At 65.8% G+C, this 56,091-nt stretch carries 52 protein-coding genes (2 of these 52 cut by a window edge); 25 read left to right on the top strand and 27 right to left on the bottom strand.

The annotated features are described in order from the left end of the window. Positions 1-693 carry the 5' portion of an MFS transporter gene (locus AB4Y35_RS06335; RefSeq protein ID WP_368703761.1) on the bottom strand. Its footprint begins 636 nt before the window's first position, so 693 of the gene's 1,329 nt are visible here — the first part of the coding sequence; it begins with the start codon at positions 691-693; its stop codon lies off the left edge, out of view. Positions 694-1,102: 409 nt separating this feature from the next. Between AB4Y35_RS06335 and AB4Y35_RS06340 the strand changes: the two genes are divergently transcribed. After that, entirely contained in the window at positions 1,103-1,672 is a 570-nt protein-coding gene (locus AB4Y35_RS06340) for a DUF4142 domain-containing protein (RefSeq protein ID WP_133184567.1), read from the top strand. A gap of 54 nt (positions 1,673-1,726) precedes the next feature. On the opposite strand, the gene AB4Y35_RS06345 is transcribed toward AB4Y35_RS06340, so the two are convergent. Continuing rightward, positions 1,727-2,326, bottom strand: coding sequence for a TMEM175 family protein (locus AB4Y35_RS06345; protein WP_342923474.1), 600 nt, complete (start codon positions 2,324-2,326; stop codon positions 1,727-1,729). 174 nt (positions 2,327-2,500) lie between these two features. Between AB4Y35_RS06345 and AB4Y35_RS06350 the strand changes: the two genes are divergently transcribed. Both AB4Y35_RS06350 and AB4Y35_RS06355 read left to right on the top strand, forming a co-directional pair. Then, entirely contained in the window at positions 2,501-3,196 is a 696-nt protein-coding gene (locus AB4Y35_RS06350) for a cytochrome b/b6 domain-containing protein (protein ID WP_368703762.1), read from the top strand. A 91-nt stretch (positions 3,197-3,287) separates the two neighbouring features. Continuing rightward, the gene (locus AB4Y35_RS06355) at positions 3,288-3,539 is read left to right on the top strand and encodes an H-NS family nucleoid-associated regulatory protein (protein ID WP_368703763.1); all 252 of its coding nucleotides are present in this window, start codon (positions 3,288-3,290) and stop codon (positions 3,537-3,539) included. A gap of 107 nt (positions 3,540-3,646) precedes the next feature. Here the strand turns inward: AB4Y35_RS06355 and kdgD are convergent, their stop codons facing one another. From kdgD to AB4Y35_RS06375, 4 genes are all read right to left on the bottom strand, one after another. After that, positions 3,647-4,564, bottom strand: a complete 918-nt coding sequence (gene kdgD / locus AB4Y35_RS06360) for a 5-dehydro-4-deoxyglucarate dehydratase (protein ID WP_368703764.1) — start codon at positions 4,562-4,564, stop codon at positions 3,647-3,649. Between the two features lie 51 nt (positions 4,565-4,615). Further along, positions 4,616-5,965: a glucarate dehydratase gene (gene gudD / locus AB4Y35_RS06365; RefSeq protein ID WP_368703765.1), complete on the bottom strand. Its 1,350-nt coding sequence runs from the start codon at positions 5,963-5,965 to the stop codon at positions 4,616-4,618. Between the two features lie 65 nt (positions 5,966-6,030). Next, a complete protein-coding gene (locus AB4Y35_RS06370; protein ID WP_368703766.1) occupies positions 6,031-7,119 on the bottom strand; it encodes a lactonase family protein in 1,089 nt (362 codons plus the stop codon). A gap of 39 nt (positions 7,120-7,158) precedes the next feature. Next, a complete protein-coding gene (locus AB4Y35_RS06375; RefSeq protein WP_368703767.1) occupies positions 7,159-8,490 on the bottom strand; it encodes an MFS transporter in 1,332 nt (443 codons plus the stop codon). A 280-nt stretch (positions 8,491-8,770) separates the two neighbouring features. Here AB4Y35_RS06375 and AB4Y35_RS06380 point away from each other — a divergent pair, with 280 nt between their 5' ends. Further along, positions 8,771-10,354, top strand: coding sequence for an aldehyde dehydrogenase (NADP(+)) (locus AB4Y35_RS06380; RefSeq protein ID WP_368703768.1), 1,584 nt, complete (start codon positions 8,771-8,773; stop codon positions 10,352-10,354). 98 nt (positions 10,355-10,452) lie between these two features. On the opposite strand, the gene AB4Y35_RS06385 is transcribed toward AB4Y35_RS06380, so the two are convergent. Then, positions 10,453-11,193, bottom strand: a complete 741-nt coding sequence (locus AB4Y35_RS06385) for a FadR/GntR family transcriptional regulator (protein WP_368686772.1) — start codon at positions 11,191-11,193, stop codon at positions 10,453-10,455. Positions 11,194-11,720: 527 nt separating this feature from the next. Between AB4Y35_RS06385 and AB4Y35_RS06390 the strand changes: the two genes are divergently transcribed. From AB4Y35_RS06390 to AB4Y35_RS06425, 8 genes are all read left to right on the top strand, one after another. Next, positions 11,721-12,326 carry a c-type cytochrome gene (locus tag AB4Y35_RS06390; protein ID WP_133184702.1) on the top strand — a complete coding sequence of 202 codons (606 nt, stop codon included), beginning with the start codon at positions 11,721-11,723 and terminating at the stop codon, positions 12,324-12,326. A gap of 94 nt (positions 12,327-12,420) precedes the next feature. Further along, positions 12,421-13,704 carry a cytochrome c gene (locus tag AB4Y35_RS06395; RefSeq protein ID WP_368703869.1) on the top strand — a complete coding sequence of 428 codons (1,284 nt, stop codon included), beginning with the start codon at positions 12,421-12,423 and terminating at the stop codon, positions 13,702-13,704. Between the two features lie 7 nt (positions 13,705-13,711). Further along, positions 13,712-13,894 (top strand): hypothetical protein, encoded by a 183-nt coding sequence (locus tag AB4Y35_RS06400; protein WP_342923465.1) that lies wholly within the window; start codon positions 13,712-13,714, stop codon positions 13,892-13,894. Between the two features lie 28 nt (positions 13,895-13,922). Beyond that, a complete protein-coding gene (locus AB4Y35_RS06405; RefSeq protein WP_368703769.1) occupies positions 13,923-14,498 on the top strand; it encodes a cytochrome C oxidase subunit II in 576 nt (191 codons plus the stop codon). Further along, complete coding sequence (locus tag AB4Y35_RS06410; RefSeq protein ID WP_133184557.1) at positions 14,488-16,113, top strand: b(o/a)3-type cytochrome-c oxidase subunit 1; 1,626 nt, start codon at positions 14,488-14,490, stop codon at positions 16,111-16,113. Before AB4Y35_RS06405 ends, AB4Y35_RS06410 begins: the two co-directional genes overlap by 11 nt. Next, positions 16,110-16,907 (top strand): cytochrome c, encoded by a 798-nt coding sequence (locus AB4Y35_RS06415; RefSeq protein WP_368686768.1) that lies wholly within the window; start codon positions 16,110-16,112, stop codon positions 16,905-16,907. Before AB4Y35_RS06410 ends, AB4Y35_RS06415 begins: the two co-directional genes overlap by 4 nt. A gap of 79 nt (positions 16,908-16,986) precedes the next feature. After that, positions 16,987-17,415 (top strand): OsmC family protein, encoded by a 429-nt coding sequence (locus tag AB4Y35_RS06420; protein ID WP_368703770.1) that lies wholly within the window; start codon positions 16,987-16,989, stop codon positions 17,413-17,415. A 9-nt stretch (positions 17,416-17,424) separates the two neighbouring features. Then, positions 17,425-17,763 (top strand): cupin domain-containing protein, encoded by a 339-nt coding sequence (locus AB4Y35_RS06425; protein WP_254315481.1) that lies wholly within the window; start codon positions 17,425-17,427, stop codon positions 17,761-17,763. 93 nt (positions 17,764-17,856) lie between these two features. Here the strand turns inward: AB4Y35_RS06425 and AB4Y35_RS06430 are convergent, their stop codons facing one another. Together AB4Y35_RS06430 and AB4Y35_RS06435 are read right to left on the bottom strand one after the other, a co-directional pair. Then, the gene (locus tag AB4Y35_RS06430; RefSeq protein ID WP_368703771.1) at positions 17,857-19,290 is read right to left on the bottom strand and encodes a cytochrome-c peroxidase; all 1,434 of its coding nucleotides are present in this window, start codon (positions 19,288-19,290) and stop codon (positions 17,857-17,859) included. A gap of 184 nt (positions 19,291-19,474) precedes the next feature. Then, entirely contained in the window at positions 19,475-21,157 is a 1,683-nt protein-coding gene (locus tag AB4Y35_RS06435) for a phospholipase C (protein WP_368703870.1), read from the bottom strand. 627 nt (positions 21,158-21,784) lie between these two features. Here AB4Y35_RS06435 and AB4Y35_RS06440 point away from each other — a divergent pair. Continuing rightward, positions 21,785-22,042 (top strand): hypothetical protein, encoded by a 258-nt coding sequence (locus AB4Y35_RS06440; protein WP_368686766.1) that lies wholly within the window; start codon positions 21,785-21,787, stop codon positions 22,040-22,042. 106 nt (positions 22,043-22,148) lie between these two features. Here the strand turns inward: AB4Y35_RS06440 and AB4Y35_RS06445 are convergent, their stop codons facing one another. The 3 genes from AB4Y35_RS06445 to AB4Y35_RS06455 all read right to left on the bottom strand — a co-directional run bounded on the left by AB4Y35_RS06445 (position 22,149) and on the right by AB4Y35_RS06455 (position 25,625). After that, positions 22,149-23,483: a multidrug efflux MFS transporter gene (locus AB4Y35_RS06445; RefSeq protein WP_368703772.1), complete on the bottom strand. Its 1,335-nt coding sequence runs from the start codon at positions 23,481-23,483 to the stop codon at positions 22,149-22,151. 179 nt (positions 23,484-23,662) lie between these two features. Further along, a complete protein-coding gene (locus tag AB4Y35_RS06450) occupies positions 23,663-24,067 on the bottom strand; it encodes a DUF302 domain-containing protein (RefSeq protein ID WP_368686764.1) in 405 nt (134 codons plus the stop codon). Positions 24,068-24,173: 106 nt separating this feature from the next. Beyond that, positions 24,174-25,625 (bottom strand): MFS transporter, encoded by a 1,452-nt coding sequence (locus AB4Y35_RS06455; protein ID WP_368703773.1) that lies wholly within the window; start codon positions 25,623-25,625, stop codon positions 24,174-24,176. Positions 25,626-25,767: 142 nt separating this feature from the next. Between AB4Y35_RS06455 and AB4Y35_RS06460 the strand changes: the two genes are divergently transcribed. Beyond that, positions 25,768-26,502 carry an ArsR/SmtB family transcription factor gene (locus AB4Y35_RS06460; RefSeq protein ID WP_368686762.1) on the top strand — a complete coding sequence of 245 codons (735 nt, stop codon included), beginning with the start codon at positions 25,768-25,770 and terminating at the stop codon, positions 26,500-26,502. 14 nt (positions 26,503-26,516) lie between these two features. Here AB4Y35_RS06460 and AB4Y35_RS06465 read toward each other — a convergent pair whose 3' ends face one another. Then, positions 26,517-27,728 carry a M20 aminoacylase family protein gene (locus AB4Y35_RS06465; RefSeq protein ID WP_368703774.1) on the bottom strand — a complete coding sequence of 404 codons (1,212 nt, stop codon included), beginning with the start codon at positions 27,726-27,728 and terminating at the stop codon, positions 26,517-26,519. Positions 27,729-27,786: 58 nt separating this feature from the next. Then, on the bottom strand, positions 27,787-29,082 hold the full coding sequence (locus AB4Y35_RS06470; protein WP_368703775.1) for an MFS transporter: 1,296 nt from the start codon (positions 29,080-29,082) through the stop codon (positions 27,787-27,789). A gap of 436 nt (positions 29,083-29,518) precedes the next feature. Here AB4Y35_RS06470 and AB4Y35_RS06475 point away from each other — a divergent pair, with 436 nt between their 5' ends. The 7 genes from AB4Y35_RS06475 to AB4Y35_RS06505 all read left to right on the top strand — a co-directional run bounded on the left by AB4Y35_RS06475 (position 29,519) and on the right by AB4Y35_RS06505 (position 36,240). After that, complete coding sequence (locus AB4Y35_RS06475; protein WP_368703776.1) at positions 29,519-30,370, top strand: transporter substrate-binding domain-containing protein; 852 nt, start codon at positions 29,519-29,521, stop codon at positions 30,368-30,370. A gap of 71 nt (positions 30,371-30,441) precedes the next feature. Next, entirely contained in the window at positions 30,442-31,173 is a 732-nt protein-coding gene (locus AB4Y35_RS06480) for an ABC transporter permease (protein ID WP_069267091.1), read from the top strand. 17 nt (positions 31,174-31,190) lie between these two features. Beyond that, the gene (locus AB4Y35_RS06485; RefSeq protein WP_324159270.1) at positions 31,191-31,937 is read left to right on the top strand and encodes an ABC transporter permease subunit; all 747 of its coding nucleotides are present in this window, start codon (positions 31,191-31,193) and stop codon (positions 31,935-31,937) included. 25 nt (positions 31,938-31,962) lie between these two features. Next, positions 31,963-32,754, top strand: a complete 792-nt coding sequence (locus AB4Y35_RS06490; RefSeq protein ID WP_368703777.1) for an ABC transporter ATP-binding protein — start codon at positions 31,963-31,965, stop codon at positions 32,752-32,754. A 19-nt stretch (positions 32,755-32,773) separates the two neighbouring features. Beyond that, the gene (gene hutH, locus AB4Y35_RS06495) at positions 32,774-34,387 is read left to right on the top strand and encodes a histidine ammonia-lyase (RefSeq protein ID WP_368703778.1); all 1,614 of its coding nucleotides are present in this window, start codon (positions 32,774-32,776) and stop codon (positions 34,385-34,387) included. 13 nt (positions 34,388-34,400) lie between these two features. Further along, positions 34,401-35,150 carry a histidine utilization repressor gene (gene hutC / locus AB4Y35_RS06500; protein ID WP_368703779.1) on the top strand — a complete coding sequence of 250 codons (750 nt, stop codon included), beginning with the start codon at positions 34,401-34,403 and terminating at the stop codon, positions 35,148-35,150. A gap of 100 nt (positions 35,151-35,250) precedes the next feature. Further along, positions 35,251-36,240, top strand: a complete 990-nt coding sequence (locus AB4Y35_RS06505) for a LysR family transcriptional regulator (RefSeq protein ID WP_368703780.1) — start codon at positions 35,251-35,253, stop codon at positions 36,238-36,240. Between the two features lie 35 nt (positions 36,241-36,275). Here the strand turns inward: AB4Y35_RS06505 and AB4Y35_RS06510 are convergent, their stop codons facing one another. Next, the gene (locus tag AB4Y35_RS06510) at positions 36,276-37,397 is read right to left on the bottom strand and encodes a 4-hydroxyphenylpyruvate dioxygenase family protein (protein ID WP_368703781.1); all 1,122 of its coding nucleotides are present in this window, start codon (positions 37,395-37,397) and stop codon (positions 36,276-36,278) included. Positions 37,398-37,723: 326 nt separating this feature from the next. Between AB4Y35_RS06510 and shiA the strand changes: the two genes are divergently transcribed. Then, entirely contained in the window at positions 37,724-39,037 is a 1,314-nt protein-coding gene (gene shiA, locus AB4Y35_RS06515; protein WP_368703782.1) for a shikimate transporter, read from the top strand. A 97-nt stretch (positions 39,038-39,134) separates the two neighbouring features. Further along, positions 39,135-39,905, top strand: coding sequence for an IclR family transcriptional regulator C-terminal domain-containing protein (locus tag AB4Y35_RS06520; RefSeq protein WP_133184545.1), 771 nt, complete (start codon positions 39,135-39,137; stop codon positions 39,903-39,905). Between the two features lie 20 nt (positions 39,906-39,925). Here the strand turns inward: AB4Y35_RS06520 and AB4Y35_RS06525 are convergent, their stop codons facing one another. From AB4Y35_RS06525 to AB4Y35_RS06540, 4 genes are all read right to left on the bottom strand, one after another. Then, a complete protein-coding gene (locus tag AB4Y35_RS06525) occupies positions 39,926-40,777 on the bottom strand; it encodes a mechanosensitive ion channel family protein (RefSeq protein ID WP_368703783.1) in 852 nt (283 codons plus the stop codon). Positions 40,778-40,965: 188 nt separating this feature from the next. After that, complete coding sequence (gene arcA / locus AB4Y35_RS06530; protein ID WP_368703784.1) at positions 40,966-42,318, bottom strand: arginine deiminase; 1,353 nt, start codon at positions 42,316-42,318, stop codon at positions 40,966-40,968. A gap of 21 nt (positions 42,319-42,339) precedes the next feature. Then, a complete protein-coding gene (locus tag AB4Y35_RS06535) occupies positions 42,340-43,764 on the bottom strand; it encodes a basic amino acid/polyamine antiporter (RefSeq protein ID WP_368703785.1) in 1,425 nt (474 codons plus the stop codon). A 64-nt stretch (positions 43,765-43,828) separates the two neighbouring features. Further along, positions 43,829-44,290 (bottom strand): hypothetical protein, encoded by a 462-nt coding sequence (locus tag AB4Y35_RS06540; RefSeq protein ID WP_368703786.1) that lies wholly within the window; start codon positions 44,288-44,290, stop codon positions 43,829-43,831. 295 nt (positions 44,291-44,585) lie between these two features. On the opposite strand from AB4Y35_RS06540, the gene AB4Y35_RS06545 reads away from it, so the two are divergent. Both AB4Y35_RS06545 and AB4Y35_RS06550 read left to right on the top strand, forming a co-directional pair. Beyond that, positions 44,586-46,001, top strand: coding sequence for a basic amino acid/polyamine antiporter (locus AB4Y35_RS06545; protein WP_368703787.1), 1,416 nt, complete (start codon positions 44,586-44,588; stop codon positions 45,999-46,001). Between the two features lie 89 nt (positions 46,002-46,090). Beyond that, positions 46,091-47,047, top strand: a complete 957-nt coding sequence (locus tag AB4Y35_RS06550) for a cation diffusion facilitator family transporter (protein ID WP_368703788.1) — start codon at positions 46,091-46,093, stop codon at positions 47,045-47,047. A 98-nt stretch (positions 47,048-47,145) separates the two neighbouring features. Here the strand turns inward: AB4Y35_RS06550 and AB4Y35_RS06555 are convergent, their stop codons facing one another. The 8 genes from AB4Y35_RS06555 to mnhG all read right to left on the bottom strand — a co-directional run. Then, positions 47,146-47,928 carry a hypothetical protein gene (locus tag AB4Y35_RS06555; protein WP_368703871.1) on the bottom strand — a complete coding sequence of 261 codons (783 nt, stop codon included), beginning with the start codon at positions 47,926-47,928 and terminating at the stop codon, positions 47,146-47,148. 209 nt (positions 47,929-48,137) lie between these two features. Then, entirely contained in the window at positions 48,138-49,709 is a 1,572-nt protein-coding gene (locus tag AB4Y35_RS06560) for an alpha/beta hydrolase (protein WP_368703872.1), read from the bottom strand. Positions 49,710-49,828: 119 nt separating this feature from the next. Then, entirely contained in the window at positions 49,829-51,295 is a 1,467-nt protein-coding gene (locus AB4Y35_RS06565) for an efflux transporter outer membrane subunit (RefSeq protein WP_368703789.1), read from the bottom strand. A 70-nt stretch (positions 51,296-51,365) separates the two neighbouring features. After that, positions 51,366-53,006, bottom strand: a complete 1,641-nt coding sequence (locus AB4Y35_RS06570; RefSeq protein ID WP_368703790.1) for a proton-conducting transporter membrane subunit — start codon at positions 53,004-53,006, stop codon at positions 51,366-51,368. After that, positions 53,003-54,517: a complex I subunit 5 family protein gene (locus AB4Y35_RS06575; protein ID WP_368703791.1), complete on the bottom strand. Its 1,515-nt coding sequence runs from the start codon at positions 54,515-54,517 to the stop codon at positions 53,003-53,005. Before AB4Y35_RS06575 ends, AB4Y35_RS06570 begins: the two co-directional genes overlap by 4 nt. Then, complete coding sequence (locus tag AB4Y35_RS06580; RefSeq protein ID WP_368703792.1) at positions 54,514-54,864, bottom strand: NADH-quinone oxidoreductase subunit K; 351 nt, start codon at positions 54,862-54,864, stop codon at positions 54,514-54,516. Before AB4Y35_RS06580 ends, AB4Y35_RS06575 begins: the two co-directional genes overlap by 4 nt. Next, on the bottom strand, positions 54,861-55,805 hold the full coding sequence (locus AB4Y35_RS06585) for a hydrogenase subunit MbhD domain-containing protein (RefSeq protein ID WP_368703793.1): 945 nt from the start codon (positions 55,803-55,805) through the stop codon (positions 54,861-54,863). The genes AB4Y35_RS06580 and AB4Y35_RS06585 overlap by 4 nt, the downstream gene beginning before the upstream one ends. Next, positions 55,802-56,091, bottom strand: partial view of a monovalent cation/H(+) antiporter subunit G gene (gene mnhG / locus AB4Y35_RS06590; protein WP_368703794.1) — the 3' portion only. Its footprint extends 4 nt past the window's final position; the window shows 290 of its 294 coding nt (coding positions 5-294); the start codon falls outside the window, past its right edge — the gene reads right to left on this strand; it ends in the stop codon at positions 55,802-55,804. The genes AB4Y35_RS06585 and mnhG overlap by 4 nt, the downstream gene beginning before the upstream one ends.

The raw sequence follows: 56,091 nt of genomic DNA on the forward strand, positions 1-56,091 counted from the left end.
GGTGAGCGAACGCTCGTGGCCACCGCCGCCCGCTTCGATATAGGCGAACTCCTCACGCGTGAGCCGCTTGCTTTGCACGGGATTGCGATAGAGAAACAGGAACAGCACGGCGAAGACGATGCCGATGGCGCCCGTCACGTGAAAGAGCGAGCGCCAGCCGAAGGCGATCATCAACGCGACGAGCACGGCGGGCGCGAGCGCGGGCCCCCACTTCGACGACGAATCCCAGATGCCGGTGGCGAAGCCGCGTTCCTTGGCGGGAAACCACGCCGCCGTGATCTTCGCGGAGGTGGGCCAGCATGGCGCCTCGCCCACGGCGAGCAGCACGCGCATGACGATGAGGCCCGAGATCGAGCCGACCACGCCGGTGAGCCACGTCGCCACGCTCCACCAGATCATGCCCACTGCATAGGCGCGCTTCGCGCCGAAGCGGTCGATGATCCAGCCCGCCGGCAGCTGCATCACGGCGTAGGTCCAGGCGAACACGGTGCCCAGCAGGCCGATCTGCGTGCGCGTGAGGCCGAGGTCGTGAATCATGCCGGGCGCGGCGATCGCGAGATTCGCGCGATCGAGGTAGTTGATGATGCCGCCGAACAGCAGCCAGATCAGCACGCGCCAGCGAAAATTCGCGGCGGTGGCGGCTGTGGCAGTCGATTGTGTGGTGGATGCGGTTGCAACCAGCTCGTCGTCCATCCTGTCTCCTCCTCGTTGGCCTACGTTCTTATGCGTGCGCCGATGCGCAAGTGCGTGAGACTCGAACCGCGTTCGTGCCCAGATCGTGGGACTTTTCGCTGTAGCAGCAACGACACGCGCGAGGGACATTGTGCGCCGGTTGGCGCGAATGGAAAACGCCGTATTTGCATAAACGCATGACGTCGATGTGAATACGCGGATCGTTATCTCTGCCGCATGCTCTCTTACCAACCGTTACACAAGCGAAGCAATCGTTTCACCTGAACGGCGAGCGACTTCATAGAATTCCTCGGACCGTTGAGCAGCAAGGCGCCACGCCACAACGGTCCCGCGCAGGGCCGCACGGAAAGCCGCATGACACCAGGCCCTGCGCGTGCAATCGATACCAACTACGCAGAAAGGAGTTCACATGACTCGCCTCTCGCTTGCCTCGCTCATCGCGGCTTCGGCCGCCAGCCTTTGCGCCGTGACGCTGAGCGCCCATGCGCAGACCCCCGCGCCCACCGCGGCTTCTGCCTCGACTTCGGCCGCACCCGGCAAGCTGCACGAAGCCGACAAGGCCTTCATCGCGGACGGCACGCAAACCGTCGCCACGCAGCGCGATGCCGCGCGCATTGCCGACTCGCGCTCGACCGACCGCGAAGTGAAGGCTTTTGCCGAAAAACTGGTGGCCGACTATTCGAAGCTGTCCGACTCGATGCGCGCGGCGAGCCCGCGCGGCGTGGACGTGCCGCGCAACGACCCGGATGCGGCCGTGATCAGCAGCATCAATAACCTGCGCGGCGCGGACTTCGACAAGACGTATATCGAGCAGGTCGCGCTGGCCGGCCAGCAGAAGACGCTCTCGGCATTCCAGGCGGAGATTGCCTCGGGCCGCGACGCGGGCCTCAAGAAGGCCGCCACGGAAGGTCTGCCCGTGATCCAGGCCGACTACGCCAAGGCTCAGGAACTCGCCAAGCGCAAGCACCTGGCAGGCTGATGACGATGTGATGTGCGAAGGGGCCGGCCGCATGCGCGCCGGCCCTGCTGCAGTTTACTCGTCCTTCTTCTCGCCGGCCGCGAGGGCGAGCCGCTCCATGCGTCGATCGGGCACGAGCCAGAGCAACGCCACGCCGAAGTAGAAGATCGCGCCAATGCGAGGATAGTCGAACGCCGCGAGCGCAAACCCCGCCAGATACAGCGGCGGCGAAATCTTGCCCTTCACGTCATTGCCCAGCGCGATGGCAAGCGGGCTTTGCGTGCCGTGATAGCGAACCAGCGTGAATTGCAGCACGACGTAGGCCAGCGCGCAGAGCAGCAGGTTGACGCCGTAGAGCGCGGTCGGCCAGCGCCCGAACTCGTTCTCGCCCATCCAGCCCGTGGTGAACGGCAGCAGCGAAAGCCAGAACAGCAGATGCAGGTTGGCCCAGAGCACCGCGCCGTTCACGTGGCGCGCCACCTGCAGCATGTGGTGATGGTTGTTCCAGTAGATCCCCACGTAGATGAAGCTCAACACGTAGCTCAGATAGACCGGCCACAGCGGCGCGAGCGCAGCGAGATCGTCGCCGTGCGGCACCTTGAGTTCCAGCACCATGATGGTGATGATGATGGCGAGCACGCCATCGCTGAATGCTTCGAGTCGGTTCTTTTCCATCTGCGGAATCGGCTTGCAAGGGATGTAAGGCGAGCGGCAAGTATCGCCGAAGTCGCCGCGCGACGCCACGCAGGCGCTGGGGCAGCGCAGGTGCGTATATTGCGCCACACATGGCGTGCGCGTTCCTGGCCTATGATGGCCTTGAGCGCCACGCCCGGCCGCCCGCCTCGAATCATGAACTCCACGACCTCCGCAACCCGCCACCGCCCCGAGCAACCCGAGCGCCGCGTGCCCGTCTGGGACTTGCCCACGCGCCTCTTTCACTGGCTGACCGTCGTGCTCGTGGCGGCTGCTTACGTCACGCAGCGCATGAACTGGATGCAGATGCACGTGCGCCTCGGCGAGACGCTGCTCGCGCTCGTGCTGTTTCGCATCCTGTGGGGCTGCTTCGGCAGCGAGACCGCGCGCTTCTCGCGCTTCGTCGCTTCGCCGCGCAAGGCAATCGAACATCTGCGCCATTTGCTGCGGCGCGAACCCGACGTCCAGGTGGGCCACAACGCGGCCGGCGGCTGGATGGTTCTGCTGCTGCTCGCGCTGCTGCTGGTCGAGACGCTCACCGGTCTCTACGACAACAACGACATCGCCGACGAAGGCCCGCTCAGCGAAATCGTGCCCGCCAAAATCGCCAATGCGATCGCCGGCCTGCACGCGTGGGGCTGGGATCTGCTCGCGGCCGCGGTCGTGCTGCACGTGTGCGCGATTGCCGTCTATGCGCTCGTCAAAGGCCACAATCTGGTCGGCCCGATGGTGAGCGGCAAAAAGCGCCTGCCTGCCTCGGTGCGCGCGCCCGCGCGCGGGTCGCTGTGGCTCGCGGCCTTGCTGATGGGGTTATCGGGCGTCGTGGTGGCGCTGCTCGCCGCGTATCTCTGACTCCGATGCCGGAAATTGCGGTGTAAAGCGCACGCGAAGCCCGCACAACGCGTAAAATCAGCGCCTCGTTTTCACTCGACAAGAATCATCGATGGCTACCTACCGCGAATTGCTCGCCCAGAAGCGCGAACTCGACGAGCGCATCGAAGCGGCGCGCGCCGAAGCGGCGCACGAGGCGCTGGCCAACGTGCGCGCGGCAATCGCTGAATTCGGCTTCACGCCCGACGAGGTGTTCGGCAAGCCGCGCCGCGAAAAGACCGCGCGCCGCGTCCGCAAGGCCGAAGGCAATGAAGGCAAAAAGCGCGAGCGAGCCAATCTGGACCTGTTCGGCGACAACGCCTGACCGGCCACCCACGCCCTTCATAAGCAAACAGGGCCGCAAGGGCCCTGTCGCAAGCAGCCATGCCGCGCACGCCGGCGGGCGCGAGCATGGCGTGAACACCGAACGCGTTACTGCGCGCCGAGCTTCTTGATCAGCACGTCGAGCTGCGCCACTTCCTCTGGCGTGAGGTCGGTGAGCGGCGCGCGCACCGGGCCCGCGTCGCGGCCCACGAGCTTCGCGCCCGCCTTCACGATGCTCACCGCGTAGCCCGCGCGGCGATTGCGAATGGCGAGGTAAGGCAGGAAGAATTCGTCGATGAGCTTGCCCACCGTCGCGTGGTCGTCGGCGGCAATCGCGCGGTAGAACTGCATGGCCGTCTTCGGAATGAAGTTGAACACCGCCGACGAATACACGGGCACGCCCAGCGCCTTGTACGCCGCTGCGTAGACTTCGGCCGTGGGCAGGCCGCCCAGGTACGAGAAGCGGTCGCCAAGACGGCGGCGGATCGTCACCATCGCCTCGATCTCGCCCACGCCGTCCTTGAAGCCGATGAGGTTCTCGCAGCGGTCCGCGAGCTGCTCGAGCATGTCGGCGTTCAGCTTCGAATTGGCGCGGTTGTAGACGATCACGCCCATCTTCGGCACCGCCTTGCAGACCTGCTCCACGTGCGCGGCAATGCCTTCCTGCGACGCTTCCGTGAGGTAGTGCGGCATCAGCAGAATGCCTTGCGCGCCGTTGCGTTCGGCTTCCTGCGCGTACTCGATGGCCACGCGCGTCGCGCCGCCGGCGCCCGCGAGAATCGGCACCTTGCCCTTGCAGGTTTCGGTGGCCGTCTTGATGACCTGCGAGTATTCGCTCTTCGTGAGCGAGAAGAATTCGCCCGTGCCGCCCGCCGCGAACAGCGCGCTCGCGCCGTACGGGGCCAGCCATTCGAGGCGCTCGGCGTAGGTGCTCGCGCGGAAGTTGCCTTGCGCGTCGAAGTCGGTCACGGGGAACGAAAGCAGGCCTTCGGAGACGATTTGCTTGAGTTCTTGCGGCGTGGTCATGGTCTTGATCCTGTTGCGAAGTCAGTAAAGGTGTTCAGTCGAAGACGGCGTTCAGCGCACGAGGCACGGACGCTTGTTGTCGAATTTCCAGTTGGGAATGAGGTATTGCATGGCGATCGCGTCGTCGCGCGCGCCGAGGCCGTGCTCCTGGTAGAGCGCGTGGGCCTTTTCCAGCTCGCCCATGTCGATCTCGATGCCGAGGCCCGGCTTGTGCGGCACCTGCACCTTGCCGCCCACGATCTGCAGCGGCTCGCGCGTGAGGCGCTGGCCGTCCTGCCAGATCCAGTGCGTGTCGATCGCCGTGATCTTGCCGGGCGCCGCGGCGGCCGCATGCGTGAACATCGCGAGCGAAATGTCGAAGTGGTTGTTCGAGTGCGAGCCCCACGTGAGGCCCCAGTCGTTGCACATCTGCGCCACGCGCACCGAGCCCTGCATGGTCCAGAAGTGCGGGTCCGCGAGCGGAATGTCCACGCTCTGCAGTTGAATCGCGTGGCCCATCTGGCGCCAGTCGGTCGCGATCATGTTGGTGGCCGTGGGCAGGCCGGTGGCACGGCGGAATTCCGCCATCACTTCGCGGCCCGAATAGCCGTTCTCGGCGCCGCACGGGTCTTCCGCGTAGGCGAGCACGTCGTGCTTGTCGCGGCACAGGCGGATGGCTTCCGCGAGCGACCACGCGCCGTTCGGGTCGAGCGTCACGCGCGCTTCGGGGAAGCGCTCGGCCAGCGCCGTGACCGCTTCCATTTCCGCATCGCCCGCCAGCACGCCGCCCTTGAGCTTGAAGTCGTTGAAGCCGTAGCGCGCTTGCGCGGCTTCGGCCAGGCGCACGACGGCTTCCGGCGTCATCGCCTCTTCGGTGCGCAGGCGCTCCCAGTCGTCGCGGCCATCGGCGCCGCTCGCGTAGGCGAGATCGGTCTTGTTGCGATCGCCAATGAAGAACAGGTAGCCGAGCATCTCCACTTCGCTGCGCTGCTGGCCTTCGCCGAGCAGCGCGGCGACTGGCACGTTCAGATGCTGGCCGAGCAGGTCGAGCAACGCGGCTTCGAGCGCCGTGACCGCGTGAATCGTGGTGCGCAGGTCGAAGGTCTGCAGGCCGCGGCCGCCCGAGTCGCGATCGGCGAACTGCTTGCGCACGGTGTTGAGCACCGACTGCATGTTGCCGATGGACTGGCCGACCACGAACGCGCGCGCGTCGTCGAGCGTCTTGCGGATCGCCTCGCCGCCCGGCACTTCGCCGATGCCGGTGTTGCCCGCGCTGTCGCGCAGCAGCACGACGTTGCGCGTGAAGAACGGACCGTGCGCGCCGGAGAGGTTCAGCAGCATGCTGTCGCGGCCCGCCACGGGCACGACGCGCAACTCGGTCACAACGGGCGTGGCGTTCGCTTGAACGGTTTGTGTAGACATGAACGGATTACCTGTAAAAGTGCGGCGCGCTGCGCCCTGACAATCGAAACCTTGAATTGATGCGGTCAAGCGTTGGCGGCGACGATCTCCACCCAGTTCGCGCCGTGGCCGCCCTCGCCGCGTGAGACGGCTGTGAGCGCGCCGCTCGCCGCATCGATCGCGTAGACCGACACGTGTTGCGATTTTTCTCCGCACGCCACGAGAAAACGGCCCGTCGGGTCGATGCGAAAACCGCGCGGCTGTGTTTCCGTCGCGGTCGCGCCGACGTATTCGAGCGCGCCGTCTTGAGACACGCGCAGCGTGAGAATCTGGCTCGTCGTGCGCTCGGACACGTAGACGAAGCGCCCATCGGGCGAGACATGGATATCCGCGGCCCAGACGAGCTTCGCGAGCACAGCGGGATCGGGCTGCACGGGGTCCGTGGGGCTCGGGCGCGCAAAGCCGTCGTTCAGATGCGCGAGCACCGGCGCGCGCGGCGAGACGTGCAGCGCCGTGAGCTTGCCCGTGGCGGCGTCGCGCGCGAACACCGCCACCGTCGCGCGGAATTCGCTCAGCACGTACAACACGTCGCCGCTGGGCGAAAAGCGCAGATGCCGCGGACCGAAGCCCGCGCCGAGATCGACCGCACCGATCTCGACGAGGCGCCCCGCGTCTTCCAGCGCGAAAACAAACACGCGGTCGCTGCCGAGCGACGACGCATAGGCGAAGCGCCCGTCGGCGGAAACGATCACGGCGTGCGCGTGCTCGATCTCGCCGATCACCTGCAGCGGCGCGCCATTACCGCTCTCGAGATCGTTCGCGCCATACAGGCTCACGCGATGCTCGCCGTACGAGGCGCCCAGCAGGAAACGCCCCTGCGGCTCGGCACACAGATACGCGAGGCTCGATTCGATCGGCGTCTGCACGCGCGGCGCGAGACTGCCGCTTTGCGCGTCGATGGCGTAGTCGTTGATGCGCTTGTCCGCGCCTCGCGTGGCCGCGTACAGGCGGCGGCGATCGGGCGAGAGCGCCATCGGCATCACATTGTCCTGCGCGGCCACGCGCGCTTGCGGCGTGAGCGCACCGTTACGCGCATCGAGATGAAACACGCCAATGTCGCCGTCTTTCGAATTCGCGACGTAGACGAAGAAGCGTTCGGGGTTCGGCTGGTTCATGGTGCGGGTTTCCTTCTCGATTGAGGGTTGCGCGCGGGCTCAGTGCGCGCCGCTGCGGACCGGATCGTCGGCGAAAGCGCGGCGCGACGGCTTGTTACGGGCGAGGAAGGCGGCGGCGGCGGCAATCAGCGAGGTCACGCCAAGGCCATAGAGGCCGCCCGTAATCGAGCCCGTATGCTGTTGAAGATAGCCGAAGGTGGCCGGCGCGAAGAACCCGCCCAGGTTGCCGAGCGAATTGATGAGCGCGATCACGCCGGCGGCCACGCGGGTGTCGAGATAGCCCTGCGGCATCGGCCAGAACAGCGACGAAGCCGCCTTGAAGCCGATGGCCGAGAAGCAGATCGCCACGAACGAGAACACCGGGTCCGACGAGGTCGAAGCGAACAGGCCACAGGCCGCGATCACGAGGGCGACGGCGAGCCACGCCTGCTGGAAGCGGTACTTCGCCGAGAGCAGCGCGAAGCAGTACATCGCGACGATCGCGATCATCCACGGAATGGCGTTGTAGAGGCCCACCTGGAAGTCGGTCAGGCCACCCATCTTGCGGATGATCGTGGGCAGCCAGAACGTGGCCGCGTAGATCGTGAGCTGAATGGCGAAGTAGAGGAAGCAGAACAGCACGATCTGCGGGTCCTTCAGGAGGCGCAGCACCGGCACGTGCGTGCCCGTGGCGGCTTCGCGCTCGGCCTGCTCGCGCACCATGTAGGTCTCGAGCGCGCCCTGTTCGTCGTTCGTGAGCCAGTGGGCATCGCGAATGCGCGACTTCAGGAACACCCAGCTCACGCCGCACAGCACGATGGAAAAGCCGCCTTCGATCAGGAACATCCACTGCCAGCCCGCGAGACCGAGGCCGCGCACCGACAGCAGCGCGCCCGTGATCGGGCCCGAGAGCACCGAGGCGAACGCCGAGCCCGCGAGAAACACGGCCGCCGCCTTGCCGCGTTCCTTCTGCGGCAGCCACTGCGCGAAGTAATAGATCACGCCGGGAAAGAAACCGGCTTCGGCCACGCCCAGCAGAAACCGCAGCACGTAGAACGAGGTGTCGTTGTGCACGAACGCCATGGCGGCGGCCACCACGCCCCACGTGCCCATGATGCGCGTGAGCCACGCGCGTGCGCCATACTTTTGCATGAGGATGTTGGACGGCACCTCGAAGATCGCGTAGCCCACGAAGAACAGCCCCGCGCCGAACCCATACGCCGCCGCCGAAAGACCGATATCGGCTTTCATGTGCGCGCCGGCGAAACCGACGTTCACACGGTCGATATAGTTCGCGATGAACATGATGAGGAAGAGCGGGAGCACGTGCCGCAGGACCTTGGCGCTGGCTGACTCCAGCAGGTCCTCATAACGGTTGGCGGGGGCGGACATCGGGGTTGTCTCCTTTGGCGCGGGCGGCGCGCGGATTGGATCGCGGTTTGAATGCTTTGTGGTACGTTGTCTGATGACATTCTAAGCTTGCCCGCCGAGGGAGCCAATGTCGTGTTTACCCTGCTCTGGAACGGGAATCATAACCGATAAAGCTTGAATTGGCGCACCTGTAGCGCTTCCCGGCGGCCAAAGGCGCCTGCCGCGGGTGTGCGCTGGCGACGATCTGGCGTATGATAGTTGTACGATGACTTAACTCACTGCAACGAGACTCGGAGACGATATGCAAATCACTGGCGACATGCTCATTGGAGGCCGCGCGGTGCGCGGCTCGGAAAAGCCGCTCGCGGCTTTCAATCCCGCCACGGGCGAAGCGATCCCCGCACCGGCCTTCGGCAGCGGCACGGCCGCCGACGTCGACGCCGCCTGCCAGCTCGCCGCCGCGGCGTTCGACGCGTACCGCACGCTACCGCTCGCCGTGCGCGCGGCGTTCCTCGACCGCATCGCCGACGGCATCGCCGCGCTCGGCGACATGCTCACCGAACGCGCCCACGCGGAAACCGGCCTGCCCAAGGCGCGCCTCGAAGGCGAGCGCGGCCGTACCGTCGGTCAACTCAAACTGTTCGCCCAGGAAGTGCGCCAGGGCCTGTGGCTCACGCCCACGCTCGACGCCGCCCTGCCCGAGCGCAAGCCGCTGCCGCGCGCCGACCTGCGTCTGCAGAAAATCGCGCTCGGCCCGGTCGCCGTGTTCGGCGCGAGCAACTTCCCGCTCGCGTTCTCGGTGGCGGGCGGCGACACGGCCGCGGCGCTGGCGGCGGGCTGCCCGGTCATCGTCAAGGCGCATGGCGCGCATCTCGGCACCTCGGAGATGGTGGGCCGCGTGATCCAGCAGGCCGTCCAGGAGATGGGGCTGCCCGAGGGCGTGTTCTCGCTCATCGTCGGCGCGGGGCGCACCGTGGGCGAGGCGCTCGTCGCACATCCGGCCATCAAGGCCGTCGGCTTCACCGGCTCGCGCGCGGGCGGCACGGCGCTCATGCGCATCGCCGCGAGCCGGCCCGAGCCCATTCCCGTCTACGCGGAAATGAGCAGCATCAATCCCGTGTTCCTGCTGCCCGAGGCGCTCGCGGCGCGTGGCCCGGCCATCGCACAGGGCTTCGTCGATTCGCTCGTGCTCGGCGCGGGTCAGTTCTGCACGAATCCGGGTCTGGCGATCGGCATCGAGGGCCCGGCGCTCGACCAGTTCGCGCAGGCCGCTGCCCAGGCGCTGGGCATCAAGCCCGCGCAGACCATGCTCACGGCGGGCATCCATGCGGCGTATGAAGAAGGCGCGCGGCGCCTCGCCGAAACCCAGGGCGTGAGCGCCCTCGCGCAAGGCCAGAGCGCGAGCGGCCCGAACCAGGCGTTCGCCGCCCTCTTCGTGACCGACGCGCAAACCTTCCTCGCGCAGCCCGCCCTCGAAGACGAAGTGTTCGGCCCGGCCTCGACGCTCGTGCGCTGCAAGGACGAAGCCGAACTGCTCGCCGTGGCCGAGCACGTCGCGGGCCAGCTCACCGCGACGATCCAGATGGACCGCACCGACGTGCCCGCCGCGATGCGCCTCGTGCCGATCCTCGAGCGCAAGGCCGGCCGCCTGCTCGTGAACGGCTTCCCGACCGGCGTGGAGGTCACGCACGCGATGGTGCACGGCGGCCCGTTCCCGGCCACGTCCGACAGCCGCGCGACCTCGGTGGGCACGAGCGCGATGGAGCGTTTCCTGCGGCCGGTGTGCTATCAGGACTTCCCGGCCGAGCTGCTGCCGCAGGCGCTCGCGGACGCCAATCCGCTCGACCTCTGGCGGCGCAAGAATGGCGAGATGGTGCGAGGCTGAGTTGCCTCGTTAGCGCCTTGTGCGCATCGCAAATGAAAACAGCGGCTGCAGTTCAACCTGCGGCCGCTGTTTTTTTGCAGGCTACGCGCTGGAACGCGCTATGCCTTTTCGCCCGACTCCGCCGCCGCGCGGCGCAGCCGCTCGCGGCTGCTCGACAGATGCATGCGCATGGCTGCGCGTGCGCCATCCGGATCGTGACGGGCGATAGCGTCGAAAATGCTCTCGTGCTCGCGGTTCACCAGCTCGGCGTAAGCCTGCGGATCGCGATGCGCGATGCCGGCCGAATCCACGCGCCGGCGCGGTATCAGCGCCGCACCCATCTGCGTGAGGATGTCGACGAAATAGCGGTTGCCCGTGGCGCGCGCCACCGAGATGTGGAATTCGAGGTCGGCGCCCGAACTGTCGCCACCCGTGCGAATGACGACGTCGAGTGTGTCGAGCGCGGCGCGCATGCCCGCCAGGTCGCGCTCGCTCGCACGCTGGGCGGCAAGGCCCGCGGCCTCCGTTTCGAGGCTGATGCGCAGCTCCAGCACGGACAGCACATCGTCCAGCGTGCTGGCCGGGACGACGTCGAGATCGAGCGGCTCGCGGCGCGGCTCCAGCACGAAGCTGCCGATGCCGTGACGCGTTTCGATCACCGACATGGCTTGCAGACGCGAGATCGCCTCGCGCACCACCGTGCGGCTCACGCCCAGTTGCGTCATGAGGTTGCTTTCGGTGGGCAGTTTGTCGCCGGGCTTGAGCGCGCGCGTGGCGATCTGCTCGCTGATGAAGTTGACGACCTGCTCGGCGAGATTGCGGCTACGCGCGGCGATGGGCGTGGCAAGCGACTCCGCCATGTGGATCTCCTTGGCTCGATATGCGTGCGTAAGTCATTCCATTATACGTTGTCGGACAACCGCCGGAAAAGCGCGCGAGCATGCGACTGAGGACATCCTACGACTGCATGATGCGCGTCATCCAGGCAGGCCCGGACACCCCACGAAACCGCGCCGTAAACGATCCTCATTTTATTTCGCATTCCGATGCAATTCGCGCCGTGACGAGCCGCGGCGGGAAGCACATATCGTTGTGTTAGCAAACATGTCTCGCTGCAATAATCCGGCAGATTTATTTGCACATCCTGGCTGCACAAGTCGTCGTTCTCCGATAATCTCCTCAACAAGGTGCGCGCCCGGCCGTCTTACACAATGAGAATCCCCCACGGACGACGCCTCAACTGATATCGAATCGCAACGCGTTTGTGTCGTTACCATCCGCAACGAGGGAATCATTGAGAACCCGCATCGTCCTGATCATCCTTGCGCTCGCGCTGCCATGGGCGCCGCTCCTCGCGGCGCCGCCCGCCGAGCCCGCGCCTGACACGATGCAGGCCCGCGTGATGGGTTGCGCGGCCTGTCACGGCGCACACGGCGAAGGCACCGACAACGACTACTTCCCGCGTCTCGCGGGCAAGCCGGCGGGGTATCTGTTCAACCAGCTCGTCGCCTTCCGCGACGGCGGCCGCAGCTACCCGCCCATGAACTATCTGCTGGCGTATCTGCCCGACGCCTACCTCAAGCAGATCGCGGAATTCTTCTCGCAGCAGCACCCGCCCTATCCGCCGCCCGCCAAACCCACGGTCGATGCAGCCACGCTCGCGCTCGGCAAAACGCTCGTCATGAACGGTGACAGCAAGCGCAACGTGCCCGCCTGCGCAGGCTGCCACGGCGCCTCGCTCACGGGCATGCAGCCGGCCATTCCGGGCCTCGTGGGGCTGCATGCGAACTACATCAGCGCGCAGCTCGGCGCGTTCCGCTACGGCACGCGCCGTGCCGCCGCGCCCGACTGCATGCACGACATCGCCACCCGTCTCGCCGACCGCGACATCACCGCGATCGCGGCCTGGCTCTCGTCGCAACCCGCGCCCGCCGATACGACACCGGCGGCGGCCTCGCCGCTGCCGCTCGCGTGCGGCAGCGTCCATAACTAGCCGGGGCCTCGACGTGCGCAGACTTCGATCCCTTCTCCCGTCATCGTCCAGGCCGCTCACGACGCGCCTCTCGCTCGCGGCCGCCACGCTCTGCATGGGCGCCGCGGTCGCGCTCGCGCAAACGGCCGCGCCCAGCGCGAACGCCGCGGACGCGGCGAGCGCCGCCGCGGCGGCAGCCACGGCCAACGCGAAGCCGGTCGCGAGCAACGCCGAACTGATCGCGCGCGGCGAATATCTCGCGCGCGCCGGCGACTGCATTGCGTGCCACACGGTGCCGTCCGAGCAGATGTTCGGCGGCGGGCGCCCGATGGAAACGCCGTTCGGCACGCTCTACACGCCGAACATCTCGTCGGACAAGACCTTCGGCATCGGCGCGTGGACCGCCGACGAGTTCTACCGCATGCTGCACGAGGGCAAGTCGCGCGACGGCACGCTGCTCTATCCGGCCATGCCGTTCGCGTCGTACACCAAGGTCACGCGCGCGGACTCGGACGCCATCTTCGCGTACCTGCTCTCCACACAGCCCGTGCACAAGGAGAACCGCCCGCACGACCTGCGCTTCCCGTATAACAAGCGCGCGCTGCTGCTCGGCTGGCGCACGCTGTTCTTCCGCCAGGGCGAGTTCAAGCCCGACCCGAAGCAGTCCGCCGAATGGAATCGCGGCGCCTATCTCGTGGAGGGCCTCGGCCACTGCACGATGTGCCATACGGCCATCAACGCGCTGGGCGGCAACTCGCCCTCGAAGGCGTTCGAGGGCGGTCTGATTCCCGTGCAGAACTGGTACGCGCCTTCGCTCACCTCGAACAAGGAAGCGGGCCTTGGCGACTGGAGCATCGAGGACATCGTCGATCTGCTGCACGCGGGCGTGTCGAAGCGCGGCGCCGTGTACGGGCCGATGGCCGAAGTGGTCTACGACAGCTTCCAGTACCTCACCGAAGACGACGTGCGCGCCGTGGCCGTCTATCTGAAGTCGCTGCCGGGCCGCAACAACGAGGTCGACAAGTCGCCCAAGAGCACCTTCGTGACGGAGGAAGCCGCCCGCCTCGTGCCGCTCGGCAGGAAGATCTACGAGTCGCAGTGTGCGGTCTGCCACGCCACCGAAGGCCAGGGCAAGCCCCCGCATTTCCCGCCGCTCGCCGACAACCAGTCGATCCAGATGAACTCGGCCGTGAATCCCATCCGCATGGTGCTCAACGGCGGCTATGCGCCGGGCACGCGCAAGAACCCCATGCCCTATGGCATGCCGCCCTTCGCGCAGTCGCTCTCCGATGAAGAAGTGGCGGCCGTGGTCACGTATATCCGCACGGCGTGGGGCAATCACGGCACGCCGGTTTCCGAACACGAAGTGAACGCGCTGCGTTCCGCGCCGCTTTTCTGAGGCTGCGATGATCGAAACTCCCGTACCCGAACAACCGGGCGAGCGCCCGCAACACGAACAGGTCGACGAGATCGTGGCCGGCGGCCCGGGCGGCGCGCTCGCGCTAGCGGGCATCGCCACGGCGATCGTCGCCGCGCTCTGGTTCATCTTCTACTTCGTCGTGTTCCTGCCGCGCGGCGTCATCCAATAGCTCAGACAGACAAGAAAAGGCCGGCCTCATGTCGAATCCGCTCGATAACCATGCCAGTGCCGAAGTCGCCGCGCGCGTCGAGCGCCGCTGGGCGATTCTCATGGTGGCGTTCGTCTCCCTGCTCGTGGCCGTGGTGGTGTTCACGGGCCTGCATTGGGCCATGATGCCGCCCTCGCGCGTGGAACTCGTCAATCCGCAAACGCTGCACATCTCCGGCGAATTCGTCGAGTCGAACCTCGGCAGCGCCGTGGAGACCGACGGTTCCGTGACAGTGCGCATTCTCGCGCAGGAATACTCGTTCACGCCCCAATGCATCCTCGTTCCGGCAAACACGCCCATCACGTTCCGCGCGACGAGCTCCGATGTCGTGCACGGCTTTCTCATCACGGACACCAACCTGAACTCGATGGTCGAGCCGGGCTACATCTCGACGTTCCGCACGACTTTCGACAAACCCTCCGACCACCTCATGCCGTGCCACGAATACTGCGGCACGGGCCACCAGGGCATGTGGGCCCACGTGAAGGTCATCGACCGCGATGCCTTCATGCAGATGGCGAACCAGCCAGGCAATTCCGCGCGGAGACTCAGCTGTGTTAAATAACAAGCGACTCGTACTCGCCCACTTCTGGCTCGCGTTCATCGTCTTCGGCGTGGCGCTGCTGCTCGGCGCGTGGCAGATGTTCGTGCGCAGCCCGCTGCATCCGTGGCTCAACGACCCCGAGCTGTACTACCGCTCGGTCACGGAGCACGGCACCGTGATGGGTTATGTGTTTCCCACGCTCATCGCGATGGGCTTCGGCTACGCGGTCAGCGAACTGGCGCTCAAGCGCCCGCTCGTGGGCGTGAAGTGGGCCTGGCTCGGCTTCATCCTGCTCGCGCTCGGCGCCGTCACGGCCTCGGTGCCCGTGGCGCTCGGCCTCGCCTCCGTGCTCTACACGTTCTACCCGCCGATGATCGGCAACGTGTTCTATTACCTCGGCGTCGTGCTCGTCGTGGTGGGCTCGTGGGTCTGGGTCGCGCTGATGGGCATCAACACCGCGAAATGGAAACGCGAGAATCCCGGCAAACCGCTGCCGCTCGCCATGTTCGCGACCACGGCGGGCGCGTATCTGTGGGGCTGGACCGCGGTGGGCGCGGCCATCGAAGTGCTGTTCCAGATCCTGCCCGTGGCCTTCGGCTGGCGCAATACGATCGACGCGGGCCTCGCGCGCGTGTTCTTCTCCTGGACCCTGCACGCCATCGTCTACTTCTGGCTCGTGCCCGCCTATATCGCCTACTACACGATCGTCCCGCGCGCGATCGGCGGCCGGCTCTACAGCGACGTGATGGCGCGCATCTCGTTCATCCTGTTCCTCGTGGTGGCCATGCCGATTGGCATACACCACCTGTTCACCGATCCGCAGGTGGGCTCGGGCTTCAAGTTCGTGCAGTCGGTGTTCACGGCGCTCGTCTCGGTGCCCACGCTGCTCACCGTGTTCACGATCTGCGCGTCGGTCGAAATCGCCGGGCGGCTGCGCGGCGGCAAGGGGCCGTTCGGCTGGATCGCGAAGCTGCCGTGGCAGAACCCGCAAATGCTGGCGGTGGCGTTCTCGTTCGTCATGCTCGGCTTCGGCGGCGCGGGCGGCCTCATCAACATGAGCTACCAGCTCGACCAGTCCGTGCACAACACGCAATGGATCACGGGCCACTTTCACCTGATCTATGGCGGCGCGATCGTCATCATGTACTTCGCCATCGCCTACGACCTGTGGCCGCAGATCACGGGCCGCGCGCTCAACAACTGGCGCCTCATGCGCTGGCAGCTGTGGCTGTGGTTCATCGGCATGATCGTGACGACCTTCCCGTGGCACCTGGTCGGCCTCATGGGCATGCCGCGGCGTATGGCCTACTACGACTACAGCGACCCGGCGCTCGCGGGCCAGGGCGCGCTCGTGGTGCTCTCGGCCATTGGCGGCCTGATCCTCGTGACCTCGGCGGTGCTGTTCTTCCTGGTGCTGCTGCAAGGGCATCGCAGCGAGGCGGCCGCGCCCGAGGAATATCGCTTCAGCAAGCCGGTGCACGAGTCGGCCACGCTGCCGGTGGCGCTCAATAGCTTCGGGCTGTGGGTCGTGCTGATGGTCGCCCTCACGATCACCAACTATGGCTACCCGATCGCGCAACTGCTGGCGACACCCGAAACGGCCGTGCCCGCGATCCCGATTGGAGCACAGCGATGAGCGACGAACGCCTGTTCTCGTTTCGCAATGTGTGGTTTCGCGCGAGCGTGGGCACGGCGATCGTCGTGTTCGTCGTCTCCGTGCTGATCGGCTTCATCTGGCTGCCTTCCGCCAAGAGCGACCCGTATTTTCAGGGCATCTGGACGGCGATCTGCAGCGCGGCCGGCGTGCCGCGCGACTGGCACCCGGTCGGATCGGCGGTGCCGCCGGGCTACAAGCTGAGCCAGGTCGAACTGACGCCGCACATGCTCGATGGGGCGACGACGCTCTCGGTTGGCCGCGGCGCGACGCTCGCCTTGCGCTGCACGATGTGCCATGGCCCGCGCGGCATCAGCATGGCCAATTCGCCGAATCTGGCGGGCCAGTTCGCCATCGTGGTGTTCAAGGAACTGCACGACTTCCAGACCGGCGCCCGCCAGAACGCGGTGATGTCGCCCATGGCGCGCGATCTGTCCGACGAGGACATGCGCGACCTCGCCGCCTACTACGCCTCGCTGCAGCCGATCGCGCACCTGCATGGCGGCGCGCCCGCCATCGTGGCGCACGGCGCGCCGCTGCGCAATATTCCCGCGTGCGCGTCCTGCCATGGCGGCGTGGACAGCAAGATCGGCAGCCCGTGGCTCGACGGCCTGCCGGCCGCGTACACCAAGGCGCAGTTGCTCGCGTTCGCGAACGGCACGCGCCACAACGACATTTCCGAGCAGATGCGCAATATCGCGCGCAACATGACGCCCGAGGAAATCGACGCGGCCGCCGCCTGGTACGCCGGCGAAACGCCACCGAAGCAACCCTGAACCCAACCCTGCGGGCCTTGCGGCGGTACGCAACTTGCGCGCCCTGCACGTCCTTCACCCAACCTCGCGGAGCGACATCATGCAAAAGACGGCATCGGCAAAATGGCACGGCGGCATCAAGGACGGACAGGGCACGATCTCGACGCAGACCGGCGTGCTCAAGGAGGCGCCTTATGGCTTCGCCTCGCGCTTCGAAGGCGGTCCCGGCACCAACCCCGAGGAACTGATCGGCGCGGCGCACGCGGGCTGCTTCACGATGGCGTTCTCGCTCTTTCTCACCCAGGCGGGCTTCACGGCCGAGAGCATCGAGACGAAATCGACCGTCACGCTGGACAAGGTGGGCGAAGGCTTCGCCATCACGAGCTGCCAGCTCGACATGACCGCGAAGATTCCGGGCATCGATCAAGCGAAGTTCGACGAGCTCTCGAAGGGCGCCAAGGAAAACTGCCCGGTGTCGAAGCTCTTCGCCAACAACGCGAAGATCACGCTCAACGCGAAGCTCGCTTGAGAGGCTGTCATGGCCATCCCCCATGCCGCGCCGGGTGAGGTCTTCGACGTGCGTCCGCTGGGCGGCGCGCTCAAGAACACGAAGTCGACCACCCTGATCCGCGCGCAGCAACTCGAAGTCATGCGCATCGTGCTGCCCGCGGGCAAGCGCCTGCCCGAGCACAGCGTGCCCGGCGAGATCACGGTGCAGTGCGTGGAAGGCGTGATCCGCTTCTTCGTGAACGGCGACCCGCGCACCATGCACGCCGGCGACATGCTGCTGCTCGGCGGCGGCGAAACGCACGCGCTGGAAGCGCTCGACGATGCCTCCGTGATCGTCACGATTCATCTCGCCCATGGGGACAAGTAGGGGCTAGCGCGGCATCCACCACAAAAAAAGGCGTGTCCCGGCGAATGCCGGACACGCCCTTTTACTTGTCGAAGACGGGCTGCCCCGCCCCGCTCATGGCTTCGACGGCAACGGCTCGTCGTTGAGCGTCTTGAGGAACGCGATGATGTCCTGAATGTCGCTTTGCGTCATCGCGGGCTTGTCGCCGAACTTGCGGTCGAACGGCGCATCGGTCACGTCCACGTTCTTCTGGAACTGCGGCGGAATATCGTCGTACTTGTCGATCTTGCCGTCGGGGCCGCGCGGATAGAACTTGCCCGGGTCGGTATTGCGATCGTTGTAGAACGCCATCACGTCGTCGAGGTTGTGATACACGCCGTTATGGAAAAACACCGTGCGCGTGGCCGAATTGCGCAGCGTGGGCGTGAGGAACATGCCGCAGTACTGCGTCTGGTCCTTGAAGTCCGAACGGAACGGGCCGCATACGCCCATATCGAAGAAGTGCGGGTCCTTGTTCTGCGCGAGCTTGTTGTTGCGCGGCACGCCCAGCGCCTCGTACTGGTAGTCCGTGAACATGGGCGGCAGGCCGTCCTTGCCGGGCTTCGAGAGATGGCAGCCCGCGCAGTTCGCCTTGTTCGGGTCGTTGAAGAGGCGCAGGCCGCGCAGCTCCGCTTGCGAGAGGCGCGCATGGCCTTCGAGCCAGCGATCGTACTTGCTGTTATACGGGTGGAACGACTGATCCTCCACCTGGTAGCGCGAGATCGCGAACATCGCCTCCGCCACGGCCAGCTTCGGGTCGCTGAAGATCCGGTCGCCGAACAGCTCCGCGAAGTGCTTCGCATATGGCGCCTTTGCGAGCTTCGTCGCCACCTGCTCGATGCTCGTGTTCGCCATTTCCACGGGGTTGAGCAGCGGGCCATACGCCTGTTGCTGCAGCGTGTCGGCGCGGCCGTCCCAGAACAGGCCGCCCTGCGGCACCATCTCCACGGAAGTCGATGCGCCGCCCGCCACCTTCTGCGACTTCACGACGTCGGCGGCGGCCGTGGCCTGCTGGACGACCGTCGGCGCGTCGTCGGCTTCACCCTGGTCGGGACCGATGCTGAAGTTCGGTTGACGGTACAGATACATGAGCGAAGGCGGCGGGCGATAACCCTGCTGGTTCATCGCGAGGCCGCCCATCTGCACGTCGTGCCCGTTGGGAGGACCGTAGGAACGGCCGGGGCTATGGCACGAAGAACAGGACTGCTGACCGGAGCCCGAAAGCGCCGGATCGAAAAAGAGCTGCTTGCCGAGCTGCGCCATCGCCGAAAGCGGTGCGACTGGCGGGCGCTGCAGCACCACGGGGTGTGGATTCGCGCCCGTCAGGTTCTCGACGACCTCGCCCACGGCATCGGGCACGTCGGCCGGGAACGCCACGGCGTAGGCGCAGAAACCCAGTGCGCCGACCGCGATCACGGCGGCGGCGGCGCGCAGGACGATCCGCGCGGGGCTCGCCGCGCTGCGCGGTTTGGGTGAAGACGGTGTTGGCGAAGTGGAAAGCTCGGACATGATGCGATCTTTCTTTGCGTAATACCACGAGAAGGAAAAGCCGAACGCCGCGAGCGCCCAGCGTACATCGAAGCTGGTGCGCAACGCGGCGAGAGCCACACGACGTGACAACGGCGCGAGGCCGGCCGCCTTGCACGCGCGCGACTCGCGCGTGCCGACGATCGAACCTCGCGCCGGACGTCGATCAGATCGACGGCGCGGAGCTCAACTGCGTGCCCAGCGTGCCGTCGAGATACAACACCGGCAGATTACCCGTACCGCTAAAGTTGAACAGCGCGCGCATGTCGCCTGCGGCTGCGTCGAACGAACCGCCGCCAAGGCGTGCGCCGCCGAGCCAGTTGTCTTCGATGAAGCGCACGACCGACGCTTGATCGATGAACGTGTGGTCGACGTAGTTGGCCTTCGCCCACGGCGAGATCACGAGGAACGGAATGCGCGTGCCCGGACCGCAGCGGCCGTTGACCGGCGAGCCCGCGATACCCGTGGGCTGCGTGCCGGTGCCGCACACTGCGTTGCCGTTGAGCTGATCGGCCGCGTTCAACGACGAATGCACCGGCGCCATGTACTGGTGGTCGTACCAGCCATCCGAATCGTCATAGGTCACGACGACGGCCGTGTTCTTCCAGTCGGGCTGCTGCATCAGGAAGTTCACGACCTTGGTCACGAACTGCTGCTCGTCGAGCGGATCCGAATAGCCCGCGTGCGCGTCCTGGGCAGCGGGTGCCTTGAGGAAGCTCACCGACGGGAAGGTACCCGCCTTCACAGCCGCGAAGAAGTCGTCCGAGTCGTACTGGTGGTTCGCCGGATCGAGCGTCTTGCCGTCCGCTTCGAGCGTGGAGCCAATCGCCGCCGTCGCGCTCGGGCGCAGATGCTGCGGGTTCGCCGTCGTCTTGAAGTACTGGAACCAGTTGTGGTGCGGGCTGTAGTCGGCGGTCGCCGCGTTCACGGCCGTGGCGACCGTGCTGCGCAGGCAGCCCGTCGTGCCGTTGGCATTGACCGTCTGCAGGTTGAAGCCGCCCATGAAGCCGCCCCACGTGATCTTCTGCGCGTTCAGCAGGTCGCCGATGTTCTGCGCGTTGATCATGCCCTGGTCGGTCTTGCTCGAGCACGTGTCGTAGCCCGGGTCCACGTCGCCCATCATCGTCAGGCCGCCAGCGCCGTCTTCGATGTAGTAGCTGGGCACCGCAACCGTCGAAGGCAGCTTCGACGTGTTCACGAGTTCGAGACCGTTGGTCTGGCCCGAGACGACTTCGAGCGCGCCCGGCGTCGACGGACCGTAGGTCGTGGTCCATGCGTTGTCGCTCATCGCGAACTTCTGCGCGTAGTTCCACAGCGCCGTGACGGTGTTGCCGTCGTAATAGCCCATCACCTGGCCCTTCGTGCCGAAGGCGCCGGCGCCGCCGCTCGTGCCCTTACCCGTGTACGTCGGGAACAGGTCGAGCAAGCCGTTGTCGCCGGCCTGCTGCTCGGCCGTGTAGGCGTGGTTCTGGTCGGCCGTGGCGGCCTGCGTGCGGTCGAGACGGAACGGCGCCGAAGCGTTCGTGCCGTTGAGCGTCGTGCTCGCATTGCCGTTCGAGTTGATCAGCGCGGTGGTGAGGCCATTGACCGTCGGCGTGCCCGAGGCGGCCGTGAAGGCCGGCTCGCCGCCCGGGTTGGTGGCGCTCGGGTAGGTGGCGAAGTAGTGGTCGAACGAAACGTTCTCGCCGTAAATCACGACGAGGTGCTTGATCGGCGTGGCCGTCGTCAGCGTATCCTGCGCCGACGAGACTGCGGCAGACGTCCCCGAATTCGTATTGCTGCTGCCACATGCAAACAGCGCGGCAGCGAGGCCCGCACAAGGCAGGGCGAGTAATGCTCGGCGATACAACATGTAATTAGGCTCCATCGATTGTTTGAGTTGCTTTTTAGAGTCCTTCAGACGCGGCGCGCACAAGTGCGCCCTGCCGCCGCGCCGTTCAGGGCGGCGCCCATCCAGCGTGCCAACGGGCGCCAATGCGCCTTACATCAGAGCGAGCGCATTACAACATTGCAAGATGACTACACGGCGACCGTTTAATTTCCGAATACTTTCAGTTATTTTCAGAATCGAAAGAATCGCTGGAGGGGCCGTGTGGACCAGGTTCTGGATTCGGCCCCGGATACGGTCCACGCACGGGGGCCGGGATTGAGCCCATTGCACTCCGTGCGGCGCGAGCTATAACTGAAAACACAGTGCGGATGTTCTCTGCGCGCCCGCTCGCCCCTTCTTCTTGCGCCGCGCCGCGCTGTGCCGCCCCCGAATGCGTGGGCGCGCTTCCTTCGTGAGCAGTGAGCTAAGACGTTCGGCAGCCGTGCGCTGCGCGCAGGCATCCCGACTTTCCAGAATGAGTGTGCGGCTTCAGGCTTTGCCTCTTGCTCGCGCGCACCTTCGCCGCGGCGTCACTCCGCCGTTATTCCGAAGTGACTTCGTCGTTGCCGCGAAGGCGCACTCACGAACTCGAGAAAGGAGGTTGATATGACATTACGCCTGGCATTGATCGCCACATGCGTAGCGGCCGTGGCAGCCGTTGCGCCCGGCACGGCGCGCGCGAAGGACGAACCCGTTTCGGAGCAGCGCGCACATCAGACGATGACCGACGATGCCGATGCTTCGGCTCAGGCCAGCACCGACATGTCGTATGGCGGCACGCCCGATACGCACAGCGCCTCGGGCCATCGCACGGGCAAGATGTGCTGGCCGCGTCCCGACTGCGACGTGTTTTTTGGTCACTGAAACGCGCCCGCTGAACGAGCGCCGATGAGCCCGAGGCGGCGGCGCGCAAGATCCGCCGCCCTCGCCTCTCACACTTTCAACGCCTGCGCGCGGGCGGGCCGCCGCTTTATGCGCGCCGGGCGAAACCCACCGCGCGCCACGTAAACAGCGCCCCCGCCAGCATCAGCAGGCTCGTGCCGAGGAACACGGCGCGCATGCCCAGATGCCCGCCGACGAAGCCGCCGATCAGCGGCCCGAGCACCTGCCCCGCGAATTGCGCCGAGACCGAATAGCCGAGCACGCTGCCCGCGGCATGATCCGGCGCGTTGTGACGAATCACCGTCGCGATGCACGGCAGCAGCGCCGCGAGCGACACGCCCATGAGTAAGCGCAGCACGACGAGTTGCCAGCCCGCCGTGACGAACGCCTGCGGCACGAGTAGCACCGCCGAGGCCGCCAGCGCCACGACAATCACTTTCGCGTGCCCTGCACGGTCCGCCACGCGCCCAAGCCGCGAAGCGGCGACGATGCTGCCGAGCGCCGCCGCCGACATCGCGAGGCCCGCGACGAACGTCACGCGCGCGGGGTCCTGCACGAGCGTCGCCACGTACACGGTGATGATGGGTTCGATCGACATGTTGGCGAGCATCAGCAGCATGCCCGTCACGAGCATGGCGACGATCGGGCGCTTGTCGGGCAGCGCCGACCAGCCGCCCTTGTGCGCCGCATGCGCTACGCGCGCGGGACGCGGCGCTTCCTTCACGAACACGCAGGTCGCGATGAAGGCCGCGAAGATCGTTGCGCCCGCCACCCAGAACGTGGCGCGCAGGCCGATGAGCGGCGGCAGCGTGCCGCCCAGCAACGGCCCGATCAGATTGCCGGCCATGATGCCCGACGACAGCACGCCGAGCGCCCACGCCGAACGGTGACGCGGCGTTTGCGTGGCGACGAGGATGGTCGAGCCCGACGAATAGCCGCCCGCGAAACCCGCGAGCAAACGCAGCGCGACGAGCTGCCAGATATTGCGCGACATGCCGATGAGCGACATCGTGACCGCCATGCCGAGGCTCGCACGCACGAGCATGGGCTTGCGGCCGTAGCGGTCGCCGAGGCGCCCCCACACGGGAGCGACGAGCGCCGCCGTGAAGAACGTCGCGCTGTACGCAATGCCCGACCACTGCACGATCGCCGCGTGGCCGCGCACGCCCAGTTCCTCCACGTAGAGCGGCAGAAACGGCAGCATCAGCGTCATGGCGACGAGCGTCGTGAACGAGCCCACCACGCAGACCGCGAGATTGCGCCGCCAGTGTTGCTCGACTTCGGCGTCGTGCGGGTTTTGGGGTGGTGGTTGCTGCGTGCCGGAAGCGGCAGGCGAAGCCGTGGATGAAGCAGTGGAAGTCGAGTCGGACGCCCCGGCGCGATCGCGTGGCGGATCGTCGGGGTCTTCTGCGCGGGAGGTCATCGGCGGATCGAGGCAGCGGCGGGCGACGCGCTTCACCCGCTTGCCAGGCGAAGTCGCAAGGCACCTACGTTAAGCGAAGCGCGCCGCGCGTGTCAATTTTTTAAGCGTCCGCCGAAGATGGGCGCTCAGGCGCCGGCCTGCCGAAGGGACTGGCATGAGGCGCGCCGTTCGTTTGCCGCTTATTGCACCGCCGTCTGCAGCAGCCCCACCACGCGCTGCAGCGGCACGAGCACTTCGGCGTCGATGCCATAGAGCGGGCCGAGCGTCTGCGAGACGTCGCGATAGTCGAGCCGCGTGTGCCCTTCGTTGTCTTCCCAGATCACCATGCGCAGCGGCAACTCCACCGCCGCGTGCGGGTTGGCCGCCATGACGGGCGTCCCCGCCTTCGGATTGCCGAACAGGATGAGGCGCGTGCGGCGCAGGCTGAGCCCGGCGGTCTCGGCGGCTTCGCGCTGGTCGACGTCGGCGAAGATATCCGCACCCGCCTTGGCCAGCGCGGTCTTCAGGCGCGCGATCGTCGTGTCGAAGTCGTGGGCGCTCTTGAGCGCCAGCACGGACGAGGGATGTTGCCCGTATTCGGCCATGACAGACTCCTCCTATGGCGCACGGCCCGCGCGAATGCGCGATGCATGCAACGGCACTTTATCCCAGAATGCACGGCGGATGATCCAGGGCGCGCGCGGGCAGGCGTCAGGCGCACGGCTTGCCGGCACGCGTCTTCTTCGTGCCATGCGACCGGGCGCCGTGCGCCGCCTGGTGCGACCACGCACGCCACCACGCCCATGCCGCGCCTGCCGAGAGCACGGCGGCAATCAGCAGATTCACACGCATGCCCGCGCCGATCGATGCGCGCCCCGCGATCATGGCGCCCGCCACGGCCACGCCGAGCGCCGCGCCGGTCTGCCGGGCGGCGTTGAGTAGGCCAGCGGCGATGCCCGCGCGGCCCTGATCGACCGTCGCCATGAGCGCCGCCGTGGCCGCCGGCGTAATCAGGCTCGCGGCGAAACCGATGGCCGGCAGCGGCAAGGCCAGCAAGTCGTAGCGCGCCGTCGCGCCGCACGCCGCCGCGCCGAGATAGCCCGCCGCCGCGAGCAGGCAGGCGAGCGCGACGAGCGCGCGCGGTCCGAGCCACGCCACCGCGCGCCGCGACAGCAGACTGCCGAGCGGTACCACCACGGTGAGCGGCAGGAAGGCGAGGCCCGCGCGCAACGGCGCGTAGCCGCGCTCCTGCTGGAGATAAAGGCTGAGCCCGAACAGCAGACCGTAGAACGTGAACGCCGAAATCATCGAGACCAGCACGGCCGCGCTGAACACGCGCTCATGGAAGAAGCCGAGCGGCAGCATCGGCTGCGCGCGATGCTTTTCTAGCGCGACGAAGACGATCGCCGCCCCACCCGCCAGCACGAGACCGCCCACGACGAGCGGCGCGCGCCAGCCGTGCCCGGGCGCCTCGATGATGGCGGCATTGAGCAGCGCCAGCGCCGCGATGGCCGCGGCCTGGCCCGCCAGATCGAGCCGGCGCGGCGCGCCCGGGCGCGGCTGCGGCGCCACGCGCGCAGCCATGACGATGCCCGCGAGGCACACCGGCACGTTGAGCAGAAAGATGCTGCGCCAGCCGACGAGCCCGATCAGCACGCCGCCCAGCAACGGGCCCGCCGCCATCGCGACGCCGCCGAGCCCGGCCCACACGCCGAAGGCGGCGGCCCGCTCGCGCGCGTCGGTGCACGCGCCGTTGATGAGCGCCATCGAGGCGGGCACGAGCAGGGCCGCGCCCATCCCCTGCAGCACGCGTCCGAGCGTGAGCAGCGCGAGGCTCGGCGCGGCGCCGCACAACACCGAGGCCGCGGTGAACACCGCGAGCCCGGCCATATAGACCTGGCGCGCGCCGAGCCGGTCGCCGAGCGTGCCGCCCGAAAGCAGCAGGCTCGCGAACGTGAGCGTATAGGCGTTCACGACCCATTGCAGGCCGGCCACGCCGCCCGCAAGACTCGCACCGATGCGCTCGAGCGCGACGTTGACGATCGAGGTGTCGAGGATCACCACGACATAACTGATGCTCGTGGCCCAGAGCACCCGGCGTTGCTGTGCGCGGCGGTGCGTCTCGTGCGTGTCGTGTATCTCGTGCGTCTCGTGCATTTGCATAGGCTCTCCCGCTACGCCGGCGCACCTTGGGCGCCGGTCACGAGCCCAGTATCGGTCGCACGGCAGTGCCGATGCTTCGATGCGTGTCGAAACATGCGATCCTGCTCGCGCGTTACGCTATGCCTATGTTTTGGAGAAACGCATGAATGGCACGAACACGCACCCGAGGGTGTCGGCCACGGCCTTCCTGATCGCCGACCCCGCGCGCGCCGCGATGCTGATGGCGCTCGCCGACGGCCGCGCGCTGCCCGCCGGCGAACTGGCTTACGCCGCCGGCGTGACCGCGCAAACTGCGAGCAGCCATCTGGCGAAGCTGCTGGACGGCGGGCTGCTCGCCGTGGAAAAGGAAGGCCGCCACCGCTACTACCGGCTCGCGGACGCCCAGGTCGCCAGCTTGCTCGAAAACCTCGCGACGGTCGGCGCGCGCGCGCCGGTGCGCCGCAAGCCGCTGGGCCGCGAGGCGCGGGACCTGCGCTTCGCGCGCTGCTGCTACGACCACCTCGCAGGCCAGGTCGGCGTGGCGATCACGGAGCGCCTCACGGATGCGGGGCTCATCACGGCGCAAGCGGACAAACGCTTCGCGGTGACGCCCGCGGGCGAGACATGGTTCGGCGAACTCGGGCTCGACGTCGCCGCGCTGAAACCGGGGCGCCACGGCATTGCGCGCCAATGCCTCGACTGGACCGAGCGCCAGCATCATCTGGCCGGGCCGCTCGGCGTGGCCTTGCTCGCGCTGCTGTGCGAACGCGGCTGGATGCGGCGCACGCGTGCGTCGCGCGCGGTGCAGGTCACGCCGCGCGGCTGGGTCGATCTGCGCGAGCGGCTGGGCCTGACGCCCGAACTGCTGGCCGCCCACGCAGATGATTCGAATGACTAACGAATTGCGCCTCGTCACGCGACGAGAAACCGCTGCGCGAGGCGCACCCAGCACGCCGCGCCGAGCGGCAGCACCTGGTCGTTGAAGTCGTAGCCGGGGTTGTGCACCATGCAGCCGCCGAACTCCCCTTCACCGTTGCCGAGCAGCAGGTAGCAACCGGGCACCGCATTGAGCATCCAGGCGAAGTCCTCGCTGCCGTTCAAGCCCTTGGGCGCCTGCATGACCACGTTGTCCTCGCCCACCAGCTCCGCGCAGACCTGCTGCGCGAGCGCGGTTTCTTGCGGCGTGTTGACCATCGGCGGCGTGAGCTGCCGGTAGTCGATCAGCGCCTCCACCCCGTGTGCCTGGGCGGTGAGCGCCACGATCTCGCGCACGCGCGCTTCCACGAGCGCCCGCGTTTCAGCGCGTGCAGCACGGATGTTCAGCCCGAGCGCGACCGTCTCCGGGATGACGTTGTGGGTCGCGCCGCCGCGAATGTAGCCCACGGACACCACCGCGGATTCGTCGGGCGCCACGTTGCGCGCGACGATGGTTTGCAGCGCCGTCACGAGCGCCGCCGCGGCCACGATGGGGTCCTTCACGCGGTGCGGCATCGCGCCGTGGCCGCCCACGCCCTTGAGCGTCACATCGGCCACATCCGACGACAGGCTCACCGACCCCGGCAGCACGCGAAACGTTCCGGCCGGCACGCCCGGCATGTTGTGCAGCGCATAGACCGCATCGCAGGGAAAGCGCTCGAACAGACCGTCTTCGATCATCGCCTTGGCGCCGCACAGGTTCTCTTCGTCGGGCTGGAAGATCAGGTTGAGCGTGCCGTCGAAATCGCGGCGCTCCGCCAGCGTTTTCGCGGCGGCGAGCAGGATGGCCGTGTGGCCGTCGTGGCCGCACGCGTGCATCTTGCCGGGCGTCTGGCTCGCGTACGGCAGACCCGTGTTTTCGACGATCGGCAGCGCGTCCATGTCGGCGCGAATGCCCAGGCGCCGCTTGCCGTCGCCCACCTTGAGCTGGCCCACCACGCCGCTCTTGCCGATGCCGGTATGCACTTCGTAGCCCCACTTCTCCAGCAGCATGGCGACGAGCTTCGCCGTGGCGCCCACTTCGAAACCTAGTTCGGGATGCGAATGAATCTGGCGGCGAATGTCGATGAAGGTCCCGGCGTCGATCTCGATCTCGGGCAGCAAGGTGGGCAGCAACTGGAACGGGGTGAGCGACGCTTCACGTTTCATGAGGACTCCGTTATTCGTATGATGGATCGAAAGGCGGAAAACTGCGCGCAACGCATCGTCAGCCGACGCGCTGCTCGCGAATCGCGCCGATGGCGCACAGCGAGATGAGCCCGCAAACGACGAGATAAACCGCGGGCGAAAGCGGATTGCCGGTCTTCGCGAGCAGCCACGTGACGACGAACTGCGAGCTGCCGCCGAACACCGTCACGCCCACGCTATAGATGACCGAAAGACCGCTTGCGCGCACGCTGGCGGGCAGCATTTCCATGAGCATCAGCAGCAGGGGGGTGGAGCCGAGATTCGCCGCGGCCGTGATCATGACCGAGAGCGCGAGCACGAGCGGCACGCTCGGCATGCGCGTCATCAGCCAGAACGCGGGCACGATGGCGACGATGTTGAAGAGCAGCGCACCGAGCACGAGCCGCTTGCGGCGCGCGAGGCGGTCGGCGAGACGCCCCGAGACGAGCGATGCGACCAGCATCGTGAAGCCCGTGGCGCAGCCCGACAGCAGCGAGAGCGAAGGCGGCATCTTGAGCACGCGGATCATGTAGGTCGGCATGAAGAACACCACGAGATACATGCCCACGGTGCCCGCCGTGATCGAGAGAATGCCGAGGCCCACCTTTGCGCCGTGCTCGCGCATGAGCGTGCCGAGCGGGCTGGGCGCGTCGGGCTCGGCCTCGTGCGTTTCGTCGAGCTTCGAGCGGATATAGAGGCCCACCGGCGCGATCAGCAGACCGCCCAGGAACGGCAGACGCCAGCCCCAGCTCTCCAGCGCCTGCGGCGAGAGCGTGGCGTAGAGCACCGCGCCCGTGAGCGCGCCGACGAGCGCCGAGATGCCCTGGCTGCCCAGTTGCCAGCTCACGCGAAAGCCGCGTTGCCCCACTTCGCCGGATTCCATCAGCATGGCCGTGGACGCGCCGATCTCGCCGCCGAGCGAGAAACCCTGCAGGAGCCGCCCCGCAAGGATCACGAGCGAGCCCAGCACGCCGGCCTGCGCATAGGTGGGCGCGAGCGAGATGCACAGCGTGCCCGCCACCATCAGCGCGATGGTCAGCGTCATGGCGGCCTTGCGCCCGCGCCGGTCGGCATAGCTGCCGATCACGAGGCCGCCCAGCGGCCGCATGACGAAACCGATGCCGAACGTCGCCACCGCGAGCAGCAGCGAGCCGTAAGGGCTGTCCGAGGGGAAAAAGAGCCGGCCGATCAGCAGCGCGAAAAAGCTGTAGACCGTGAAGTCGTACATTTCGAGCGCATTGCCGATCGAACACGCGGCAATCAGGCAGAACTGGCTCTGGCGAGTGGCCGCGGGCGGCGCAAGCGGGGCGGTGGCGCTGAGCGTGGCGTCATTCATGGCGGATCTCCGCGAGACGTGGAGCGGTGGGAACAGGAAGCGGCCGACCGATATTCAGGCAGGTCTTACTTTTGAAAGAAGTCACAAATATTCATCTTGATAACCGGATGGAATCGCAGTGACGCGCAACGGCCATCGAGCGATGGCCGCCATGGCGCGCCTCCTTTCCGTGACGATTCACAGCCCTCGACATGACTAGACAAATTAAAGAGGTACAACAATCACTACGACAGTGCATGCCGCAACGACGTCACGACTGGCCACAGGCATGGATTCATCGCCAATTCACGCCTCTTTACAGGGTTTTCCATGAGCCCGGATTTGTGAAATTCTCTTGCGCTCAAATTCTTTTCTCTCCATGCTTGTCTATGCAAGTCGCACGAACGCAAGAACGTCCCCACGGGTCCACGGTACCCACCGACAAAGGAGCATGGTCATGCAGGCGAAGTACACCCGGCTGGCAAAAGCGCTGATTGGCGCAGCACTCGGCGTCACGCTGCTTGGAAGCGGCAGTGCCGGCGCGAAGGAATGGAAAAGCGTGACGATCGCGCTCGACGGCAGCTATGCGCCGTGGAACCTGACACTGCCCGGCGGCAAGCTTGGCGGCTTCGAACCCGAACTCGTCGAAAACCTGTGTGCGCGCGCACAAATCCAGTGCAAGCTCGTCGCCCAGGACTGGGACGGCATGATTCCGGGCCTGCAGGCGGGCAAGTTCGATGTCCTGATGGATGCGATCTCGATCACGCCCGAGCGCGAGAAAATCATTGCGTTCTCGAAGCCCTATGCGGCCACCCCGGCCACCTTCGCCGTGTCCGATCCGAAGATCCTGCCCAAGGGCGGCCCGAACACGACGCCTCTGAAGCTCGACGCCGACTCGCGCAGCAACGCGCCCGCCATCGAGTCGATGCGCAAGGCGCTGAAGGGCAAGACGATCGGCATCCAGTCGGGCACGGTCTACACCGGCTTCATCAACGCGAACTTCAAGGACGTCGCGTCGGTGCGCGTGTACAAGACCGCGCCCGAGCGCGATCTCGATCTCACGAACGGCCGCATCGACGCCACGTTCGACGACGTGACCTACTACACCGCCAACGCCGACAAGTCGCCCGTCGTGATCGCCGGCACGATGATTGCCGGTCCGATCTGGGGACCGGGCGAAGGTCTCGCGTTCCGCAAACAGGACGCCGACCTGAAGGCGAAGTTCGACAGCGCGATCACGGCGGCACTTGCCGACGGCACCGTGAAGAAGCTCGCGCTGAAGTGGTTCAAGACCGACGTGACGCCGTAAGCGCCGCATCCTGGCCGCGCGCGCCGCGCCCGACGCGCGCCCTCGCTCCCCCATCCGCGTGGATCCCTGCCATGTCTCTGTTATCGCTATTCAACACACTCGGCCTCGGGCCGGACGGCTGGGGTAGCGTTCTGCTCCTCGGCGCGTTGATGACGGTCGTGCTCACGCTTGCCGCATTGGCAATCGGCGCCGTGTTCGGTGCACTCATCGCCGCCGCAAAACTCTCGCGCCTGCGCGTGCTGCGCGTGTTCGGCGACTTCTACACGACCGTCTTTCGCGGCGTGCCCGAATTGCTCGTCATCTATCTGTTCTACTTCGGCGGCTCTTCTCTGGTCACCACCGTCGGTCAGTGGTTCGGCGCCGATGGATTCGTCGGCGTGCCGCCCTTCGCCGTCGGCGCGTTCGCGGTCGGCATGATTTCGGGTGCCTATCAGGCCGAGGTCTATCGCGCAGCCGTGCTCGCCGTTGCACGCGGCGAACTCGAAGCCGCTCGCGCGATCGGCATGCCGACGCTCACGCTGTTTCGCCGCATTTTGATCCCGCAGGTGCTGCGCTACGCGCTGCCCGGCATCGGCAACGTCTGGCAATTGAGCCTCAAGGACTCCGCACTGATTTCGGTCACCGGGCTCGCCGAGTTGCTGCGGGCGAGCCAGATCGCAGCGGGCTCGACGCACCAGTACTTCCTCTTCTTCGTCGTCGGCGGTCTGCTCTATCTCGCCATGACGGGTGTGTCGAACCGTGTCTTCGGTCGCGCCGAAGCGGTCGTCGGCCGCTCGTTCAAGCGCAACTTTGCGCGCAACTGATCGGGGAGCGCACACTCATGAACATCGATTTCGCGTTCCTGCTCGACACGATGCGCCAGCTCATCGGCGCCGTGCCCACAACGCTCGGTCTTTTCTTCGCGTCGCTCGTGCTGGGCGGCTTGCTCTCGCTCGTGATCGTCACGATGCGCGTCTCGCCGCACTGGCTGCCGAACCGTTTTGCGCGCGCCTACATTCTCGTATTTCGCGGCTCGCCGCTGCTGATCCAGATGTTCCTCGTCTACTACGGCCTCGGGCAGTTCGGCGTGATTCGCGAAAGCTTCCTGTGGCCGGTGTTGCGCGAACCCTATGTCTGCGCGGTCCTGTCGCTCGCGTTGTGCACGGCGGGATACACGGCCGAGATCATCCGCGGCGGCCTCATGGCGGTGCCCGTCGGACAAATTGAAGCCGGCTACTCGATCGGCCTTTCCGGCTTCGCCCTGCTGCGCCGCGTGATCGGCCCGATCGCGCTGCGTCAGTGCCTGCCCGCGTATTCGACCGAAGCCGTGCTGCTCGTCAAGTCGACGGCGCTGGCAAGCCTCGTCACCGTTTGGGAAGTGACGGGGGTTGCGCAGCAGATCATTCAGCAGACCTATCGCACCACCGAGGTGTTTACGTGCGCGGCGCTGATCTACCTGTTCCTGAACTTCGTGGTCGTGCGCGTGATCGGCTTCCTCGAGCAACGGCTGTCGCGCCACCTGCGCGCGGCGCCGCCCGCCCCGCGCAAACCCGCCGCGCCGCTCGAAGCCACGCGTGCCGCGTCGTGACCCGCCGCCCTACCTGGAGAGATTGATGAATACGTCAGCACCCATTGCGCTGTCGGTGCGCAACATCCACAAATCGTTCGGTGACCATCACGTGCTCAAGGGCATTTCGCTCGACGCTCACGAGGGCGACGTCATTTCGATTCTCGGCGCGAGCGGCTCGGGCAAGAGCACGTTCCTGCGCTGCCTGAATCTGCTGGAGACGCCGGACGACGGCTCGGTCGCGCTCGCAGGCGAGGAACTCAAGATGAAGCGCCGCAGCGACGGCAAGCTGCAACCGGGCGACCGCCGTCAGGTCGACCGCGTGCGCTCGCTGCTCGGCATGGTGTTTCAGAACTTCAACCTGTGGTCGCACATGACCGTGCTGGAGAACCTGATCGAAGGCCCCATGCGCGTGCTCAAGCGCAGCCGCGCCGAGTCGGTCGAAGAAGCCGAGGCGCTGCTCGCCAAGGTCGGCCTTGCCGACAAGCGCGGCCACTACCCTGCACACCTGTCGGGCGGCCAGCAGCAGCGCGTGGCGATTGCGCGCGCGCTCGCGATGCATCCGAAGGTGATGCTGTTCGACGAGCCGACCTCGGCGCTCGACCCCGAGCTGGTCGGCGAAGTGCTGCGCGTGATGCGCACGCTCGCCGACGAAGGCCGCACGATGCTCGTCGTCACGCACGAGATGGGCTTCGCGCGCCATGTTTCGAATCGCGTGATGTTCCTGCACCAGGGCCAGGTGGATTCGGATGGCACGCCAGACGAGGTATTCGGCGAACTGAAGTCGGACCGCTTCCGCCAGTTCGTGTCGAGCCACCAGGATCGCAACGCTCACTAAACCCGCACCACGCACTCCCATGGCCATCACCCGTACCCAGAATCCACTCGACTGGCGCGCGATCGCTAGCGTCGCCGCAGGCCAGCCGCTGATCCTCGGCGCCGATGCGCAGGCGAACATTCGCAGCGCCCGTGTGCTCGTCGAACAGATCGTCGCGCGCAGCATCCGTGCGTATGGCGTGAACACGGGCGTGGGCGCGCTGTGCGATGTGATCGTCTCGCAAGACGAACAGCACGACCTGTCGCACAACATCCTCATGAGCCACGCAGTGGGCGTGGGCGAGCCGCTAGGCGCAGACGAGACGCGCGCGATCATGGCTGCGGCCATCAACAACTTCGCGCATGGACACTCGGGTGTGCGCCTCGAAGTCGTCGAGCGCCTTGCCACGCTGCTGGAGGCGAATTGCCTTCCGGAGGTGCCCGCGTTCGGTTCCGTCGGCTATCTGAGCCATATGGCGCACATCGCGCTCGTTTGTGTGGGCGCGGGCCATGTGCGCTGGAACGGCGAGCGCCTCAGCGGCGCGCAAGCCCTGCAGCGGCTCGGCCTGCAGCCCCTGTCGCTCGGCGCGAAGGAGGGCTTGAGCCTCGTGAATGGCACGCCGTGCGTGACCGGGCTCGCGGCGCTCGCGCTTCACCGCGCGGAGCGCCTGCTCGACTGGGCCGACGTCGTGGCCGCAATGAGCTTCGAGAATCTGGGCGGCCAGATCGCGGCGTTCGACACCCGTTCGCTCGCGTTTCGTGTGTCGCCGGGCCTCGCCTGCGTGGGCGAGCGTCTGCGCGCGGCGCTCGCCGGTAGCGCGCTGCTCGAGATCTCGCTCGGGCGGCGCACCCAGGACCCGCTCAGCGTCCGCACGATTCCGCACGTGCACGGCGCCGCGCGAGACACGTTCGCGGCAACGGCCGAAGTCGTGAACCGCGAGCTGGCCTCGGTGACCGACAACCCGATCGTGGCCGGCACGCCGGAGTCGCCCCAGGTGTACTCGCAGGCGCATGCGGTCGGCGCCTCGATCGCGCTCGCCATGGACAGTCTCGCTACCGCGATTGCACAGGTCGCGGCGATGGCCGAACGCCGCCTCGACCGCCTGGTCAACCCGCTCGTGAGCGGCCTCCCCGCCTTCCTCGCGCACGCATGCGGCACGCGTTCGGGCTTCATGATTGCGCAGTACACCGCCGCGTCGCTGGTCGCGCAGAACCGCCGTGAAGCCGCTCCCGCGAGTCTCGACGGCGGCGTGACATCGGGGCTGCAGGAAGACCATTTGTGCCATGCGACGCCGGCCGCGCTGAAGGCGCTCGCGGTCATCGAGAACAGCAACCGCATTCTCGGCATCGAACTGCTCGCTGCGGCACAAGCCTACGATCTGCAGCCGCTCGACGCGGCGCGCGCGCCCTATACGGACGCGCTCTACGCCAGCGTGCGCGCCACGCTGCCGACCTATCGCGACGACCGCCCGCTCTCCGACGACATGACTTTCGCGTTTCGCCTCGTTGCCGACGCCGCCCCGCCGCCGCTTCCCGGCCCGGCATGTGACGGCGCCGGGACCGTCTCGCGGGAAACGGAGCCAGACATGCCGCCAATCGCACGCAATATGGCGGCCCCGGCGAGCAGCGCGGTTCCCGGCACTGTCGGCGTCTGAAGCGAGGTCAGGGATGAACGCGCCATCTTCGCTGATCGACAACTCGACGCAATCCGCGACAGCGCACAAGGTCGCTCCAGCGTATGAGCAGATCAAGCGCTACGTGCTCGATCGAATCACGGACGGGACCTGGAAGCCGGGTGAGGCCATTCCGTCGGAGACGGAGCTCGTCAAGGAATTCGGCGTCGCGCGCATGACCGTGTCGCGCGCGCTGCGCGAACTGTCGGCCGAGCATGTGCTCAGACGCGTTCAGGGCGCGGGAACATTCGTCGCCTCGCGCGACGTCGAATCGACCGTCCTCGAGGTTCGCAACATTGCCGACGAAATCGCCGCGCGGGGTCACCGGCACAGCGCGCGGGTGCTGACGCTGGGCGCCAGCTCGAACGATCAGGCGATGGCCGCACTCGAGCTCGGCTGCGGTTCCGTGTTCCATTCGCGTATCGTCCACTACGAGGAAGACGAAGCGATTCTGTACGAGGACCGCTACGTGAACCCCCATGTGTTTCCGGGTTATCTCGAGCAGGACTTCACACGGGAAACACCGAATCACTACATGATGCGGCTCGCGCCGGTTCAACGGGCGGAGTTCCGCATCTACGCGCAAAAACCGGATGCGGACATACGACGCCATCTTTCGATGAATATTGGCGAGCCCTGCCTGCTGATGTGGCGGCGTACGTGGGTCGGCAGCGCCGTGGCGACCGCCGTCGAGCTTTGGCATCCCTCATCGCGTTTTCATCTGGTCGGCAAAGTATCGACATAGCACCGGGTGCACCGCGCCCCGATCCTCGCCGCGTTGCGCAACGTTTAGAATCTCCACCGATCGGAGACCATTGGAGCGCCACGCGCGGGGAGCCTCACAGATGAAACTGCACCAGTTGCGCGTCCTGCTCGCGCTCGCGCAGCACGGCAGCATGCACGAGGCATCGCGCAGCCTGCACATCTCGCAGCCGGCACTTTCCAAGGCGGTGGCGGAGCTGGAGCGCGAACTGGGCGTGACGCTCATGTCGCGCTCGGTGCGCGGCGTGAGCCTGACGAATTACGGGCGCGCGCTCGCCAAGCGCGCGAGCGTGGTCGAACAGGAGTTGCGCCACGCGCTGGAAGATATCGAAGGCATGCGCGGCCATGCCGAGGCGCAATTGAACATCGGTTTTTCCGCCGTCGCATCGAGCGGGCCGCTGCCCGAGTCGATCGCGGCGTTTCGCGCGCGCTTTCCGGGCGTGGCGGTGCATGCCTATGAAATGCGGCCGCAGCAGATACTCGAAGGGTTGCGCGAAGGCCGCCTCGACCTCGCGCTCATCTCGACGAACAGCGGCCCCGGCACGAGCGCGTTTCAGTGGGAGCCGCTTTTCTCGGTGGGCATGGTGCTCGCCACGCGCCCCGGCCATCCGCTTGCACACACGACGCGCCTGCGCGACCTGCTCGAAGCCGACTGGCTCACGCTCGACCCGCTCGACGATCCCGGCTGCCCGCTCGCGAGCCTCATGCGCCTGAATCGACTCGAGATGCCCAAGCGCATCGTGCACAGCGTGTCGAACCTGCTCGGCCTGCAGCTCGCGACCTGCACGGACGTGATCAGCATGTGGTCGGACTTCGTCTTCTACGGCATGAGCGGGCCGCTCGTCCTCAGGCGCGACGCGTTGCACACGCTGCCCATTCGCGACGAGCTGCCCGACTTCCACGTGTTCATGGTGTACCGGTCCACGGACCTGATGACGCAGGTGTGCACCGAGTTCAGCAAGGAGGTGCGCCATCGCTGCCGCACGATGGTCTCGCCGCGCGCCGCCGCGCTCGCCACAGCGCGTACCCGCAAAACAACGGGCGCAGCCGCGAAGTCACGTGTGGAACGCTGACGTCGCGGACTGCGGGATTTAGCCTTCGTGTTGTTCTACGCTTTGGCCGGCTTCGCGCCCGCCTCGCGCGCCCGCGCGAGCACGTCGAGATTGCCCTCGCCGAAACCGTGGTGGCCGCTGCGCTGCACGACTTCGAAAAAGATCTCGCCGGGATGGCGTTTGACGAAGGTCTGGAAAAAGAGCCGCGGCACGCCGTCTTCGCCAATCTCGCCATCGATCAGCACATGGCGCTTGCGCAGCGCTTCCAGGTCCACGCCGTGGCCGGGCAAACGCGCATCCACGGTGTCGTAGTAAGCGGGCGGCGGTTCGACGAACTCCACGCCATTGGCCTTGAGCGCATCGACGCTCGCGAGGATGTCGTTGCTCGCAAGCGCGATGTGCTGCACGCCTTCGCCGGGATGCTCGGGCAGATAGTCGTGCAATAGCTGCGTGCGCCGCGTGCCTTCCTCATAAACAGGAATGCGCAGTTCGCCATCGGGCGACACCATCACGCGGGACTCCTCGGATACATGCCAGTTCGCGTTGATTTCGTGGATCTCGCGGAAATGCAGCAGGTCGCGATAGAAGTCGAGCCATTCCGCAATGCGCCCCGCTCCCACCGTCTGCGTGAGGTGGTCGACGCGCCTGAGGCCGGTGCCGCCGTGATCGAGATCGGTATGCGCCGTGGCGACGTCGATGGGCCGGAAGTCGATGTCGAAGATCGAAATGTCGCCCACGCCGCCGCGCTGGCCGCCACGGCCGCGCCAGCGGTCGATGAAATAGAGGTGGGAATCGCCAATGCCCTGGATCGCCGGAATGTGCAGCTCCGCAGGCCCGAGGCGCTCGCCTTCGAACGCCCATGCGCCGAGCGAGATGGCGTGCTCGAAGGCGCGCCTCGCATTGTCGACGCGCACGCCGATCGCGCAGATGCCCATGCCGTACTCCTGCGCGTAGCGCGCGGCGAACGAGTCGGGCTCGGCGTTCAGCAGGAAGTTCATCCCGCCCTGGCGGTAGAGCGTGACCGCCTTGCTCACGTGGCGCGCGATCGCCTTGAAGCCGAACTGCTCGAAACGGCGGCCGAGGTCGGCGGGCTCGGGCGCGGCGAACTCGACGAACTCGAGACCGGCCATGCCGAGCGGGTTGTCCGCCTGCGGCGGAGGATTAGCGGGGCTGGACATGCAATGGGCTCCTGACGCAAGCGCTGAAACGGACACTTCGCTGCCCCCGTCGCAGACTGCGGCGACGCGAATCTGGCAAATGAGGCAGGCCGATTTTAACCAGTTCGTTCATTTAGACGAAGACCGCCGTGCGCGGGCGGTCCACGCGCCATCTCGGTGCAAACCCGCAAAACGTTCGATAATCGCACGCAGTTGGGCGATAATCGCGCAAAACGGCGCCGCCACGCATTGCCGGACCGCGCGCGCCGCCCTATGCTGCGTCTCACGTTTGGCGCATATCGTGAATACCGCAGCATGGCACATGCGCAACAGTCTGGAGACAACTGATGACCCCAAGCCTCGACACCACCGGCTCGCCCGACGCCGCCCCTCTCGCGCCGTCGCGCAGCCAGGCCCGCAAGGCGGCGCTGGGCAGCTTCGTCGGCGCGGTCGTCGACTGGTACGACTTCCTGCTCTACGGCATCGTCGCCGCGCTGGTGTTCAACGTGGCGTTCTTCCCGCAGGTCGGCAGGACCATGGGCACGCTCGCCGCGTTCGCGACTTTCGGCGTGGGCTTCCTGTTTCGGCCGCTCGGCGGCGTCGTGTTCGGCCACTTCGGCGACCGGCTCGGCCGCAAGCGCATGCTCGTGCTGACCGTCATGATGATGGGCCTGTCCACCGTGGCCATCGGTCTCTTGCCGACCTTTGCGACCATCGGCTGGTGGGCGCCCGTGCTGCTCGTCACGATGCGCGCGCTGCAAGGCTTCGCCGTGGGTGGCGAATGGGGCGGCGCCGCGCTGATGGCCGTGGAAAGCGCGCCGCGCGGCAAGAAGGCGTTCTATAGCAGCGGCGTGCAGGTGGGCTACGGCGTGGGCCTCGTGCTCGCCACCGGCCTCGTGGCGCTCCTGAGCCACCTGCTCGGCGACGCGGCGTTCCGCGCGTGGGGCTGGCGCCTGCCGTTCCTCTTCAGCGTGGTGCTGGTGCTCGTGGGCCTGTGGGTGCGCTCGAGCATGGACGAGTCGCGCGAGTTCGTCGAGAAGGTCGAGCACGGCCATCGCAAGCTCAAGATGCCGGTGCTCGAAGCGCTCACGCGCCACCCGAAAGCCTTCCTGTATATCGTCGCGCTGCGCCTGGCCGAACTCTTCACGATGTATATCGTGACCGCCTTCGCGCTGAGCTATTCGACCAGCAACCTCGGCATGTCGCGCGATCTCTTTCTCGGCATCGGCCTGTTCGTCGGCGCGCTGTCCTGCGTGACGATCCCCTGCTTCGCGTGGCTCGCCGATCGCCTCGGGCTGCGCCGCATCTATCTGATCGGCGCGTTCATCGGCCTCTTGAGCGCCGTGCCGTTCTTCCTCGCGCTCGAAGCGCGCGCCACGCTCTGGATCGTGATCTTCTCCGTGATGCTCGCGAACATCGCCCACGACATGGTCGTGAGCGTGCAGCAGCCGCTCTTCACCGAGCTGTTCGGCGCCGAGTACCGCTACAGCGGCGCGGGCGTGGGCTACCAGTTCGCGAGCGTGGTGGGCGGCGGCTTCACACCGTTCATCGCCGTGGCGCTCGTGGGCTTTGGCGGCGGTTCGTGGCACCTCGTCGCCGCGTACCTCGCGATTGGCTGCCTGATCTCGCTGATCGTGGCGGCACGCATGAAGCCCGAGTGAGCAAGCGCCGATCGTTCGCTCGCAAGCCGCAGGCGTTTCGCGCCTGCGGCTTTTTCCATTCTTCGAGCCACCCCGCAGCACAGGGTCTTGCACGCCGATGAAGAAACCGCCACTGGACCGGCGCGACTGGATCGCCGGGCTCGAAAAAGGCCTCGCGATTCTCGAAGCCTTCGACAGCGAGCACGCGCGTATGACGCCCACCCAGGCGGCCGAGCGCACGGGCCTCTCGCGCACCGCGGCGCGCCGTTATCTGCTCACGCTCGAATCGCTGGGCTATGTGTACACGGACGGCCGGCTGTACGGCCTCACGCCGCGCGTGCTGCGCGTGGGCTGGTCCTATTTCGATTCGGCGCGACTGCCGCGCACCGTGCAGCCCTATCTGCAGCAGCTGAGTGCGACGCTCAACGAATCGGCCTATGTGAGCGTGCTCGATGGCTGGGACCTCGTCGTGATCGCGCGCAATGGCGTGTCGCGCGTGATGACGACGGGCTTCGTGCTCGGCGCGCGCGTGCCCGCGCCGCTCATCTCGCCGGGCGTGGTGCTGCTCGCGCACGAGGCCGACCAGGACGCGGTGTCAGCGTGGCTCGATACGGTCGAGCTGTCGCCCTTCACGCCACATACCATCACGAGCGGCGCGCGCCTGCGCGAGAAAATCGGGCGCGCCCGTGTGGACGGCTACGCGCTCATCGAGCAGCAGTTGCAGGTGGGCGTGCGCGGCATTGCCGTGCCGCTCAGGAATCGCAACGGCGAGGTGGTCGCCGCACTCAGCACCAACATGCCGATGGGCGAAGAAAGCCCCGAGGCCGCTCTCCAGCGCGTCCTGCCGCACCTGCAGGAAAGCGCGCTCGCCATGCTCAACGTGCTTTAACGCGGTGTTCGAACCACGGCTCACGAGCGTGTGAGCGCTGCATGATCACCCGTCATGCGCGCGCTGCCCGCGACGGCGAGTCCCGCTGTGGCGAGCGTTTCGCGCGCATGCCCGCGTAGATCGTCGACGGCATATTGCGCATCGGCGTTGCGCACCCATGCGCGCACCAGCAGGCGCGCGCCGCCGCCGGACGGGTAGCAGTCCACGGCGACCGTCGGCGCGAGCGTCGTACCGCTCTGCACACGTGGTTCGGCTGAAACCATCTCCTTGAGCTTGTCGATGGCCGCGTCCACCTGGTCGCGCCGCGCGAGATCGACCGTGACGTCGATACGCTGCGTGCCGCCGCTGCTGTAGTTGATGACGGGATTGCTCCAGATCTGGCTGTTCGGCACGAAGACGACATTGCCGTCGCCGCGCTCGATGCGCGTGGTGAACAGCCCCACCTCGCACACGATGCCCGCCGCCGCGCCGCTGCCTTCGATCACGTCGCCCGCGCGAAACGGGCGCAGCATCAGCAGCATGATGCCGGCGGCGATGTTTTGCAGCGTGCCTTGCAGTGCCAGGCCGATGGCGAGACCGGCGGCGCCCAGCGCGGCGAGGACGCTAGCCGTGGCGATGCCCACCTCGCTGAGCGCGGCGACGAGCGCAATCACCCGCACGGTCCACGCCGCCATGCCCGCGAGCATCGGCGCGAGCGTGGGATCGGCGTGCGAGTGCGCCAGCATGCTCGCGAACACGTGCGCCACGCGATTGGAAACCCACCAGCCGACCACCAGTATCAGCACGGCGACGATCACATTCATGACGTCGTGCGTCATCGTGGCGAGCAGCGAGGGCTGCAGATGGAAAAGGCGGTTGAGGAAATCGTCCATGATCGGGGATCAGATGGTTGCGATGGGGGCGAGGTGCGCGCATGGCGCACCCCACAGGACCCAGCAGCAGTCTGCATGCCCGTAAGCTTTGAAAGCCTCGGCTTCGCAACCCTTATCGATCCGGCACCATTGCGGCGCGGCCGGGCCGCCATTGCTTGCGCCCGCAACGATCTCCTCGCCCTGCGACGCTAGAAGTCCACCGCATCGCGAATGATCGGGCACGTCATGCAATGGCCGCCGCCGCGCCCGCGCCCCAGCTCCGCGCCCACGATGGTCACGACCTCGATGCCGGCCTTGCGCAGCAGCGTGTTCGTATAGGTGTTGCGGTCGTAAGCGAACACCACGCCGGGCGAGGTGCACACGAGGTTCGCGCCGCTGTCCCACTGCGTGCGTTCGCGCTGGTAGTCGTTGCCGCCCGCTTCCACCACGCGCATTTTCTTGATGCCGAGCGCCGCGCTCACCACCTCGACAAAGGACTTTTTCTCCTGACGCAGCTCCACACCCGCCGGTTGATCGCTGGGCCGGTACGTGAAGGTGCGGGTCTGCGCGAGGAAATCCGGCGCGATCAGCACGCAGTCGCGATCGGCGAACGTGAAGACCGTATCGAGGTGCATGGCCGCGCGAATTTTCGGCATCGCCGCCACGATCACCTGCTCGGCGGCACCCTTCTTGAACAGCGTGGCGGCGAGCTGGCTGATCGCCTGGCGCGAGGTGCGCTCGCTCATGCCGATCAGCACGGTCTTGTTGCCGATGGGCATGACATCGCCGCCTTCGAGCGTCGCCATGCCGTGATCCTGCGTGGGGTCGCCCCACCACACGTTGACCTTGCCCGCGAAGTCCGGATGAAACTGGTAAATCGCCGCGGCAAGAATCGTTTCCTCGTGCCGCGCGGGCCAGTACAGGGGATTGAGCGTCACGCCGCCGTAAATCCAGCAGGTGGTGTCGCGCGTGTAGATCGTGTTCGGCAGCGGCGGCAGCAGATATTCGGTGGATCCGGCCGCTTCGCGCACGACCTTGAGCGCCGCGCCGCCATGCGATTCGGGGAAATCGTGGATCGACAGGCCGCCAAGCAAGGTCTCGGCCAGCTTGCGATCGTCGAGCCCTTCCAGGTAGCTGCGCAGTTCGTCGATGAACCCCAGCCCGACCTGGTTCGGCACGATCTGATTGTCGAGAATCCACTTCTTGCCTTCGGGCACGGCAACGGTTTCGGCGAGCAGGTTGTGCATTTCCACGACTTCGACGCCGCGGTCGCGCATCTTCGTGACGAAGTCGAAATGATCACGCTTCGCGTTGTCGACCCACAGCACGTCGTCGAACAGCAGCTCGTCGCAATTGCTCGGCGTGAGACGCGAGTGCGCCATGCCGGGCGCGCACACCATCACCTTGCGCAGTTGCCCGACCTCCGAGTACACGCCGAGCGGGCGCTCGTCCTTCGCCTTTGTCTTGCCGCCCTTCGCGGCTTTCTCCGCCTTTTCTGCCTTCTCTACCTTCTCTGCCTTTGCGCCCTTGTCACTCTTGCCACCGCCCTTCGCCTTGGACATATCGATCTCCGCTCGTTCTCGTTAGACCGCCATACTGCCCGTGGCCAGCGCAACGACGCCTACGATGGCCGCTACGGCCGCCACGATGAAAATGACCCAGTCGCTCGTGCGCTGGAAAACCTTCAGCTTGCGCTCGCGCCGCGCGAGGAAATACAGCACCGTGCCCGGCGCGTAAAGAATCGCCGACAGCAGGATGAACTTGAGACCGCCGGCAACGATCATGAACAACGTGTAGATCACGGCGACCGAGGCCAGCACGAGATCGCGCTTGCGCTCTTCTGGCCGCACCTCGTAGCTCTCGCCGCGGTTCGAGACCATGAACCCGTAGGCGGCGACGAACAGATACGGAATCAGCGACATCGAACTCGTGAGGTTGAGCATCAGCGAGAACGCATCGCGCGAAAAATACGTGCTCGCGACCAGCAACTGCACGACGATGTTGGTGATCCAGAGCGCGTTGGCCGGCACGTTGTTGGCGTTCTCGCGCGCGAAAATGGCCGGCATGTCCTGATTGCGCGCCGCCGCGAACATCACCTCGGCGCAGATCAGCGACCACGCCAGATACGCGCCCAGCACGGAAACGATCAGGCCGATACTCACGAAGATCCCGCCCCACGGACCGACCACGCTTTCGAGCACGGCCGCCATGGAGGGCTGGCGCATGCCCGCCACGTCCCCGCGCGGCAGTACGGCGAAAGGCAGCATGGAAACGAGCACCATGAGCGTGGTCACGCCGGCGAAGCCGAAGATCGTTGCACGCCCCACGTCCGTGCGTTCCTTCGCATAGCGCGAATACACGCTCGCGCCTTCGATGCCGATGAACACGAACACGGTCACGAACATCGTCGCGCGAATCTGCTGGATGAGGCCGCCCTCCTGCGCCGCGGACTGAATGTTCAGATGGAAGGTCCCGTATTTGAAGACGAACAGAAGGATGACGATAAACACCACGATCGGAATGACCTTGGCGAAGGTCACGATGGTGTTGATGAACGCGGCCTGCTTCACGCCGCGCAGAATGAGAAAGTGAAACAGCCAGATGCCGATCGAAGCGACGACGATGGCCGTGACCGTATTGCCATCGCCGAAAATCGGGAAAAACGCGCCCAGTGTGGACTTGATCAGCACCCAGTACGAAACGTTGCCGATGCAACTGCCGATCCAGTAACCGAACGCCGACAGGAAGCCGGGGTAATCGCCAAAGCCCTCTTTGGCATAGACGAACACACCGGCGTCGAGTTTCGGCTTGCGCTCCGCGAGCGCCTGAAACACGCGCGCGAGCGTGTACATGCCCACGCCCGCCACGAGCCACGCAATCGCCGCACCGACCGGCCCCGTTGCATTGGCGAAGGTGCGCGGCAGAGAAAAGATCCCGGCGCCCACCATGCCCCCGACTACCATCGCGGTCAACTGCACGCGACTCATCTTCTGCTCGGTATCGGCCATCGGTTTCCTCGCTTTTTGTTCGGGACTTCGCTTTATCGACAGACCAGCCACACCTGCGTTCACTTCATCGGGTCACGCGTACCGAGTTGTTGCCCATCAGCACACGCACACGATCACCGGGGACGAACTGCTGATCCGCGTCCTGCACCACCGACATCAGTTGTCCCGAATCCAGACGCACGACGATTTCAAGGCCTTGCCTCTGCGTGACGCGCTGCTCCACGGCGTTGCCTGCCGCGCCGCCCAGCACCGCGCCGCCGATGCCCGCTGCAACGGCGCCCGTGCCGCGCCCGATGTTGCTGCCTGCCGCGATGCCGCCTAGCGCGCCACCGGTGATCGCGCCGATGCCCGTTGGGCCCGGCTGAATCGTGACGGCCCGCACGGTTTCGACGGTACCCAGTTCGATCACGAACACCTGCTGAGCCTGCGCCGGCGTGAAGACCGAGCCGGAAGTCGGCGCCTCGCAACCGGTAAGCGCAACCGAGACAGCCACGGAGCCAAGAAGTGTTGCAGCGAGATATCGCATGACATTCCCCCCTTAATGCGGCGCATTGCGGATTCGCCAATTCATTCGGCCTGTTTGCTAACGATTCCACGTAAAGTCATTAGCGAACATTTAGCCAAAATGTACCCGGTGAATTGCCTTTTTCCATCCATCCTCCGGACACCTGACGAACATTATGGAATACGATTCGCACATGATGTATTCAACGTGACATTCGTTCGAGAATCGTTCAGCAATTCAATGTGGCGCGCATTTTTTATCCGCGATTTCCCGCGCTCGCATTACGACCGGTCAAAGATCAGAAAAAGGCTCGAACATGAAATCGACGGATGACCAGAAATTGTCGCTGCCGGTCCTGACCGCCATGGTCGTGGGCTCCATGGTCGGCGCCGGCATCTATTCGCTGCCGCGCAACTTCGCGCTCGAAGCAGGCCCCACGGCCGCCATCATCTCATGGTGCATTGCGGGAGGCGGCATGTATATGCTGGCCCGCGTCTTCCAGCTTCTCGCCGAAATCCGGCCCGACCTCGACTCCGGCATCTTTGCCTATGCACGTGACGGCTTCGGCGGCTACGCCGGCTTTCTCTCCGCGTTCGGCTACTGGATGGCCGGTTGCTTCGGCAATGTCTCTTATTGGGTGCTGATCAAATCCACGCTCGGCGCATTCGTGCCGGCATTTGGAAACGGCAATACGCCGATTGCCATTGCAGTTTCGTCGGTCGGCATATGGGCGTTTCACTGGATGCTGCTGCGCGGCATTCAGCAGGCCACGCTCATCAATGCGATTCTTACTGTCGTCAAGATTCTGCCCATTTTTGTTTTTATCGGCATTTTGAGCGTCTATGCGAGCGCGGAGCCATTCACGGACAATCTCGCGGAAAGCGCTCGAGGGCTTGCCCCGCAGGTCAAAGGGACCATGCTCGTGACGGTATTCGTGTTTCTCGGCATTGAAGGCGCAAGCGTCTATTCGCGCTACGCGAAAAAGCGCTCGGACGTGGGCGCCGCCACGATACTCGGCTTCGCCTTCGTGCTGTTGCTGCTCGTGCTCGTGACGCTGCTGCCCTACGCGCATCTCTCGCGCGTGGATATCGCCGTCATGCGGCAACCCTCAATGGCGTCGGTGCTTGGCGCCGTGATCGGCTCGCCTGGCGTCGTGTTCATCGGCGGTGCGCTCATCGTCTCCGTTCTCGGCGCCTACCTCGCATGGTCGCTGATCTGCGCGGAAGTGCTGTTTGCGAGCGCGAAGGCGGACGCCATGCCAGCCATTTTCGCGCGCCGCAATGCGCGGCAGCTTCCCACCGCCGCGATCTGGCTCACGAGCGGCGTGGTACAGGCCTTCGTCATCAGCACCTACTGGTCCACCGACGCCTTCTCGCTCATGCTGCGCCTCACGAGCGCGATGGCGCTCATCCCCTACTTTTTCGTGGCGACCTTCGGGCTCAAGGCCATCCGCGCACTGCCGCAATCGGCCATGAGCGCGCGAACGCGCACGCTGCGCTATGCCACAGCGGGCATCGCCACGATTTATACACTGTTCCTGCTTTACGCTTGCGGGCTGGAGCTGCTCGTCATGTCCGCACTGCTTTATGGACCCGGCAGCCTGCTGTACATGTGGGCGCAGCGCGAGCGTGGCGAGGCGCTATTTTCCCGGCCCGAGTGGTGCGCGTTTCTCGTGGTGATGGGCGGCGGACTCGTCGCGATCGTCGGGCTGAGCACCTCGGCGTGGCGTTAGCCGCGCGCCACTGCGCCTGCCCGCATCCATCGGCCTCGTGACTGCGCTCGCCGCCATCCAAACGCTCCAAAGTTCGACAGCGAGGAACCATGCCTATCAGCTACGCGCTCCGCAAGGCGCGGCTCGCAGCGGTCGAGCAGCGCACGATGAAGGTTTCCATTTACGTCGTGTGCCTTGGTTTCGCGGCCAACGTCGGCTATGGCTTCTTCGTGCAATCCGATACGCTGCTGCTCACCGCCATTTTCTATCTGCTCAATCTCGTGAGTTCCGCGCTTGGATTGCTCGTGGCCACCGTGGTGAGCCGGCCCGCGACGACTCGTTTCGAATATGGGTATTGGTTCCTCGAGCCGCTCGTGAACGGCATAAACGGGCTCATGATGCTGCTCGTTTGCGTATATGGCTTCGTGAACGGGATTGAGGGGATACGTTCGGGCGGCCACGTGGTGAATGCGCAAGGCGTCATGCTGATCAGCGCCGCGAGTTGCGTGATCAGCTTTGCCATGGTGGTCTATAAAAAACGCGCGGCCGCGCAGATCAATTCCAAGCTGCTCAAAACCGACGGCTGGAAATGGATCATGAAATTCTCGTTCAGCGCAGCCACACTGCTCGGCTTTTTCGTGTATTCGATATTGCCCGAAAGCTTTCACTATCTATGGGCGCGCTATGTCGACAGTGCAATGACCGCGGGGCTCTCACTGATATTTCTCTCTGCGCCAGTGAAGATCGTGAGCACGAGCTTTGCAGAATTGCTGCACATGAGCCCCGCAGAGAACAATCCGCGTTCGGAGATCGAGATGGCGCTTTCGAAGCTCGAACGCGAACTTGGCATCCTGCGCCATCACACACACGTCATCCAGGCGGGCCGGCGCAATTTTGTCGAAGTCAGCGTGCTCGTCGGCGCTACGTCCACGCTAAGCGATCTCGCCTCGCAGGACGAATTGCGCGAACGCATCTGGGAAACGCTCAGCGCGAATCCGCTGGAAAACCGGCTCATTGTGCAGATTACCGCGGACCCGCGCTGGGAAGACGGACGCCAGCCTGGATAACGCGCGCCTCACCAGAGCGCGCTCGAAGAAGGCGAGAATTCCAGCGGCGTGTCCGGCTCCATCCTGGCGGCCACCGGAAACGGTGTCATCCGAACACGTCAGCGCGGCGACCGGGAATGGTCGATCGCTGCCGGCTGCGGTGGAACCGTGCCGACAGCAAAGCGCGGTGCCGCGTTCGCCACCAGAATCAGGGCGGCACCGGCCAGGCCGCTCGATACGTGCTTCAGCGCATGCCCCGCGATCACATGGCGAGTGAGTTCCCACACCTGCCAGTCAAGGCTCTCAAAGAGCTTGGCCATCCCGTAGAAAACGATCACCATCGTCCAGCCGAATACGCTGTCCACCTTGCGTGTGAGCGTCAAGCCGACGATGAACATGAGCCCGCCAAACTGCAGGATCGCGTACGGCCACAGGCTGTTGATTGCGAGCCAGTACTCGATCGTGCCTAGCGATACGGCAACCAGGATTAGCAACGGTACCCAGCCCACGCGCTGCCCGGTGTTCGACGTCCAGAGCATCGCCAGTATGCCGGCGAAGACGATCGTCATCGGCAGGCGGTCCCAGACGAGCGTCGCGTCGGAAGGTGCCCAGTGATAGTAGGCCGACCCGATTGCGGTTAGCACGAGCCCGAATCCGGCGACTACCATGCCGGGGAATTTTGGCGGCTGCCGCGACGCATTTCGTTTCGCCCAACCGAGGCAGGCGATCCCTGCCGCCAGAATGACGAGATTCGACAGCACGTCCGCGGCATGCGGTATCAAGCCCAGCGCGCGTTGGTCCGCGAAGTGGTGATACGACGCCGGCTGCGCCAGCGGCCATAACAACTGCAACACCGTGCCCACCACGAAGAGCATGATGCTGCCAAGCAGCAATCGGGTCATGTTCACGGTGCTCGTCTCCGGGTATGACGTAACACTCAACAGGCGCTGGTGCTGCACAGGTACGTCTGGCCGGCAGGTGGCCGCGGCGGCCCCATGCGAGCTTGCGCACCCTGCCCGTATCATCGGACAAACCAGGCTCGGTAACAAGGTTGGCTCGGTGTCCGGATGCTGTCGATTCTTCCAGTCGAGTTGCTGTTGCAGCCGTCGGCTTACGGCTCGTCGTAATCATCGCCGGTCTGCTCCAGTTCCCTCAACGCTTCCGCGGGATCCTCCGGCTTCCCGGCAGCGGTCTCATGAGTGCGCTTCGGTGAATCGACAACGGGAGGAGGCATCTTGCCGATGCCCTCGTCGATGCGTTGCAGGAGATACGGGAAGAACGGATTCGATGCAATCCGGAACATCGAGTCGAGTGTCAGAATCAACGTGCCGCGTTCTCCGCGCGGCGCGAGCGTACCAAGGTTGACATTGAAGTTCTCGTCGTCGCCCGGCTCGATGCCGTAGAGTGCATCCGTCACGGGAAATGGAATCGCAACATGCGATAACGAAAAGATATCCGGAGGATAGTCAACGTCCAAAGGACGAACGTGAGTTGCCACACTGCCGGCATCGACACTGCGTTCGACCGTATGAGCCGAATCCTGTGAGGCATTGGCAACGACCGTGGTGCGATAGTTCTGCGGCCCGATGCGCAGCAGCCGTGTGAGCGCCGAATAGGACGCGACGCGCAGGAAGGTTCTGAAACTCACGCTGCGGTTCACATCGAACAACACGATTTCACTGCCGTTTGCGGGAAGCTTGTCATACAACGACGACATGACAGCAGGGGTGCTGACCGTGAAATCGGTAACCGACTGGAACGTCAGCACGGGAGGGAGCGAATTCAACCGATTCTCACGCTCGAGCCTCGTCATCTGCTCCTGGATGGCGCGGGTAAGCAGCCAGGACTGACGCGCTGCGTTTACCGGGAACGAGTTGTATTTGAAGGGGTTGAATTCCGGCACGATGCCGAGCCAGGCGGCCCGCGCGAACGCGGGCAACATCGCGGGTAGTCCCACGAGGCCCGCAAACCGCGCGTAACGAGTGACTCCGATCATCGGCGAAATGAGCACGAGCCGGGTGGGACGCGTGAGCGCGGGGTTCTCGATGGCGTCCATCGCATATTGCAGGGCAAGCGCGCCGCCGTTCGAGAAGCCTATCAGTTCGAGCGGCTTGTCCGGGCCCACGCGCCGGCGCGCTTCGCGAACCGCGAGTCGCGTTGCTGCGGCCCATTCTTGCCATGTGACATGGGTCAGTCCCGCTGGCACGGTACCGTGTCCAGGCAAACGGATGGCGATCGCGACAAAGCCCCGGTCACGATAGTTGCGCGCGATGTGCCGCAAACTGTAGGGCGAGTCCGTCATGCCATGCAGCAGCACCACCGCTCCAACCGGCGGTCCGGGAGGTTCCAGTATGTACGAGCGGTTCCAGTCCTGAGCGAAGTGCTCCGGATAGATCGGTGAGCCTTCGTAGTATCGGTTCGACGGGACACGCTCGGATGCGTTGATCTTTTCGACGACGTTGACGCGCACATCCTCGAAAAGCCGCGACTCCTCCCGCATGTACGCACGCCAGTCGCCGGCGTCTATTTCTTCGACGGTCATCTCCCGCGGCACGTAGGTGTGCCAGGCGGATAGTTCCGGGCCGCGCAGCGAAGACCATGCCCGCAAACCCAATGCGAGTAACGCGAGCACGACCAGGATCGACACGCATATTTTTATTACCTTCAGCGACGTGCGTAGCATGGCATTTCTCTTGGAAGCAACTTCAAAATACAGAGTGACCTTGAACGTCTTCTGCTGCGTATCCATTCGACCGGATGCTGCGTGATGCGTCGCCGGGTCCTATGTCTTTAAAGCCTGTGTCACCTGCCCTGCGAGGCATTGCCCTTTCGGTCCGCGCTCAGGGACACGGGCGTATGCGAATCGGCGATATCGACCCAGCCACCGCCCATGGCCTGATACACGCTGATCACCTGGTTATAGCGCGAGGCCTGCAAGCTGGCGAGGGCAAGCTCGGCGGAGAACAGGTCGTTTTCGGATATCAGCACTTCGAGATAGCCGATCAACCCGTCTTCGAACTTGAGCCGCGAGAACCTCGCATATTCGCGCAAAGCATCGACGCGCTGCTGCTGAAGCGCGGTCTGCTCGATGGTCATTTGTGAGCTGACGAGCGCATTATTGGTGTCGTTGAACGCGCCCAGCACCGTCTGCCTGTAGACCAGTTCGGCCTGGCGCTTTTGTGCCTCGGCTGACTGCACCTGGCCAGCAATCGCACCCGACGTGAAGATCGGCCCGGTCAGTCCTGCTGCGACCGACCAGAGCGAGGCGGGCCCGGAAAGGAAGTCGCCGAACGCGGTACTGACCGAACCCAGCGCGCCCGTCAGCGAGAGGGTGGGATAGTAAAGCGCACGCGTGGCGCCGACATTCGCATTGGCCGCGACCAGATTCTGTTCGGCCTGCAAAATATCGGGCCGCCGCTCGAGCAATGTCGACGGCAGATCCGCCGGAATGACAGGAAGCACCAGCTCGCTCACCGACTTGCCTCGCGCAATGGGCCCGGGATTACGTCCCAGCAGAATGGAGATGCCGTTTTCCACGATGGCGATCTGCTGTTTGATGGCCGGTATCGCGGATTGAGCCAGCTTGTACTGCGAGCGCACCTGGGAAAGCTCCGTCTGGGAAACCAGTCCGTCGCGATAGCGCAACTCGAATATGCGTAATGTTTCGCCGAAGTTACTCGCCGTGGCCCGTGCGACTTCGAGTTGCCGGTCGAGCCCGCGCAGCGTGATGTAGCTGGTCGCCACGCCTGTCACCAGCGAAAGCACGACGCCCCGCTGGGCCTGTTCGCTGGCATAGACCTGCGCCTGCGCGGCTTCGGTCAGGCGTCTTACCCGGCCGAACAGGTCGATTTGCCAGGAAGCGGACAGCATGCCCTGATAGAGATTGAATACGGGATCGAGCAAGGGGGACAGCGGCGGCATCCCGACCTCGCTGGTCCGGTTGCGGCTCACGTTGGCGCCATAGCCGATCTGCGGGAGACCCTGCGAGCGCGCAGCGCGCAACAAGCCGATGAACTGGTCGATACGCGCCGCTGCGATACGCACGTCCAGATTGCCCTGCAGTGCGGTTTGAATCAGGTCGTTCAACACCGGATCGTCGAATTGCTCCCACCACGCCGTGTCCACGACTTCTTCAGCCGCGGGCAAATCGACCCGCCACGTTGCGGGCACCGCCACCTCGGGGCGACTGTAATCGGGCCCCACGCTAATGCAGCCGGCCAGGCAACTGGTAGCGGCGGCAAATATCGCAGCACGCGTCAGCGTTCTCATGACGTACTCCAGGTTCTGCTGCGACCGCGTCCCGTATGCGCAGGCGGTGCGGTCGGTTGCGCCACACACATCATGCCGCCACCGCGAGCAGGCCGCCGAACAGCAGCGCCGCGAGCAACAGCGTCAGACAGGACACGGCCCATCCGCGCACGAACGCATCCGTACACACGGCAATTCGTGCAGCCCCCGTGCTGCCTCGTTGCAGTCCGCGCAGGAGGCCACTTACATCTCCCACAGGCACGGACGGTACCGTCTTGCCCCATCGGTTCCAGCCAATCGCGAGCGCCGCGCCAACGAGTACCGGCCAGAGTGCCGACCACAACGCCGCGGGAGCCAGGGCCTCGGGTAGCGAGCCTGCCGGGATACGCAGATACAACACCCACGGAACGGCGAGCGAGACCACTACCATTGCCAGCCATGCTCCCCTGAACGGCCCCGGAGCGCGCGCGTTGGAATCGGTCGTGGCCACTGCACCCAGACGCCGCACGAAATGAAGCATCAGCAACGTGGTCGCGGCTGAAGAGGCCACAGCCAACGACCCGGCCAGATCGCCGCCCAGCAGGTCCTTGGCCGCGTACTTGGCCAGTGCGCCGCCCGTCAACGGCAATCCGCCCAGTCCAAGCGCGATGACCGCCGTAGGCAGCAGCACCCATCGCAACGATCCGGCACCCGTCAACGCGACCACGCCCACGGCCAGAAACAAAGTGCCTTTGACGAGCAGATGGTGCGCGGCATAGTAAGCGGCCGCCACGACGGTAGCGGGGTCGCCTGCGGCTAGCCCCATGCCGATCACGGCCATCAGGAAGCCCATCTGGCTGACGCTCGAGTACGCAAGCACGACCTTCGGCTGGGACTGGGTGATACCGATCGCTACGCCGTAGAACGCGCCGAACATGCCCAGCGCCGCGAAAGGGATGCCAAAGTGCGGCCATGCGTCGTTGAAAGTAAATGGCAGAAAACGAACCAATGCGATCACGCTGGCCTTGACCACCGCGCCGCTGAGCACCGCCGCCGCCGGAACAGGTGCCGCGCGATAGGCGTGCGGCATCCAGAAATGCAGCGGCACCATCCCGGCCTTCATGCCGAGGCCAACCAGGAGCAATAGCAGCGTGGCGTTGCGCCAGGGCGAGCCCGGCAAGGCTGCAGCCGCATCGCGAATCAGCAGGCTGCCGCCAGGCGTGGCCTGTGCGAGCAGGACCAATCCTCCCAGCACGAAAGCCTCGGCCAGTAATGCAACACCAAGATAAAGCGCGCCCGCGTATCGGGCTTCGGGCCCGTCGCCCTGGAGCACCAGCCCGCTGGCGCCGACACTCAACACCGCCAGCATCAGATAAAAGCCAATCAGATCGGCCGTCAGAAACACGCCCACGCTGCCGGTCAAGGCCATGAGCCAGCAGACGACGAACCCATCGATATCTTCGCGACCGCGTACATATCGTGCGGCATAGATTCCGGCGAAGAGCCACAACAGCGCCGCCGTGCCGAGCAACACCGCGCCTGGCGTATCGAGCGCGAAACTGAGGGCGAACCGGCTGTGGCCGAGCATCAGGGTTTCGCTCTGGCTGGCGCCAACGGCCGCGGCCAGCGCGGGCAGCGCAGCGACGGCGAACCATGAAGGCAGGCGCCTGCGAACCGGCGCCGACGCACAGAGCAGCAGCATCAGCAATGGCAACCCGACAGCTGCGACGAGCAGAGCTTGGGAGACATTCATGGCAGCCCCGCTGGCGGCATCACCGTGCGGCCGATCTGGGCCACGTCGACCGGCAGCAGCACGGCGAGGCCAAGCAGGAAAGAACACGTTGCGAGGCCAAGCACGGCGAGCTGCTGGTAACGAGGCACCTGCTTTTGCGGCGACCAGCCGGGCGCAGCGGGCTCCATCGCGCGCACCACCACCATGAAAACGTAGACGCTCGTGAGCAGGCCGCCGACCAGCATCACGACCGCCCACCACCATTGCCCCGTCGCGAGTGCCGCCGACATCAGCAGCCACTTGGCCAGAAAGCCCCCGGAAGGCGGCAAGCCGATCAACGTGGCGCCGGCCAGCGCGAAAGCCGTCAGCGTCATGGGCAGGGCGCGCCCTGCGCCGCGCAGGTCGGCCAGACGGTCATGCCCCAGCGTGCTATAGATCAGACCGGCCGCGAGGAACATGGCCGCTTTTGCGCTCGCGTGCGATACGGCCTGCAACAGGCCACCCGTGACGGCCCGAGCGCTTTCGTGCTGCACGGCAAGCGGGAACAGCAGGAACAGATAGCCGATCTGGGCGACCGTCGAGTAAGCGATCAAGAGCTTCAGCCGCACCTGGCGCAGCGCCACCACATTGCCGAAGAGGATCGCGAGCGCCCCCAGGCCTGCAAGCAGTTGCGAGCAGGATCCGCTTGCGATGCTGGCGAAGACGTCGACCCACAACCGCACCACCACGAACCACGATCCCTTGATGACCAATGCCGACAGCAGCGCGCTCGCGGCGGCGGGTGCGCCCGCGTGCGCAGGCGGCAACCACAGATGCAGCGGGAACAGCGCGGTTTTGGCGAGCATGCCGGCCGTCATCAACGCCAGCGCGGCCCAGGCTAGCGGCTGCGCCCCGATCCTCGCGGCAAGCAGCGCAATGTCCAGCGTGCCATAGGCCCCATAGAGCAGAAAAACCCCCAGCAAATAAAGCATCGAGCCGATCAGCGCGTACAACAGATAACGCAACGCAGCCTGCAATGTTTCGGCGCGGCCATCGAGGGACACGAGAGGAACGCCCGCAAAAGTCAGCAGTTCGAGCGCGACGTAGAGCGTGAAAATGTCTCCGCTCACAAACACCAGATTGAGCGCTCCCCATACCGCCAGCAGCAGCAGCCAGAACGCCAGCGGCGCGCGTGCCTCGTTCGTGCCGGACGGCGTGCCGAAGTCGCCATTGGCGTATATCGCCACCGCCCCCACCACCACGGCAACCACCAGCATCATGCACACCGAGAGGCCGTCGGCGCGGAGCATGACGCCCAGCGGCGGCGCCCAGCCGCCCAGCAGATAGCGCAATGCGTCGCCCGAAACCAGCAGCCTCGCCGCAATCTCCAGCACGATGCCGAAACCGAAGGCGATCGTCACCCAGGCCACGCGTTGCGCGTGGCGTCCGCCGAGCGCCAACCCCGCCAGCATCCCGGCAAAAGGCAACAACACGGCGAGCGTCAGCAGCAGGCCGCCCGGCGTCGATTGCCCCGTGAGCGCCAGCGTCGTCACCTCGCCTCCGTATTGGCGCGCGCCCCGCCCGACGCCGCATCACCGTCCGCCGACAGAGAATTCGAGCCCGTTTCCGCGAACCTGCGCAGCATGAGTCCGACTGCGAGCGCGGAAGCGGCGAACGACACGACAATCGCCGTGATCAATAGCGCCTGCGGCACCGGGTCGCCGGACATGCCGGCGCCAGTTCCCCGATGCGCGATCACGGCACAAGCCAGAAAGACGCCATTGCCCGTGAGGTTGAAGGCCAGCACCTTGCGCAGGGGCTGCGGGTTGACGATCAGGCCATAGAGGCCGAGACCCACGAGGGCGGCGGCGGTCAAGCCGAACAACTGCGAGACGTTCATGGGCTCACCTCCGGCCGCTGCGGCGGCCCGACCAGCAGGAGGACCAGGGTCACGGCAAGCGAAGGCAGCAGCGCGGCTTCGATGATGATGATCCACAGCTTCGCCCGGCCATCGGGGTACGCGAGAAACGCTCCCGCCACGACGGCGCCGAGCAGGCCAAGCGCGATGAACACCGCCGGCCCGAGGATCAGCACGGCGCGCAGCCAGCGCCGGCTGACCGGCGGCGCATCGCGCAAACCGGACATCATGACGAGCAGCCACATGGCGGCAATCACCGTAGCGCCCTGGAATTTGCCGCCCGGATGATCGGCGCCGACCCAGAAAATGTAGATGCCGATCACGACGCCTATCGGCGGCAATACACGCGCGAGATACACCAGAATGTCGTTGGGACTGACCACCTGCGCCAGTCCCGGCCTGCCGCCCCAGCAGCGGTCCGGCGCCAGCGACCAGACGCCGACCACGCCGAACAGCAACACGACGGCTTCCAGCAGCGTGTCGATCGCGCGGAATGACAGCAGGACGGCCGTGATCGGGTTGCCGACGCCAGTCGCCTGAATGTGCCGCGCCACCTCGGGCGCCAGGGTCGGCGCGGGGTCCGGCAAGCTCCACAGGCTAACGGCAATCACGACGGCGACCGCCGTGGCGGCCACGCCTGCCGCGACACGCATCGCGAGGCCCGGCGTTTCGGCCTGGGCCGCCGCTTCAGTTGCCTCGAGCCGCGACGCCGCGCGGATCAGCAGCGCGCCGGTCAGGCCCGCACCGATCGCCGCTTCGGTCAACGCGACGTCGACAGCACGAAGCACTAGCCAGGCCAGCGTAAGCAGCAGGCCGTAAGGAATGAATCCGGCGACCGCGGCGAACGTATCGCGCACGACGACCGTCCAGAGCGCAAGCCCCAGCAACAGGATGCCGATACCGACGGAGATGGCGGCGATCATGCACGCTCCTCCTGCCGGCGCGCGGCGCGCGCGATGAGCTGCGACACATCGGATGACGTCAGCATCACCAGCAGCCAGACCACGATCAGCTTGAGGGCGATCACGATATGACCGGTCTGTGGCAACAGCCCCAGCACCACCATGCCCAAGCCCAGGTTGTCGGCCTTGGTCAACGCGTGCAGCCGCGTGTACGTGTCCGGGAACCGCAACAGCCCGACTGTACCGGCCACGAAGAAGACAACGCCGGCCAGCATGGCAATGATCGTGAAAATATCGGCTACGGCTC

It is taken from the genome of Paraburkholderia sp. EG286A (assembly GCF_040965375.1).
In the GTDB taxonomy this organism is placed as follows: Bacteria; Pseudomonadota; Gammaproteobacteria; order Burkholderiales; family Burkholderiaceae; genus Paraburkholderia.

Coding starts and splice junctions, on each gene's coding strand:
- AB4Y35_RS06340 (WP_133184567.1), top strand. CDS start 1,103: ATGACTCGCCTCTCGCTTGCCTCGCTCATCGCGGCTTCGGCCGCCAGC.
- AB4Y35_RS06345 (WP_342923474.1), bottom strand. CDS start 2,326: ATGGAAAAGAACCGACTCGAAGCATTCAGCGATGGCGTGCTCGCCATC.
- AB4Y35_RS06350 (WP_368703762.1), top strand. CDS start 2,501: ATGAACTCCACGACCTCCGCAACCCGCCACCGCCCCGAGCAACCCGAG.
- AB4Y35_RS06355 (WP_368703763.1), top strand. CDS start 3,288: ATGGCTACCTACCGCGAATTGCTCGCCCAGAAGCGCGAACTCGACGAG.
- kdgD (WP_368703764.1), bottom strand. CDS start 4,564: ATGACCACGCCGCAAGAACTCAAGCAAATCGTCTCCGAAGGCCTGCTT.
- gudD (WP_368703765.1), bottom strand. CDS start 5,965: ATGTCTACACAAACCGTTCAAGCGAACGCCACGCCCGTTGTGACCGAG.
- AB4Y35_RS06370 (WP_368703766.1), bottom strand. CDS start 7,119: ATGAACCAGCCGAACCCCGAACGCTTCTTCGTCTACGTCGCGAATTCG.
- AB4Y35_RS06375 (WP_368703767.1), bottom strand. CDS start 8,490: ATGTCCGCCCCCGCCAACCGTTATGAGGACCTGCTGGAGTCAGCCAGC.
- AB4Y35_RS06380 (WP_368703768.1), top strand. CDS start 8,771: ATGCAAATCACTGGCGACATGCTCATTGGAGGCCGCGCGGTGCGCGGC.
- AB4Y35_RS06385 (WP_368686772.1), bottom strand. CDS start 11,193: ATGGCGGAGTCGCTTGCCACGCCCATCGCCGCGCGTAGCCGCAATCTC.
- AB4Y35_RS06390 (WP_133184702.1), top strand. CDS start 11,721: ATGCAGGCCCGCGTGATGGGTTGCGCGGCCTGTCACGGCGCACACGGC.
- AB4Y35_RS06395 (WP_368703869.1), top strand. CDS start 12,421: ATGGGCGCCGCGGTCGCGCTCGCGCAAACGGCCGCGCCCAGCGCGAAC.
- AB4Y35_RS06400 (WP_342923465.1), top strand. CDS start 13,712: ATGATCGAAACTCCCGTACCCGAACAACCGGGCGAGCGCCCGCAACAC.
- AB4Y35_RS06405 (WP_368703769.1), top strand. CDS start 13,923: ATGTCGAATCCGCTCGATAACCATGCCAGTGCCGAAGTCGCCGCGCGC.
- AB4Y35_RS06415 (WP_368686768.1), top strand. CDS start 16,110: ATGAGCGACGAACGCCTGTTCTCGTTTCGCAATGTGTGGTTTCGCGCG.
- AB4Y35_RS06420 (WP_368703770.1), top strand. CDS start 16,987: ATGCAAAAGACGGCATCGGCAAAATGGCACGGCGGCATCAAGGACGGA.
- AB4Y35_RS06425 (WP_254315481.1), top strand. CDS start 17,425: ATGGCCATCCCCCATGCCGCGCCGGGTGAGGTCTTCGACGTGCGTCCG.
- AB4Y35_RS06430 (WP_368703771.1), bottom strand. CDS start 19,290: ATGTCCGAGCTTTCCACTTCGCCAACACCGTCTTCACCCAAACCGCGC.
- AB4Y35_RS06440 (WP_368686766.1), top strand. CDS start 21,785: ATGACATTACGCCTGGCATTGATCGCCACATGCGTAGCGGCCGTGGCA.
- AB4Y35_RS06445 (WP_368703772.1), bottom strand. CDS start 23,483: ATGACCTCCCGCGCAGAAGACCCCGACGATCCGCCACGCGATCGCGCC.
- AB4Y35_RS06450 (WP_368686764.1), bottom strand. CDS start 24,067: ATGGCCGAATACGGGCAACATCCCTCGTCCGTGCTGGCGCTCAAGAGC.
- AB4Y35_RS06455 (WP_368703773.1), bottom strand. CDS start 25,625: ATGCAAATGCACGAGACGCACGAGATACACGACACGCACGAGACGCAC.
- AB4Y35_RS06460 (WP_368686762.1), top strand. CDS start 25,768: ATGAATGGCACGAACACGCACCCGAGGGTGTCGGCCACGGCCTTCCTG.
- AB4Y35_RS06465 (WP_368703774.1), bottom strand. CDS start 27,728: ATGAAACGTGAAGCGTCGCTCACCCCGTTCCAGTTGCTGCCCACCTTG.
- AB4Y35_RS06470 (WP_368703775.1), bottom strand. CDS start 29,082: ATGAATGACGCCACGCTCAGCGCCACCGCCCCGCTTGCGCCGCCCGCG.
- AB4Y35_RS06475 (WP_368703776.1), top strand. CDS start 29,519: ATGCAGGCGAAGTACACCCGGCTGGCAAAAGCGCTGATTGGCGCAGCA.
- AB4Y35_RS06480 (WP_069267091.1), top strand. CDS start 30,442: ATGTCTCTGTTATCGCTATTCAACACACTCGGCCTCGGGCCGGACGGC.
- AB4Y35_RS06485 (WP_324159270.1), top strand. CDS start 31,191: ATGAACATCGATTTCGCGTTCCTGCTCGACACGATGCGCCAGCTCATC.
- AB4Y35_RS06490 (WP_368703777.1), top strand. CDS start 31,963: ATGAATACGTCAGCACCCATTGCGCTGTCGGTGCGCAACATCCACAAA.
- hutH (WP_368703778.1), top strand. CDS start 32,774: ATGGCCATCACCCGTACCCAGAATCCACTCGACTGGCGCGCGATCGCT.
- hutC (WP_368703779.1), top strand. CDS start 34,401: ATGAACGCGCCATCTTCGCTGATCGACAACTCGACGCAATCCGCGACA.
- AB4Y35_RS06505 (WP_368703780.1), top strand. CDS start 35,251: ATGAAACTGCACCAGTTGCGCGTCCTGCTCGCGCTCGCGCAGCACGGC.
- AB4Y35_RS06510 (WP_368703781.1), bottom strand. CDS start 37,397: ATGTCCAGCCCCGCTAATCCTCCGCCGCAGGCGGACAACCCGCTCGGC.
- shiA (WP_368703782.1), top strand. CDS start 37,724: ATGACCCCAAGCCTCGACACCACCGGCTCGCCCGACGCCGCCCCTCTC.
- AB4Y35_RS06520 (WP_133184545.1), top strand. CDS start 39,135: ATGAAGAAACCGCCACTGGACCGGCGCGACTGGATCGCCGGGCTCGAA.
- AB4Y35_RS06525 (WP_368703783.1), bottom strand. CDS start 40,777: ATGGACGATTTCCTCAACCGCCTTTTCCATCTGCAGCCCTCGCTGCTC.
- arcA (WP_368703784.1), bottom strand. CDS start 42,318: ATGTCCAAGGCGAAGGGCGGTGGCAAGAGTGACAAGGGCGCAAAGGCA.
- AB4Y35_RS06535 (WP_368703785.1), bottom strand. CDS start 43,764: ATGGCCGATACCGAGCAGAAGATGAGTCGCGTGCAGTTGACCGCGATG.
- AB4Y35_RS06540 (WP_368703786.1), bottom strand. CDS start 44,290: ATGCGATATCTCGCTGCAACACTTCTTGGCTCCGTGGCTGTCTCGGTT.
- AB4Y35_RS06545 (WP_368703787.1), top strand. CDS start 44,586: ATGAAATCGACGGATGACCAGAAATTGTCGCTGCCGGTCCTGACCGCC.
- AB4Y35_RS06550 (WP_368703788.1), top strand. CDS start 46,091: ATGCCTATCAGCTACGCGCTCCGCAAGGCGCGGCTCGCAGCGGTCGAG.
- AB4Y35_RS06555 (WP_368703871.1), bottom strand. CDS start 47,928: ATGACCCGATTGCTGCTTGGCAGCATCATGCTCTTCGTGGTGGGCACG.
- AB4Y35_RS06560 (WP_368703872.1), bottom strand. CDS start 49,709: ATGCTACGCACGTCGCTGAAGGTAATAAAAATATGCGTGTCGATCCTG.
- AB4Y35_RS06565 (WP_368703789.1), bottom strand. CDS start 51,295: ATGAGAACGCTGACGCGTGCTGCGATATTTGCCGCCGCTACCAGTTGC.
- AB4Y35_RS06570 (WP_368703790.1), bottom strand. CDS start 53,006: ATGAATGTCTCCCAAGCTCTGCTCGTCGCAGCTGTCGGGTTGCCATTG.
- AB4Y35_RS06580 (WP_368703792.1), bottom strand. CDS start 54,864: ATGAACGTCTCGCAGTTGTTCGGCTTGACCGCCGCCGCCCTCGTGGGT.
- AB4Y35_RS06585 (WP_368703793.1), bottom strand. CDS start 55,805: ATGATCGCCGCCATCTCCGTCGGTATCGGCATCCTGTTGCTGGGGCTT.